The sequence below is a fragment of the Pedococcus sp. P2_D7 genome (genome assembly GCF_056404295.1).
In genome coordinates this window covers 457,616-514,116 of record NZ_JBFUEH010000005.1, presented here as the reverse complement: position 1 = coordinate 514,116, position 56,501 = coordinate 457,616, and the positions used below count along the sequence as shown (strand labels likewise).

Genomic DNA, 56,501 nt, shown 5'->3' with positions numbered 1-56,501 from the left:
TTGCATATCAGTTGGGCCGGCCGGTCAAGGGCTGCTCAGCTCCTGGACCCCGTCGAGCTCCGCGATCGAGGCCGTCGAGAAGACCGGCGACCATAGCAGGAAGAGCACCGACAACGAGCCGCCGACCGCCGCGACGACCATGGTCGGCGCCAGCCCGATCCACTCCCCGACCAGACCACCGAGGACCGCACCGAGCGGACGGATGCCGTAGTTCACCGTCGAGAACGCTCCGGTCACGCGGCTTCGCACGCCGTCAGGCGTCACCGCGGTCATCAGGGCGTTGAGCGGGATGTCGAGGCACATGACGCCCAACGCGGAGATGAACTCCACGAGCGCCAGCACACCCGCCCGCGACCAGGTCGGGCCGCCCGCCAGGGGCAACAGCGCAAAGGGAGCCGAGAACACCACGGCGCCGACCGCGATGGTGCGCCCGAGCCCGATGCGACGCGTGAGCGGCCCAGCGAGCACCGTGCCGAGGAGACCACCGGTCGCACCGATGCCGAGGGCCAGGCCGATGACCCCGGCCGACAGGCCCAGCTCGCGGCTGGCGAAGAGGATCAGCAGCGCACCGGCCATCAGGTTGAACAGGTTGATGGTCGTGGCGCACGCGAGCGAGGCGCGCAGGTAGCGGTCCTTCAGCACCAGGCCCATGCCATCGCGCGCCCGTCGGAGCAGCCCCGCCTCGTTCGAGGTGTCGACCGGCAGCTCGCGCAACCGCACCCTGCCGATGAGCACCGCAGAGATGGCGAAGGTGACCGCGTCGACCAGCATGGCGACCGGCGCCGTGACCGCTTGGATCAGCCCACCGGCCACCGCCGGCCCCGCCACGAACGACGCCGACCGCGTGCCGCTGAGCAGGCTGTTGGCCTCGACGAACTGGTCACGCCGCACCAGCGCGACGAAGAAGCTGGGGTAGGACGTCTGGTAGAGGACCTGACCGGCTCCCGCGAGCAGCGCCACCGCGAAGAGCTGGCCCATCGTGATCGCCCCCAGGAAGTGGGCGACGGGCAGGCTGAGCAGCACGACGCACCGCAGCAGGTCGGCCACGATGAGCAGCCGGCGCTTGCGCACCTGGTGGTCGACCCAGGTGCCGACGAACAGCGACAGCAGGTTCGGCGCCCAGACCGCAGCCGTCAGGAGGCCCACCGTGGGAGCACTGGCGTGCAGGGCGGTCACCGCGATCAGCGGGAGCGCCAGCTCGGTGATCCGGTCGCCGAACTGGGAGATGCCCTGCCCCGCCCAGTACGTGGCGAACCGGCGGTCCCGCCAGAGCGGGGCCTTCGTGGTGGTCGTCGTTGCCGCGGACTCGCTCATGGGGTCTCGTCCACCTCGGAGCCGTCCTGCGCCTCGGGAAGCACGTAGCGCAGCATCCGAACGTTGCGGCCACCGGGCACGGCCTGGCGGTTGCCCCGGCGGTGCACGAAGGGTGCAAGCAGGTGCTCGATGGCCGACTCCACCTCAGCCAGCTCCTCGGCGGTGACGACGACCGTGGTGTTAGACAGGCCCGCCGACCGGCGCCAGTCGTCCTCGAGCAGGGGCTCGGTCTCCCGGGTCCAGGCGCGAGGCAACGGCTCGGCCTGGTCGAACAGGACGTGGGACAGCAGGGTCGCGGCGTCCCGACCCGCGTCGTCGGCGGGTGGGACGAAGCGGAAGCCCGTTCCGGCGGCCTCCCACCACCGCTGACGCCCGTCCGACTCCACGTCTGCGTCGCGGACCAGGCCGTGCTCGGCGAGGTGGCGCAGGTGCCAGCTCGTGACGGACGGAGTGGCCCCGACGAGCGGCGCGAGGGCCGTCGCCGTGCTCGGACCGTAGCCCTGGAGGCGGCTGAGGATCGCCAGCCGGACGGGGTGGGCGAGCGCCCGCATGGCCCGAGGGGTGAGCTCGACGTCGCCGTACGGGTTGTCACCGCGCTGCTCCGACATGACCGCTCCAGACGGTGGTGGGAATTGTGAGAGAACTCGTGCTTGAGAAGTAATTGTGAGAGGACTCTCTCACAATATTCTCCGGGTGTCACCGGGAAAACCACGTGCGTCCGGACCCACACCCCGGCACGCTTTCGCCCATGGATCTTCCCGCCGGGCTGGTGGCCCGCCCGCTGTCCCCCACCGACGCCCAGGCCGTCTACGAGATCGTCGCCGCGGCCGAGACCCATGACGTGGGTGAGGCCGCCATCGAGGTCGAGGACATCGAGGGCGACTGGGCCCGCGGCAGCTTCGACCTCGCCACCGAGAGCATCGGCATCTGGGACGGCGACCGGCTGGTGGCCTCGGGCGAGGTCTTCAAGGGCCGCCGCGCCGACGCCTCCGTGCACCCGGACCACCGGGGTCGCGGCATCGGCACCTGGCTCGCTGACTGGCTCGAGGACTGCGCCCGGCAGCGCGGATCGCACCTCGTGGGGCAGACCGTCCCCGGAGACACCGACCCCGAGAGGTTCTTCCAGGCTCGCGGGTACCGCGAGGGCTGGACGTCCTGGGTGCTCCAGGTGCCGGCAGACCGCCCCATCGAGCCGCAGCCGCTGCCGGAGGGATACACGCTCCGCGAGTTCGAGGGTCCCGCCGACGGCCGGGTCGCCTTCCAGCTCATCGAGGACGCCTTCAACGAGTGGCCGGACCGGGACCCCTCGACCTTCGAGGACTGGGCGCCCCGCGGGCCGCTGCGGCCCGGCTTCGAGCCGTGGCAGATCCGGTTCGTCGTCGACCCGCAGGGCACCGAGGTCGGGGTCTGCTACACGATCCTGGCCGGCGCCACCGGCTACGTCGACGCCATCGCGGTGCGGAACGACCAGCGCGGACTGGGCCTGGCCAGGGCGCTCCTCGTGGATGCGTTCGAACGCGCGCGGGACCACGGTGCCACAGTGAGCGAGCTCTCCACCGACTCACGCACCGGCGCCCTCGGTCTCTACGAGCACGTGGGCATGCAGGTCACCCAGACCTGGCGGCACTGGATGACCGACCTCTGAGCGCCGACGGCTGAGCCCGGTGGTCGCGCAGCCTACTCGGGAGTAGCGTGGCGGCAGGAGGCGATCACATGACCAGTGACGTCGAGCAGGGCCAACCGACCGTCGATGCGACCGAGCGCGAGTCGCGAGCCGTGGCCGAGGCGGCGCGCGAGTCCGACTGGAACCGGCCGAGCTTCGCCAAGGGGCTCTACCTGGGGCACTTCGACCTGGACCTCGTGCACCCGCACCCGCGGGCCACGCCCGAGGACCAGGCCCGGGGTGAGGAGTTCCTCGTCCGGCTGCGCGAGGTGTGCGAGGGCATCGACGGCGCGCAGATCGAGCGCGACGCACTGATCCCCGACGACGTGCTGGCCCGACTGGCCGACATCGGCGCGTTCGGGATGAAGATCCCGCGCGAGTACGGCGGCCTCGGCCTCACGATGTCCGCCTACGGCCAGGCCCTCATGCTGGTGGGCTCGGCGCACCCGAGCCTCGGCGCGCTCCTGTCGGCGCACCAGTCCATCGGCGTCCCCGAACCCGTAAAGCTCGTCGGCACCGCCGAGCAGAAGCAGGCCTTCCTCCCCCGCTGCGCTGCCGGCGCGATCTCGGCGTTCCTCCTGACCGAGCCCGACGTCGGCTCGGACCCGGCCCGCATGGGCAGCACCGCGACCCCCACCGAGGACGGCACGGCATACCTCCTCGACGGGGTGAAGCTGTGGACCACCAACGGCGTGGTCGCCGAGCTGCTCGTCGTCATGGCGCGCGTGCCCGCTCGCGACGGGTCGAAGGGCGGGATCACCGCCTTCGTCGTCGAGGGGACGGCCGAGGGCATCACGGTCGAGCGGCGCAACTCGTTCATGGGGCTCAAGGGGATCGAGAACGGCCTCACCCGCTTCCACCAGGTGCGGGTGCCGGCCGAGAACCGCCTCGGCAAGGAGGGCGACGGCCTCAAGATCGCCCTCACGACCCTCAACGCCGGTCGGCTGTCCATCCCGGCGATGTGTGCCGCGGCCGGCAAGTGGGCGCTGAAGATCTCGCGCGAGTGGTCCGCCGAGCGCGTGCAGTGGGGGCGGCCGGTCGGCGAGCACGGTGCGGTGGCCGAGAAGATCGCCTTCATCGCGGCGACGACCTACGGCCTCGAGTCGGTGCTTGAGCTCTCGGCCCAGCTCGCCGACGCGGGCAGCAAGGACATCCGGATCGAGGCGGCCCTGGCCAAGCTCTGGGCGTCGGAGATGGCGTGGCAGATCGCCGACGAGCTGGTCCAGGTGCGCGGGGGGCGCGGCTACGAGACGGCCGAGTCGCTCCGGGCCCGCGGCGAACGCGCCGTCCCGGCCGAGCAGATGATGCGCGACCTGCGGATCAACCGGATCTTCGAGGGCTCCACCGAGATCATGCACCTGCTCATCGCGCGCGAGGCCGTCGACGCCCACCTCAAGGCTGCGGGTGCGCTGGCGGAGAAGGACGCCTCGCTGGAGGACAAGGCGCGAGCCGCCGCGGGCGCCAGCGGCTTCTACGCCAAGTGGCTCCCCCAGCTCGTCGTCGGCAAGGGTGCCGCACCCACCTCGTATGCCGAGTTCGGCGCCCTGGCCACGCACCTGCGGTTCGTGGAGCGGTCCAGTCGCAAGCTCGCCCGGCAGACGTTCTACGGCATGTCGCGGTGGCAGGCGAAGATGGAGTACCGGCAGGCGTTCCTGGGGCGGGTCGTCGACATCGGGGCCGAGCTGTTCGCGATCGCGGCCGCCTGTAGCCGCGCAGAGATGCTGCGCACCGACGACGCGGAGCGCGGACGCTCCGCCTACCAGCTCGCCGACGTGTTCTGCCAGCAGAGCCGGCTGCGGGTGGAGCGGCTGTTCACCGCCCTGTGGTCCAACAGCGACGATGCCGACATGAGGCTCGCCAAGGGCGTGCTGGCCGGCGACTACACCTGGCTCGAGGAAGGGGTCATCGACCAGAGCGAGGGCACCGGGCCGTGGATCGCCCCGTGGTCCCCGGGCGCCAGCGAGTCGGAGTCGGTCTGGCGGGCGGTCCGCTGACCTTCCGAACCCCCGTGCCCGGGTCCGCGGCGAACCTCAGCGGCGCTTGAGCAGCTCCTCGGCGATCTGCACCGCGTTGAGGGCGGCGCCCTTGCGCAGGTTGTCGCCCACCACGAAGAGCACCAGGCCCTTGCCTGCCGGGGCGGCCTGGTCGACCCGCACCCGACCGACGTAGACCTCGTCACGCCCGGCCGCCTCGAGCGGGTTGGGCACGTCGGTCACGACGACGCCGGGAGCCTTGGCCAGCAGCTCCAGCGCGCGCTCGGGCGTGATGTCGTCGGCGAACTCGGCGTGGATGGCGAGCGAGTGACCGGTGAAGACCGGCACCCGGACACAGGTGCCCGACACCAGCAGGTCGGGGATGTGCAGGATCTTGCGCGACTCGTTGCGCAGCTTCTGCTCCTCGTCGGTCTCGAGCGACCCGTCGTCGACGATCGACCCTGCCAGCGGGATGACGTTGAAGCCCACCGGCACCGCGTAGACGTTCGGGGCCGGGATCTGCACCGCGCGCCCGTCGAGGGCCAGCTCGGCAGGCTCGCCCGCGGCATACCCACCGCGGAGCTGGCCGTCGAGCTCCTGCACGCCCTTGCCCCCGGAGCCGGACACCGCCTGGTAGGACGCCACGGTGAGGCGGACCAGCCCGGCCTCGTCGTGCAGCGGCTTCAGGACCGGCATGGCGGCCATCGTCGTGCAGTTGGGGTTCGCGACGATCCCCTTGGGGATGGTGTCGAGGTCGTCGGCGTTGACCTCGCTCACGACGAGGGGGACGTCGGGGTCCTTGCGCCAGGCCGACGAGTTGTCGACCACGACCGCTCCCGCGGCCGCGACCTTGGGAGCCAGCTCCTTCGACGCGGCTCCCCCGTTGGAGAAGAGCGCGATGTCGATGCCGGAGAAGTCAGCCGTGGCCGAGTCCTCGACGGTGACCTCGCCACCCGCCCACGGGAGCGTCGTGCCGGCAGACCGCGCCGACGCGAAGTAGCGGATCTCGTCGACCGGGAAACCCCGCTCGGCAAGGAGTGCGCGCATGACCGAGCCGACCTGCCCGGTGGCCCCAAAGACACCAATTCTCATGGGACCAAGGATAGGTCGGCTCGGTCGTGCACCGGTTCAGTGGCTCACGATGTGGCGGAACCGATGGCTCGGTCGCCCACGCCTTCGCCGGGCGCGGACTCCTCGAAGGTGAGCGTGAAGTCGTCGCCGTGCTCGGTGACGCCGGCCACCACGGCCTGCTCGACGGCCGCCATGGCATACGCACCGCGGACGATCATCGGGTCGTTGCTGAGGTCCTTGACCAGGGCGATCGCCAGACCGACCATCACGACGAGGAACGGCAGCGCCGCCACGATGGTGATGTTCTGCAGCCCTGACAACGCGTCCTCACCGCCGACGAGGAGCATCACCGCTGCCACGGCGCCGGTGGCGGCGCCCCAGAAGACCACGGTCTTGCGGCTCGGGACGAGCGTCCCGCGCTCGGAGAGCGTGCCCATGACGATCGACGCGGCGTCGGCACCGGACACGAAGAAGATCGCGACCAACAGCATCACCACGACCGACGTGATGGTCGACAGCGGCATGTGGGAGAGCATCGCGAAGAGCGTGCCCTCGGCGGATCCCGCGCCGGCCACGTCGGTGCCGCTGCGCTGCATCTGGATGCCGGCACCACCGAAGATGGCGAACCACACGAGGGACACGACACTCGGCACGAGCAGCACACCGGTGACGAACTGCCGGATGGTGCGACCCCGCGAGATGCGGGCGATGAACATGCCGACGAAGGGCGTCCAGCTGACCCACCAGGCCCAGTAGAAGATCGTCCAGCCCGACAGCCATTCCTTCATGGCGTCGCCACCCGCGGCGTCGGTGCGGGCCGACATCATCGCGAGGTCCTGGAAGTAGGAGCCCACGGCGGTCGGGACGAGGTTGAGGATGAAGACGGTCGGGCCCACGACGAAGACGAAGACGGCGAGCGCGAGGGCCAGCACCATGTTGATGTTGGACAGCCACTGGATGCCCTTGGCAACACCCGAGACGGCCGACAGGATGAAGCAGACCGTCAGCACGGCGATGATCGCGACGAGCAGCATGTTGCCCGCCTTGCCGATGCCGGCGACGATCTCGAAGCCGGAGCCGATCTGCAGCGCGCCGAGGCCGAGCGAGGCCGCGGAGCCGAACAGCGTCGCGAAGATCGCGAGCATGTCGATGACGCGACCGGCCGGGCCGTTGGTGCGCTTCTCCCCCAGCAGCGGCGCGAAGGCCGAGCTGATGAGCAGCGAGCGGCCCCTCCGGAAGACGCCGTAGGCGATGGCCAGCCCGACGAGGGCGTAGATGGCCCACGGGTGCAGGGTCCAGTGGAACAGCGTCGTGGCCATGGCGTTCTGCACGGCCTCCGGGTTGCCGGCCGCACCGGTGCCGGGCGGCGGCGTCACGAAGTGCGAGAGCGGCTCGGAGACGCCGTAGAACATCAGGCCGATGCCCATGCCGGCCGAGAACATCATCGCGACCCAGGAGACCGTGTTGAACTCCGGCTGCTCGTCGTCGCGGCCCAGCGGAATGCGTCCGTACTTGCTGGCCGCGAGCCAGATGACGAAGAACACGCAGCCCGAGGCCACCAGGGAGAAGAGCCAGCCCATGTTGTGGACGACCCAGCCGAGGCCTGCGCCCGAGGCCGAGCTGAGGGTGTCGGTGCTGAGGAAGCCCCACAGCACGAACGCGACCGCGATGGCGGCCGTGACCCCGAAGACGATGGTGTCGACCTTCCGGGGTTCGTTGGCCTGGTGCTCCACCACGACGGGGTCGAGGGCGGGGTGGTGGTTGTCGGGCAGGTGCTCGAGGGCGTCGTGCTCGCCCGAGGCCTCAGCCGGTGCGGCCGGGCCAGTGTTCGTCAGTGTGCTCACAGGGTGTTGTTGGCGCGTGCGGGCGCCGCTCCTTCGTTCTCGTCAGTTGCGTATCAAGCTCGGTCCAGTTCAAAACCGTTGCAATGCAATACCATTGCAACCGACCGCCCACCCTGTCGAGAACGAGCGCCGATCTCAAGTCGCGAGCGGGCCGACAGCGATCGGCGTCACCGAATTCGTTGCCCCGCAAGGGATTCGGGTATGGCGTGAGCCTCGCCACACGAGGCGGAACGTCGCCGGGCCCGCAGAAACCCAGGCGCTGTCTTCAGAAACCCAGGCGCTGCAGCTGCTTGGGGTCGCGCTGCCAGTCCTTGGCGATCTTCACGTGCAGGTCGAGGTAGACCTTCTGGCCGAGCAGCTTCTCGATGCCGATGCGGGCGTTGGTGCCGACCTCGCGGAGCCTCGACCCTCCGCGCCCGATGATGATCGCCTTCTGGGACGAGCGTTCGACGAAGACGTTGACCCGGATGTCGAGCAGCGGCTTGTCCTCCGGACGGTCGGGCCGCTGCACCATCTCCTCGACCACCACGGCCAGGGAGTGGGGCAGCTCGTCGCGCACCCCCTCGAGCGCCGCTTCGCGGACCAGCTCGGCGATCATGACGACGTCGGGCTCGTCGGTCAGCTGCCCCTCGGGGTAGAGCGGGCCCGGCGACGTCGGGAGGTAGGTCGACAGGACCTGCGCGACGTCCTGCACCTGGCGGCCGTCGACGGCCGAGCAGGGCACGATCGCGTCCCAGTTGCCGAGCTGGTCGATGGCGATGAGGTGCTCGGCCAACCGCTCGCGGTCGACGGTGTCGATCTTCGTCGCGATGGCGACGACCGGGCGCCGCCGGTCCTGCTGGATCTCCTTGAGCTCCCTGGCGATGAACCCGTCACCCGGGCCGATCCGCTGGTCCGCCGGCAGGCAGAACCCGATGACGTCTACCTCGAGCAGGGTCTCCCGCACGACGTCGTTGAGCCGCTCGCCCAGCAGGGTCCGGGGCTTGTGCAGCCCCGGGGTGTCCACGAGCACGAGCTGCGAGGTCGGCGTCGTGACGATGCCGCGGATGGTGTGCCGCGTGGTCTGCGGCTTCGACGAGGTGATCGCGACCTTGTGACCCACGAGGGCGTTGGTCAGCGTGGACTTGCCGGCGTTGGGCCGACCGACCAGGCAGGCGAAGCCTGCGACGTACCCGTCGGACGCACCCGAACCACTCGCAGTCATGACACTCCCTCGCGCTCGGGCTCCACCGTAGTGCGCTCGAGGCTGTCGTCGGTCGGCGCGTGGCCGCCGTCGGGGTCGGCCACGGCGACCCGCTCGACGATGACACTGGCGATCCGGTGGCGGCGACCGGCCATCCGCTCGGCGGTCAGCGAGAGCCCACCGACCTCGCACCTGGACCCGACGATGGGCACCCGGCCGATCGACTTGCCGATGAGGCCACCGACGGTGTCGACCTCGTCCTCCTCGATGTCGACGTCGAAGAGGTCGGCCAGGTCGTCGATGTCCATCGTCGCGGGGACGCGGAAGGTGCCGTTCCCAAGGTCCTCGACCCCGGGAGCCTCACGGTCGTACTCGTCGGCGATCTCGCCCACGATCTCCTCGATGATGTCCTCGATCGTCACCAGGCCGGCGGTGCCGCCGTACTCGTCGACGACCACGGCGAAGTGGCTCTGGTCGCGCTGCATCTCGCGCAGCAGGTCGTCGACCGGCTTGCTCTCCGGCACGTAGTGCATGGGGCGCATCTGGGCGGTGACCGGCAGCGTGCCCGCCTCGTGGTCGGCGTTGACCCGCCGCACGACGTCCTTGAAGTAGAGCAGCCCCAGGATGTCGTCGGAGCCGTCGCCCACGACCGGGATCCGCGAGAAGCCCGACCGCAGGAACAGCGACATCGCCGAGCGCAGCGACTTCTCGCCGTCGATGGTCACCATGTCGGTGCGGGGCACCATGACCTCGCGCGCCACGGTGTCGCCGAGCTCGAAGACGGAGTGGATCATCTCGCGCTCGCCGGCCTCGATGACCGCGCTCTCCCCCGCGAGGTCGACCAGGTCGCGCAGCTCGGACTCGCTCTGGAACGGGCCGTCGCGGTAGCCGCGCCCCGGGGTCACCGCGTTGCCCAGCGCGATCAGCACCCGGGCGACCGGGCCGAGGAAGGTGCGCAGCCCGACGATGAGCGGAGAGGCAAGCAGGGCAACGGAGTCTGAGTGCTGACGGCCGAGCGTGCGGGGCGAGACGCCCACGACGACGAAGGAGACGAGCGCCATCACGCCGATCGCGACGAGCAGCCGCGTCCACAAGCCGTCGACGAGGTTGATCGCCCCGAGGGTGATGAGGACGGCGGTGGTCGACTCCGCGACGATGCGCAGGAACGCCGTCACCGACAGGTATGCCGCGCTGTCGCCGACGATGCGGTTGAGGGCCTTGGCGCCCGGTCGCTTCTCCTCGAGCAGCTCCTGGGCGCGGACCCGCGACATCCGCCAGAGGGCGGCCTCGGCGGCGGACAGCAGAAAGGCGGCAGCGACGCTGACGAGGGCGGCGAAGACGAGTCCGGTCATGACGTCACCATCACGGGGCGGGACGCCCGCGGCCCGCGAGGAAGGTCAGCAGCAGCTGACGCTGGAGCTCGAACATCTCGCGCTCCTCCTCGGGTTCCGCGTGGTCGTACCCGAGCAGGTGCAGGATCCCGTGCGTGGTCAGCAGCAGGAGCTCCTCCTCGGTCGCGTGACCGGCGTCGGAGGCCTGCTTGGCTGCCACGGACGGGCACAGCACGATGTCGCCGAGCACACCCTCCTCGGGCTCCTCGCCCTCGCGACCCGGCCGCAGCTCGTCCATCGGAAAGCTCATCACGTCGGTGGGGCCGGGCAGGTCCATCCACTGCACGTGGAGCACCTCCATCGCCGCCTCGTCGACCAGACGAAGGCACAGGTCTGCTCCGGGGTGGACCCGCATCTCGCCCATGACGTAGCGGCTCAGCGCCACCAGCTCGAGCTCGTCGAGCTGGTAGTCGGTCTCATTGAGAACGTCGACGCTCACGCTGTCCTCGCCCTCCCGAGTCCTGTGTCCGCTCGTCCCAGTGCTCATAGGCGTCGACGATCGCGCCCACGAGGCGGTGCCGGACGACGTCCTGCGCGGTGAGGAGGGAGAAGTGGATGTCGTCGAGGTCGGCGAGGATGTCGCGGACCACGCGCAGCCCCGACTTGGTGCCGTCGGGCAGGTCGACCTGCGTGATGTCGCCCGTGACGACCATCTTCGAGCCGAACCCGAGCCGGGTGAGGAACATCTTCATCTGCTCCGGCGAGGTGTTCTGGGCCTCGTCGAGGATGATGAACGCGTCGTTGAGCGAGCGGCCACGCATGTAGGCCAGCGGCGCGACCTCGATGGTGCCGGCGGCCATCAGCCGCGGGATCGACTCGGGGTCGACCATGTCGTGCAGCGCGTCGTAGAGCGGCCGCAGGTAGGGGTCGATCTTGTCGTTGAGGGTGCCGGGCAGGAAGCCGAGCCGCTCCCCCGCCTCCACTGCCGGGCGGGTGAGGATGATCCGGTTGACCTGCTTGGCCTGCAGCGCGGCGACGGCCTTGGCCATCGCGAGGTAGGTCTTGCCGGTGCCGGCCGGGCCGATCCCGAAGACGATCGTGTGGGCGTCGATGGCGTCGACGTAGTGCTTCTGGTTGAGCGTCTTGGGCCGGATGGTGCGGCCGCGGTTGCTCACGATGTTCATCGTCAGCACGTCGGCAGGACGCTCGGTGGTCTGGGCGCGCAGCATGCTGATCGAGCGCTCGACAGCGTCGCGGTTGAGCGGCTGTCCGCCGTCGATGACCAGGAGCAGCTCGTCGATCGTGCGCTCGGCCAGGGCCACCTCGGCGCTCGGGCCGGACAGGTGGAACTCGTTGCCGCGGACGTGGATCGCCAGCTTCGGGAAGGCCCGCTCCATCGTGCGGAGGAGCTCGTCCCGCGGGCCGAGGAGCGTCACCATCTGCACCTGTGGCGGGATCTCGACGGTGTGCGTGGGCACCGGGAGAGCACCCTCGGGCGCGCCCCCCAGCGTGGTCGGATGTTCAGGATCTGACATGGTCTGCCCAGTCTACGGTGCTGCTCAGCCGGGTGGCCAAGCCATTGACCGGCCGCCGAGCACGTGGACATGGGCGTGGAACACCGTCTGGTGCGCCTCGGCTCCGGTGTTGAAGACCGAGCGGTAGCCACGGTCGGCCAGCCCCTCCTGCGCCGCCACGGCGGCCACGGCGCGCATCAGGGCCGCGACGTCCTCCGGAGCCTCCTGCACGAGGGCGGCGACATCGGGCACGTGGTGGCGCGGGACCACGAGGACGTGCGTCGGGGCCTGTGGCTCCAGGTCACGGAAGGCGAAGGTCGCCTCGTCCTCGTACACGACGGTCACGGGGAGCGTGCCCGCCACGAGCTTGCAGAACAGGCAGTCCGGATCGGAGTTCCGCGTCGTCCCGTCGCGCCGGCCCGTGTCGTCCATGGTGGTGTCGTCCATGCCTGTGTCGTCCACGCCGGTGTCTTCCACAAACAAGAGGGTATCGGCGCGTCAACCGGCCAGAGGGGTTGCGCGTCTAGGTGGCGTGAGACTGTTGAGTGTGGCCGAGCGCGACCGGGGTGGTGAGGTGCGGCCGAGTGCCGACGAAGCCATCACCGAGCTGTATGCCGCGCACTGGACTGGGCTGGTGCGGCTGGCCTGGCTGCTGCTGCGAGACGACCTCGCGGCCGAGGAGGTCGTCCAGGACGCCTTCATCGCGGTGCACCGCCGCTGGGACACCATCCGTGACCACCAGGCCGCGGCCGCCTACCTGCGTCGCGCGGTGGTCAACGGAGCCCGCTCCGGCCTGCGGCACCGCGGCGTGGAGGAGCGCTACGTGACGCGCGAGCAGCAGGGCGGCCCCACTGCATACGCCCGGCACAGCGAGGCGAGCGCAGAGGAGCGCGCCCTCCAGTCCGAGAGCACCACCACCATGATCGGCGCGCTGGGACGACTCCCCCAGCGCCAGAGAGAGGTCCTGACCATGCGCTACTACCTCGACCTCAGTGAGGCCGAGATCGCCGATGCGCTCGGCATCTCCGCGGGCTCGGTCAAGGCCCATGCGCACCGCGGGCTCGCGACCCTGCGCGACCGGATGGAGGCGACGTCATGAGCGACCGCACCGACTTCCTGCACCCCGACTACGAGCCGGGCGAGTTCGACCAGGTGGAGCGACGGCTGCGCCAGGCGCTGGCCCGCGACGCCGAGCAGGTGCGCCCGTCCAACCGGCTCGACACGATCCTGCACGAGGCCCACGAGGTCGGGCCGGTGACCGCCACGGGGGGCTCGGGCACCCGGCGCTGGGTGCTGCCACTGGCCGCAGCAGCCGCGGTGGCGGCCATCATCGGTGGCGTCTGGTGGTCCGGGCAGGACGACCGACCGTCGGTCACGCCACCGGCCACCCACGGCCCCACGCAGTCAGCGTCGTCGACCGGCTCCCCGACCAGCTCGCCGACCACGAGCGCACCTGCCGCGACCGAGTCGATGTCGCTCCCGGTCTACTTCGTCGGCCCGATCGGCGACGCCAAGCCGACCTACCGGCTGTTCCGGGAGTTCCTCCGTCAGGACCTGTCCACCGGCGCCACCGCCGCGGCCAAGGCCAAGGCGGCCTTGGTGCTGGCCATCAACGCCCAGCCGTACAGCAACACCGACGGCTACCTCCAGCCGTGGTCGGGGCAGACCATCGGCGACGTGACCGTGGCTGATGGAGTGATCACGGTGCACCTGGCCAATGCCGGCTCGTCGAGTGCGGTCGTCGGCGAGGAGAACAAGCGGCTCGCCGTGCAGGAGCTGGTCTGGACCGCGCAAGCGGCGATCCAGCAGACCCTCCCCGTGCGTTTCGCGGTCGCTGACGGGTCGACCACGCTCTTCGGGTCGATCTCCACGGACCAGGACTTCACGCGTCCACCGTCGGACCGCCTCTACGAGGACGTGGCCCCTATCTGGGTGACCTCGCCCTCTCGTGACCAGGTGCTCCCGGCGAGCAAGCCGGTCGTGGTCAAGGGCCTGGCGATCGTCTTCGAGGCCCACCTCAACTGGCAGCTGGATCGCGGCACGACGCAGGTGTCGACCGGCACCGCAATGGCGTCCAGCGGAGGTCCGAGCCAGGGCGACTACTCCTTCTCGCTCGGCCGGCTCCCCGCGGGTGACTACTCGATCCGGGTGTTCGCGATGAGCATGGAGGGCGGCGACAAGGTCGCTGCCGAGAAGATCGTGTCGTTCTCGGTGAAGTGAGCTGGGGGCGGTCAGCGCCAGCGGCTGGCAGCGCTCAGCACGGCGAGGGCCGCCGGCCCGGCGCTGGAGGACCGCAGGACGGTGTCGCCCAGCCGCACCGTCACTGCGCCGGCCGCCTCGAACGCCGCGACCTCCTCGGGCGTGATGCCGCCCTCCGGGCCGACCACGACCAGCACGTCGCCCGCGGTCGGGAGCACCTGAGCGGCGAGGCTCTGGGTGGCGTCCTCGTGGAGCACGTATGCCGCCGCGGCGCCGCCGATGCGCGCGGCGAGGATCTTGGTGGTGGCCAGGTCCGCGACCACCGGCACGCGGGCGCGGCGGGACTGCTTGGCGGCCGCCACCACGGTGGACTCCCACTTGCGGCGGGCCCTGTCGGCGCGTTCGCCGCGCCACTGGACGATGGAACGGGACGCCTGCCACGGCACGACCTCGTCGACCCCGAACTCGGTCGCGGCCTCGATGGCCTGGTCGTCGCGGTCGCCCTTGGCGAGCGCCTGCACGAGCACGAAGCGGGGCTGGGCCGCGGGCTCGTGGTCGACCTCGACCACGCTGAGCTCCAGGTCGGCCTTACCTGAGCCGACGACGGCGCAGGTGAGCCGCAGCCCGGCGCCGTCGGCGAGCATGACCTGCTCCCCGACGCCGATCCGGCGGACGGTCGCCGCGTGGCGCCCCTCGGGACCGTCGAGCACGACCCGGCTGCCGACAGCGGCGCCGGCGACGACGACGGGGTCGACGAGGAAGAGCGGCAGGGTCACGACGGTCGGCTGCTACTTGGGCTTGAAGGCGTCGCGGAGCTTGCCGAACAGCCCGGGGTGAGCCGGGGACAGCCGGCCCTCCGGGCGCTCCTCGCCGCGCAGCGTGGCGAGTTCGCGCAGGAGCGCCTCCTGCTGCTCGTCGAGCCGGGTCGGGGTCTGCACGTTGGCGTGGATGATGAGGTCACCGCGGCCGGTGCCCCGCAGGTGGGTGACGCCAAGGCCCCGCAGGGTCATCGCGTCGCCGGCCTGGGTGCCCGACTTGATCTCGAGCTCGTTGGTGCCGTCGAAGGTCTCGAGCTTGACCGTCGTCCCCAGCGCTGCCGCCGTCATCGGGAGCTCGACCGTGCAGTGCAGGTCGTCACCACGACGCTGGAACGTCTGGTGGGGGCGGACCGCGACCTCGACGTAGAGGTCACCAGCCGGGCCGCCGCCCTGGCCGACCTCGCCCTCGCCGGCGAGCTGGATGCGGGTGCCGGTGTCGACGCCTGCGGGGACCTTGATCGTGAGGGTGCGCCGGGTGCGGACCCGGCCGTCGCCGGAGCACTCGAAGCAGGGGCTGACCAGCACCTCGCCGTAGCCCTGACAGGTCACGCACGGACGGGTCGTCATGACTTGGCCGAGGAACGAGCGCTGGACCTGCTGGATCTCACCCCGACCGCCACAGACGTCGCAGGTCCGCCGGGAGGTGCCGGGCTGGGCGCCGTCGCCGTGACACGTCGAGCAGACCACGGCGGTCTCGATGGCGAGCTCCTTCTCCGCACCGAACACCGCGTCGGCGAGGTCGATGTCGAGCCGGATCAGGGCGTCCTGGCCGCGGCGCTGGCGGGACCGCGGACCGCGCTGGGCCTGGCCGGCACCGGCGCCGAAGAAGGCGTCCATGATGTCGCTGAACGAGAAGCCCTGGCCGAAGCCCGCTGCGCCACCGGCGTAGGGGTCGGAGCCCATGTCGTAGGACCGGCGCTTCTCGGCGTCCGAGAGCACGTCGTAGGCCTGCGAGACCTTCTTGAACTGCTCCTCGGCCTCCGGGCTCGGGTTGACGTCAGGGTGCAGCGTCCGCGCCTTCTTGCGGTAGGCCCGCTTGATGTCCTCGGGGCTGGCGTCCCGGGACACGCCCAGGTCCTGGTAGTAGTCGTTCAACGAGATGTCCTTGGTGTCGATGGTGCTGACAGTCGGTGGGGCAGGTGGACGCGCGTCACTGCGCGAGGATCCGGGAGACGTAGGTGGCCACGGCCCGCACCGACGCCATCGTCGTGGGGTAGTCCATGCGGGTGGGTCCGAGCACGCCCAGCCCGGCGACGAGGTCCGAGCCCGAGCCGTACTCCGTCGAGACGACTGAGGTGGACTGGAGTCCGGCGAAGGGGTTCTCGTGCCCGATCCGCACCGAGACCGCGTCGGAGGTCTCCCTGGCCGTGCCGAGCAGCTTGAGCAGCACGACGTGTTCCTCCAGCGCCTCGAGCACGGGGCCGATGCTGAGCGGGAAGTCGGTGCCGACCCGGGCGAGGTTGGAGGTGCCCGCCAGCACCACGCGCTCCTCGCGCTCCTCGACGAGGGCGTCGTCGAGCGACTGCACGACGGAGCGGACCAGGTCGCGGTCCGCGGGGTCGAACTCGTCGGCAAGGCTGGCCAGCGACGCGGCGGCCTCCACGAGTCGCTGCCCGACGGCCCTGGCGTTGACCTTGGCGCGGACCAGGCCCAGGAGGGCCTCGCCGTCCGTGGCGGACAAGTCGTGGGGGGTCTCGATGACGCGTTGCTCGACCCGGCCGGTGTTGACGATCAGCACGACCATGAGCCGGCTCGGACCCATCGGCACGAACTCGATGTGGCGCACGGTGGACCGGGTGAGCGAGGGGTACTGCATCACGGCGACCTGGCGGGTGAGCGAGGCCAGCAGCCGCACCGTCCGGTCGACGACGTCGTCGAGGTCGACCGCCCCCTCCAGGAACTGGGCGATGGCGGCCCGCTCGGCGGCGGTCATCGGCTTGACGGAGCTGAGCCGGTCGACGAACAGCCGGTAGCCCGCATCGGTGGGCACCCGTCCGGCGCTGGTGTGCGGAGCGGCGATCAGCCCCTCCTCCTCCAGCGCGGCCATGTCGTTGCGCACCGTCGCGGCCGAGACCCCCAGCTGGTGGCGGTCGAGCAGCGACTTGGACCCCACCGGCTCGGAGGTCTGGACGTAGTCCTGCACGATCGCGCGCAGCACGGCGAGACGACGTTCCTCGCTCAATCGACACCTCCGTTCGGTCAGGTTGGCACTCACACTCAGCGAGTGCCAAGTCTACGTGGTTCCCGGGCCGGGACCAGCACGGGCGGCGCGCCCGCGCCGCGAAGGCGCGTCCGCGGCATACCCTGCCTCGGTGTCCGACCGCTATGGCTCCGATGTCCTGTCCGGTGACTGGAAGGTCCCCCCACGGGGTCGCTCCCGCGAGGTCGAGGCCGAGACCGGGCTGGTCGTCGAGGACGTCGAGACCGGCTGGTGCGGCGCCGTGGTCCGCGTCGAGAAGGCCGGCGGCATGCGCGTCGTCCACCTCGAGGACCGGCGCGGGCGCACCAAGGGCTTCCCGATGGGACCGGGCTTCCTGCTCGACGGCGCCCCTGTCGTGCTGACCCCACCCACCGCGGCGGCCCGCGCCCAGCTGGCCGAGGCACGGGTGGCCGCCTCCCGCACGGCCTCCGGGTCACGGACCGTCGAGGGCGCCCGCGCCAAGGTGGCCAGCGGGTCGCGGATCTTCGTCGAGGGCCGCCACGACGCCGAGCTCGTGGAGAAGGTCTGGGGCGCCGACCTGCGGGTCGAGGGAGTGGTCGTCGAGATGCTCGACGGCGTCGACGACCTCGTCGGGGCGATCGCCGAGTTCCAGCCCGGGCCCGGGCGCCGGATGGGCGTGCTCGTCGACCACCTGCTCCCCGGGACCAAGGAGCACCGCGTCGTCCAGGCCGCCGCCAAGGGGCCGCATGCCGCGCACGTGCGGGTGCTCGGCCACCCGTACGTCGACGTGTGGCAGAGCGTGCGCCCCGAACGGCTCGGGCTGACGGCGTGGCCGGTCATCCCGCGTGGGCGGTCGTGGAAGGACGGCATCTGCGACCACCTCGGCTGGCCCCACGACAGCCAGGCCGACATCGCCCGCGCCTGGAAGCAGATCCTCGGCACGGTCCGCTCCTACGCCGACCTCGAGCCGACGCTGCTCGCAAGCGTCGAGGAGCTGATCGACTTCGTGACGGAGTCGCGAGATTGATACAGCGTGACGGAGTCGCGAGATTGATACAGCGTGACGGAGTCGCGAGATCAATACAGCGTCACAGAACCTGGCCATTGAGCCCTTGGGTCAGGGTCGGCCCTGACTCGCCCCTGACCACACCCCCGAACCCACCCCGATTGAGCAGCTCTGCGCCCGATCATGCGTTTCACTGGGTACAGACCCACGCAGACCACGGAGAGAGCCATGACCGACCAACCCCAGCAGCCGCAGTCGAACATCCCGCCACCGCCGCAGCAGCCACCGCAGCAGCCGCCACAGGGCTACGGCGTGGCGCCCCGGCCCATGTCGCCGCAGGACGAGAAGACCTGGGCCACCCTCGTGCACCTCGCGCCGTTCGTGGCGGCTCTGGTGGGCATCCCGTTCCTCGGCCCACTGATCGTCTTCCTCATCGTCAAGGACCGGGGGCCGTTCGTGCGGTTCCACGCGGCGCAGGCCCTCAACTTCCAGATCATCATCACGATCGCGTTCTGGGTCTTCGGCCTGCTGTCGTTCGTCCTGATCGGGATCCCGTTCCTCATCATCACCGCCGTCGCCTGGGTGGTCCTGTCGATCGTCGCGGCGATCAAGGCGAACAACGGCGAGTGGTACCGCTACCCGCTGACGCCCGAGCTGGTGAAGTAGTCGCCTGGTGAAGTAGTCGCCTGGTGAAGTAGTCGTCTGGGCGAGGAGCTCAGCGCAGACCGAGCAGCCGTCGCACGACGGTGTCCGTGAGCAGCCGGCCCTGCCTCGTCAGCACCACCCGCTGACGACGCAGGGCCGCTGTCGCGTCCACCAGGCCGTCGGCGATCAGGCCCGCGACGGCGACCCGACCCTCGTCGCGCAGCTCACCGATCGGGAGCCCGTCGACCAGTCGCACGGCCAACAGGACGCGCTCGTCATAGCGCTGCTCGCCGGTGAGGGTCTCCCGGCCCTGTGCGGGGCTGAGTCCCTCGCCGACTCGGGAGGCGTAGGCGTTGGGGTGCTTGACGTTCCACCACCGCACTCCCCCGACGTGGCTGTGCGCTCCGGGGCCGATGCCCCACCAGTTGCCGTCGGCCCAGTAGCCCTCGTTGTGGCGGCAGCGGGCGTCGTCGCGCAGCGCCCAGTTGCTGACCTCGTACCAGCCGTAGCCGGCCGACGCGAGGTGCTCGTCGGCGATCTCGTACTTGGCCGCCTCGTCGTCGTCCTCGGGCGCGGGCACCTGGCCCCGTCGCACCTGGGCGGCGAGCTTGGTGCCGTCCTCGACGACCAGCGCGTAGGCCGAGACGTGGTCGGGCGCGAGGGAGGTGGCGGCGTCGAGGCTGGTGCGCCAGTCGTCCAGCGACTCACCCGGGGTGCCGTAGATGAGGTCGAGGCTGACCTGCAGCCCAGCCGCCCGCGCGGCCTGCACCGCGCGCTCGACGTTGGCCGGGTCGTGGGTGCGTTCGAGCGTGCGGAGCACGTGGGGCACGGCCGACTGCATGCCCAGCGACACCCTCGTGAAGCCGGCCGCGGCGAGCACCTCGAGCCCTTCGGGCGTCACCGAGTCGGGGTTGGCCTCGGTGGTCACCTCGGCGTCCGGAGCCAGCCCGAACCCCGCGCGGATGCCGTGCAGCATCCGGGCCAGGTCGCCGGCGGCGAGCATCGTGGGGGTGCCCCCACCGACGAACACGGTGTCGACCCGGGGGGCGTCACCCAGGACCGCCTCGGCCAGGGACAGCTCGGCCAGGGCGGCATCGGCGAAGGTCGCCACGCTCGCGCCGTCGACCCCCAGCTCGGTCAGCGTGTAGGTGTTGAAGTCGCAGTAGCCGCAGCGCACCGAGCAGAACGGGACGTGCAGGTAGATGCCGAACTGGTGGTGTCCGAGAGTCGCGAGTGACGCGTGCGGCAACCGGCCGTCGGACGGTGCCGGGTCACCATCGGGCAGGGCGCTGGGCATGGCTCCATCCTCGCAGGCGACCGCCCGTGGCCCTGACACGGCGTGTCTCGGCGACACGCCGGAATGGGGTGAAACTGGACCGAGAAACTTGGGGAAACTCTCGCGAAACCCCTTGTGGCGCGGGGGTTGCTCGACTAGAAATACGCCTACGCAATCGCTTCGGCGAGAGCGTCGATCAGGACCTCGGTCTTGATCGTCGAGGGCCTCGGAAACTCATACTTTCCGAGGCCCTCACCTATTGGTCCAGCTCCCCACGTAGGGTCGAGCGGTGACCACTCCCCGCTGGATCGAGCTCGACGGCGTCGTCAACATGCGCGATGTCGGTGGGCTGCCGACGACCGACGGTGGCGTCGTGGCCACCGGCCGCCTGCTCCGGTCCGACAACCTGCAGGACCTCAGCGAGTCTGACGTCGAGGCGCTCGAACAGCTGGGGGTCACCGACGTCGTCGACCTGCGCAGCCATGCGGAGCTGACGCTGGAGGGCCCGGGCCCCCTCCGGGCCCGTGACCTCACGCACCACCACCACTCGCTGTTCCGCGACGACGTCCGCGCGGTCACGGCGCAGGAGGCCCTGGCCCTGCCCTGGTCGACGAAGGACCAGGAGAAGGCCGACGCCCAGCCCCGCCTCGACGACGACTACTGGGCGAGCCACTACCTGGGCTACCTCACCCACCGGCCCGACTCCGTGAGCGCCGCCCTGGCGGTGGTCGCGCGCAGCCGCGGGGCGACGATCGTGCACTGTGCCGCAGGCAAGGACCGCACCGGCACGGTGGTCGGCCTCGCCCTCTCGGTGGCTGGGGTGAGCGATGACGACGTCGTCGCCGACTACGTCGCGACCGGCGAGCGCATCGAGCTCGTCATGGCCCGGCTGATGGCCCGTCCCGCGTACGGCGAGGCGCTCCAGGACCAGCCGGTCGACCACCACCGGCCCCGGCCCGAGACCATGCGACGGATCCTGGAGGTACTGGCCGAACGCCACGATGGCGCGGCCGGGTGGCTGCGTGCCCAGGGATGGTCGCAGGACGAGGTCAGCGCCCTGCGGGCCAGCCTGCGCGGCTGAGCCGGCCACCCGGCATACCGGCGCCTGCGCGGCGGAGCAGCACGGTCAGCGGGCCGGCTTGTCGGTCACCCAGAGGCGGATGGTGCCCTGCACCACCGCGGTGCCGTCGTCCCGGGTCCCCTTGACCCGCACCGGGATCTCGACGTCGCCGGCGCGCGCCCAGTCGGCCGGGTCGGTCTCGGCGACGCAGGTGATGTCGCTCGTCGCCTTGGCGGTGTACTCGACCTCCATGCCCTTCGGGATCCACCGACGGGTGCTCGGGATCGTCGCCTCGGCGAGCGCACCCATCGCGGCCTCGAGCCCGTTGCAGATCGCGATGACGTGGACCGTGCCGAGGTGGTTCTGCACCCGGCGACGCTTCTTGATCGTCAGCTCGGCGCGGTGGGGACCCAGCTCGACGAACCGCGGACGCGCCGTGCGGAAGTAGGGCGCTGCCTGCTCGAAGACGAGCGAGAACAGCCGCTTGCCCTGCGGGTATGCCGCGAGGCGCCGGTAGAGGGCGTAGGTGTCAGTCATGGACCTGACATTACCCGTCGGTAACCTCGGTGGGCAGGTCCCCTACTTCTTGGTGACCGCGTCGTTCGAGAGCGCGGCGATGAAGGCCTCTGGCGGCACCTCGACGCTGCCGATGTTCTTCATCCGCTTCTTGCCCGCCTTCTGCTTCTCGAGCAGCTTGCGCTTGCGGCTGATGTCACCGCCGTAGCACTTCGCGAGGACGTCCTTGCGGATCGCCCGGATGTTCTCGCGGGCGATGATGCGTGAGCCGATGGCAGCCTGGATCGGCACCTCGAACTGCTGGCGCGGGATGAGGTCCTTGAGCTTCCCGGCCATCATCACGCCGTAGGCATAGGCCTTGTCCTTGTGGACGATCGAGCTGAACGCGTCGACCGTCTCGCCCTGCAGCATGATGTCGACCTTGACGAGGTCGGCCACCTGGTCGCCGTCGGGCTCGTAGTCGAGCGAGGCGTAGCCGCGGGTGCGCGACTTGAGCTGGTCGAAGAAGTCGAAGACGATCTCGGCGAGCGGCAGCGTGTAGCGCATCTCGACGCGCTCCTCGGAGAGGTAGTCCATCCCGCGCAGCGTGCCGCGCTTCTGCTGGCACAGCTCCATGATCGCGCCGATGAACTCGCTCGGCGCGAGCACGGTGGCGCGCACGATCGGCTCGGTGACCGAGCTGACCTTGCCGTAGGGGAACTCGCTCGGGTTGGTGACCGTGAGCACCTTGCCGTCGTCCATCGTCACGTCGTAGACGACGTTGGGCAGTGTCGAGATGAGGTCGAGGTCGAACTCGCGCTCGAGCCGCTCACGCACGATCTCGAGGTGCAGCATGCCGAGGAAGCCGATCCGGAAGCCGAAGCCCAGCGCCGCGGAGGTCTCGGGCTCGTAGACCAGGGCAGCGTCGTTGAGCTTGAGCTTGTCGAGGGCGTCGCGCAGGTCGGGGTAGTCCGACCCGTCGATCGGGTACAGGCCGGAGAAGACCATCGGCTTGGGGTCGCGGTAGCCCCCGAGCGCTTCCTTGGCCGGCTTGGCCGCGTTGGTGACGGTGTCGCCGACCTTGGACTGGCGCACGTCCTTCACACCGGTGATGAGGTAGCCCACCTCCCCGACGCCCAGGCCCTTGGCCGGAGTGGGCTCGGGCGAGCTGACCCCGATCTCGAGCAGCTCGTGCGTGGCCTTGGTCGACATCATCGCGATCTTCTCGCGGGGGTTCAGGTTGCCGTCGATGACGCGGACGTAGGTCACGACCCCGCGGTAGGTGTCGTAGACCGAGTCGAAGATCATCGCGCGGGCGGGCGCGTCGGGGTCACCGGTCGGCGGAGGCAGCTGCGTGACGATCTGGTTGAGCAGCGGCTCGACGCCGACGCCGGTCTTGCCCGAGACCCGCAGGCAGTCCTCGGGCTCGCAGCCGATCAGGCCGGCCAGCTCCTCGGCGAACTTCTCCGGCTGCGCAGCGGGCAGGTCGATCTTGTTGAGCACGGGGATGATCGCGAGGTCGTTCTCCATCGCGAGGTAGAGGTTCGCCAGGGTCTGCGCCTCGATCCCCTGCGCCGCGTCGACGAGCAGCACCGCACCCTCGCAGGCGGCCAGCGACCGCGACACCTCGTAGGTGAAGTCGACGTGGCCCGGGGTGTCGATCATGTTGAGCGCGTAGGTCGTGCCGTCCAGCTCCCACGGCATGCGCACGGCCTGGCTCTTGATGGTGATGCCGCGCTCGCGCTCGATGTCCATCTTGTCGAGGTACTGGGCGCGCATGTCACGGCCGTCGACGACACCGGTGATCTGGAGCATGCGGTCGGCCAGCGTCGACTTGCCGTGGTCGATGTGGGCGATGATGCAGAAGTTCCGGATCAGGTCCGGCGGCGTTGCGTGCGGCTGCAGCGCGGTGCGGGCCATCGGGGACACGGGTGCTTCAAACCTCACGAGCGTCGGGGAAGAACGGAACGGCCCATCCTCCCATGCGACCGAGGGTGTCAGTGACGCAGCACGGCGCAGGAGGCGTCAAACGGGTCGGCGCCGGGCGGGTTCGTAGGGCTAGGCGGGCTGCGCCTGCGGCGGGGTGCGCCGCGTCGAGCGCTGCAGGAGCGCCGACCAGACCGCGATGCCGATCCCCGCGACGGCCAGGATGCCCCCGACGCGCGAGGGCCACTCGTAGCCGAGCCCGGCGGAGAGCACGATCGACCCGAGCCAGGCGCCGAGCGCGTTGGCGATGTTGAGGGTCGAGTGGTTGAGCGCGGCCGCGAGCGCCTGCCCCTCGTGGGCCACGTCCATCAGACGCGTCTGGAGCATCGGGACGAGGATGCTCGGCAGCAGGCCGAGCACGAAAACGGCGATCAGGCCGGACCACTTCGCGGCGTGCACGGCCGGGCCGAAGAGGAAGAGCATCACCGCGATCGCGCCCAGGAGGACAGTGATCCCCCGGAGCAGGCCGAGGCGGGAGGCCGGCCCGGAGAGGAGGGCTCCGACCGTCATCCCCACCCCGTACAGCGCGAGGATGAACGGGATCGTGGCCCGGCCGAACCCACCGAGCTCGGTCATCGTCGGGGAGATGTAGGAGAACGTGGAGAACATCCCGCCGAAGCCCACGGTGCCGATCCCCAGGGCCAGCCAGACCTGCGGTCGCTTGAGGGCGGACAGCTCCGACCGCATGGTCACCCCGCCGTCGGGCGGGCAGAACGGCACCCAGCGCCACACGGCGAGGACGGTCAGCAGCGCGATCACTCCCACGGCGGCATACGGCCACTGCCACCCGTAGGCCTGGCCGATCCGCGTGGTGACCGGCACGCCGACGATGTTGGCGACCGTGAGGCCGGTGATCATCATGGAGACGGCCCAGGTGCGCCGGTGTGCCGGCACCAACGACGCCGCCACGAGGCTGCCGACGCCGAAGTAGGCGCCGTGCGGCAGGCCCGACAGGAAGCGCGCCGCCATGAGCAGCCCGTAGCTGTTCGCGAACGCGGACAGCACGTTGGCCACGGCGAAGGCGCCCATCAGCCAGAGGAGCAGGCGCTTGCGCGGCATCTTGGAGCCCAGGGTGGCGAGCACCGGGGCGCCGACGACGACCCCCGCTGCGTAGGCGGAGACCACGTGACCGGCGGTCGGGATGTCGATGCCCACACCCTCCGCGACCTCGGGCAGCAGGCCCATCGTCACGAACTCGGTGGTGCCGATCGCGAAGCCTCCGACGGCCAGGGCCAGCAGCGCGAGGTTGACGTGCGTCGGGCGCACGACGGCGTCGACGCCGAGCTCGCGGGAGGGGTCGGCGAGGGCGTCGGTCACGCGGGTGCAACGACGGGGCGCGCCCGGGACATTCCCGATCAGGGAGGGCCTTTAGAGTCGGACCGACCACCGACAGCTCGAGGGGACCATGTCCGAACCCATCCAGTACGCCTCGCCGCCCGAGACGCCGCTTGGGACACCGCCCAGCACGCCCAGCGCGCCGCCTGGCTACCGCAAGCAGATGCGGTCGCACCTGCGGCACCCCCTGGAGAACCTCTGCCTCGTGGTGGTGATCCTCGGGTCGTTCCTCGTGTGGACGATCTCGACCTACGAGGTCGTGTCGGCGATCATCGACCGACGCCAGCCCGACCCGTATGCCGTGTTCTTCCTGGCCGCGCCGGTGCTCATCTACTTCCTCCGTGGCCAGCTGTATGCCGGGCTGCGGCTGTCGGGGGTGAAGATCTCCCCCACGCAGTACCCCGAGGCGCACCAGATGCTCCTCGACGCCTGCGCCCACTACGGCCTGCCCAAGGTGCCGGACGCCTACGTGGTCCTCGGCAACGGGATGATCAACGCCGCAGCCTCCGGACACGGGTTCCGGCGGTTCATCTTCGTCTACAGCGACCTATTCGAGATCGGCGGCCAGGCCCGCAACCCTGACGCGCTGCGGTTCATCCTCGGCCACGAGGTCGGCCACATCGCGGCCGGCCACACCAGCTACTGGCGGGTCCTGGCGATCAGCGGCGCCCAGTGGATCCCCTTCGTCGGGTCGACCCTGAGCCGCAGCCAGGAGTACACCGCCGACAACTTCGGCTACTCCCTCGTCCCGCACGGCAGCGCCGGGGCCATGTCGACGCTCGCCGCGGGCAAGTACCTCAACCGGACCGTCGACGTGAACGCGCTGGCCGACCGGGCCACCACCGAGAAGGGCTTCTTCGTCTGGGTCGTCAACGCCCTCGCCTCCCACCCCGTGCTGGTTTGGCGCTCGCACGCCCTGCGTGACCGTCGACGCCCCGGCCGCCTGCTGTGGCGGCCGAGGGTCCGCCCGTGACGCCGGAGCTCGACTACCGCCACACCTCCACCCGGCCGGCCTTCGCCGACCTACCGGCCTTTCCCGCCCCGGCGGCCACGCCACGCCGCTAGCGTTGCCGACATGGGGGACACGACACGTTCGGCGGTCGCGCAGACCACCTGGCTGCGACGGCTCGTCAGATGGCTGACCGGGGCCTATCCGGGCGACTACACCGGCGTTCCCGAGATGGAGTACTCCCCGGTCGCCGACGGGCGGCCCGACCCCGGCGAGGTGGTCTGGACCTGGGTGCCGTTCGAGGACGACCATCGCCAGGGCAAGGACCGTCCGGTGCTGCTCATCGGGCGCGATGGTCGCTGGCTGCTCGGGGCCATGCTGACCACCAAGCTGCGGGCCGGCACTGACCCTCGGAGACGGACAGCGCCCGACCGGGTCTCCATCGGCGTCGGCGCGTGGGATCGCCAGCGGCGGCCCAGCGAGGTGCGCGTCGACCGCATCATCCGGGTCAAGCCCAGCCGGATCCGGCGGGAGGGCGCGGCCATCGACGCGGCGCGCTTCGCCGCCGTGGCCGATGGCGTGCGCCGCAACGCCTGAAGGCACCGGCTGGGAGCCGTCCTTCGCGAGTCGCCGCGGCAGGCTTGGGCCGCCCCGCCCTCTTCCTTGAGCTCCGCTCGGGCCAGTCGCCTTGTCAGACCCGGGCCGTAGACTCGAACGCATGTTCGAATCATCCGTCATTGCCGAGCCGCTCCGCGCGGAGCTGGTTCGACTGCGTGTGGACGGTCGGCGCCGTTCGGTGGCGGAGCTGGTCGCCCTCGTGCAGCAGTGCCAGTCGATCGCCAACCAGACCGCCGCCCTGCAGGTGCTGGCCATGACCCACCTCGCCGCGATCGAGGACGTCGAGCTCGAGGACGGCACGGTGGTCGAACAGCACCGCGGCCTGGGGCACCAGCGACTCGACGCACCCGCCCTGGTCAGCGACCAGCTCGGCCTCAGCGACGCGGCCGCGACCAGTCGGATGACCAGTGCCGTAGAGATCGTGACCCGAGCGCCCGTCGTCCACGAGGCGATGGCCTCCGGTCGACTGGACGCCTACCGCGCCGGGGTCGTCTGTGAGGAGCTGCGCGACGCGGACCCGGAGGTGTGCCGCGAGGTCACCACCAGGATCGAAGGAACCCTGGGCACGGAACCGCCCGCCGCCCTGCGCCGCCGCGTGCGGCGCGTGCTGGGAGCCGTCGACGCCGACCTGGTGCGGGCCAAGGCGGCCCGGGCCCGGGCTGCGCGGAGCCTTCGTCGGTGGCCCGGTGACGAGCCCGGGGTCGACACGTGGATGGGGAGCTTCCCGGTGGAGCAGGCCCGCAGCGGTTGGGCAGTCATCGACGGGTTGGCACGGCAGTACGTCCGCGATGGCCGCGCGAGCGGGGTCGACGAGGCCCGGGCCGACGCGCTGATGGACCTGATCCACTCCCGTGCCAAGGGCACCTTCGTGGTCCAGCTGGCCGTGCCCGCTGATCGACGGGCGTCGCACCAGTCAAGTGCGCCCCAGACCGGCCGCACCACCGCCCCGCCCGAGCCGGTGACTGGCCCGGTCACAGGGCCTGGTGAGGATGACGGGCTGGTGACCGTGATGGGGCTCGGGATGCCCGGCGAAACCGTGGTTCGCAGCGCGTGGCTTCGCTCCCTCCCCGACTGCTCCGGCGGCCCTGACGGCTCCGGCGGCCCTGACAACTCCGTCGGCCCTGACAACTCCAACGGCCCTGACGCTTCCGGGCCAGCCGTAGTCGCCTGCCATGCCGACACGGGCGCGCTGCTCGCCACCGCCAGGCGTCCCGGTGACGACCCCCGCGTCGACCGCCGGAGGGGGCGATCGACCGAGTCGCAGGCGTACCGGCCGCCGCCTGCACTCGTCGAGCTGGTCAAGACCCGCGACGGACGATGCCGGTTCCCGGGGTGCACCGTCAGCGCCGTGTTCTGCGACCTCGACCACGTCAGACCGTGGCCGTCCGGTCCGACCGAGGCGGGCAACCTCATGTGCCTGTGCCGCCGTCACCACCGGATCAAGCAGACCGTGCGATGGCGAGTGCGCATCGATCCCGACGCCACCGTCACGTGGACCGACCCGTCCGGGCGCAGACGCACCACCCTGCCGATCGACTTCCTCCAGCTCGACAGGACCAGACAGCACCGAGACCCGTCTGAGGAGCGTCAGGCGTCCGTCGATCCGTCGTGCCCCACCGAGCTGTCTCGTTCCGACGGCCGGGACGGCAGCCCGTCTTCAGTCCGGACGCCATCACCTGCGACGCGCCGAAGGGAGCAACAACCCTGCGACGAGGTCGGCGTGCTCTGGTCTGCGTGGGAGGACGAGCTCAGTCACGACCTGGCCCGGGCCGAACGCAACCGACGGCGAAGACCTCGCCGGACCTTGCGGCTGAGCTGCCTGTTCCTCCACGGCCCGCCTGCGTCTCGGCACGAGGGTCCGCGCAGCCGATCGGAGCGGGCCGGCGCCGACGGGCTGCCGCCGTTCTGACGGAGGCGTTCCGACTAGCGTGAGTGGCATGGCCTCTCTGCGTTCGCGACTGACCCAGCTCTGGCGAAGGGGTGCCCCGGCCGCCCCGCCACCGGTGGAGGCACCGAGAACCCGGCAGCCCCAGCCCCAGCCGCAGCCCGGCTCGCAGGCGCAGGTTCGGTCGACCTACCCGGGCGACTTCACCGGGACCCCCGACCTGGCGTACGCGCCCACGCCCGACGGTCAACCCGATCCCGGCGAGATCGTGTGGACCTGGGTGCCGTTCGAGGAGGACCACCGTCAGGGCAAGGACCGGCCGGTGCTGCTGGTGGGACGCGACGACCGGTGGTTGCTGGCCCTGATGCTCACCAGCAAGGACCACGACCGCGACCACGCCCAGGAGGCGCGGCACGGTAGGCACTGGCAGGACATCGGGTCGGGGGCCTGGGACAGCAAGGGCCGCGCGAGCGAGGTGCGGGTCGACCGCATCCTGCGCGTGGACCCCGCGGCAGTGCGGAGAGAGGGTGCTGTCCTCGACCGCGACCGGTTCGACGAAGTGGCGGCGGCGGTCCGCGCGGCGACCTGAGCCACGGCGAACGCGAAGGGCCGGTCACCCCGAGGGGTGACCGGCCCTTGCTGCCGTGGAGGCGACTCGCGTCAGAGCGAGGCGGCCTTCTTCGCCATGGCCGACTTCTTGTTGGCGGCCTGGTTGGCGTGGATGACGCCCTTGCCAGCGGCCTTGTCGAGCTTCTTGCTGGCGGTCGCGAGGGCATCCTTCGCCGCCGCTGCGTCGCCGGCGTCGACGGCCTTCTGGAACTTGCGGATCCAGGTCTTGAGCTCGCTCTTGACGGCCTTGTTGCGCTCGGTCGCCGTACGGTTCGTCTTGATCCGCTTGAGCTGGGACTTGATGTTTGCCACAGGTGTGTCTCTCTTGGTTGGTCGGTGGTTGCCGTTAGAGGGCGGCAGAAGCCTCTCGGGACCAGGCGTGGGGCACCTGTGGTTGAGTGGCTCTGGATGAAGCTGCATGCGCGCACGACCATGCGCGCACGCGACGGGTAAATCTACCAGCGAGTGGGCCACTCCCCCAAAACGTCACCGGCGGGCGTCACCGGCGGGCGTCACCGGCGGGCGTCACCGGCGGGCGTCACCGACCGGTGCGGGCCCGGGTGATCGTGAGCACGGCACGTTCGACGGCGTAGACCGGGTCGCGGCCACCACCCTTGACCTCGAAGTCGGCGTGGGCGACCGCCTGGATCGCCTCGGCCAGGCCCTCCGGACCCCATCCGGACAGACCGCGCCGCGCCTTGTCGACCTGCCACGGCGCCATGCCGAGGTCGCGGGCCACCTCGGCCGACCGACCGCGCCCCGCCGCGCCGACCTTGACCAGCTGGCGCAGCTGCTGGGCGAGCACCGCCACGATGGGCACGGGGTCGACCCCGGTGGCGATGGCGTGCCGCAGCAGGCGCAGCGCGTCACCCGCATTCCCGGCCACCGCGGCGTCGGCCACCTTGAAGCCCGTCGCCTCGACCTTGCCCCCGTGGTACTTGGCCACGAGCTCCTCGTCGATCGTGCCGGTCGTGTCGGCGACGAGCTGCTGGCAGGCCGCAGCGAGCTCGCGCACGTCCTTGCCGACCGCCTCGATGAGCGCACGCACGGCGTCGGGGGTGGCCCGGCGACCCGCCGCCCGGAACTCGTGCGCGGCGAAGTCGGTCTTGTCGCGGTCGGACTTGATGGCCGGGGCCTCGAGGACCCGGGCCTGGGACTTCTTGAGGGTGTCGAGCACCTTCTTGCCACGCTGCCCCGACTTGTGGGTGACGACCAGGGTGACGTCGGGCTCGGGCGCCGCGAGGAAGGCCAGCAGGTCTTCCTGCAGCTCGTCGGGAGCCTCGTCGAGGTCGGCGACGACGATGCACTTCGCTCCCCCGAACAGCGACGGGCTCGCGTGCATGCCGAGCGCGCCGGCCTCGTAGGTCTCGGCGGCGAGCCGGATCACCTCGACGTCGGGGTCGACCACCCGCAGGTCGTCAATGGTTGCGCTCAAGGCCCGGTCGGCGATGACGGCCTCGGGCCCCGAGATCAGCACGAGGGGCGGGACGGTGCGCGTCGCAGTGGCGGTCACGGGCCCAGCCTCCCACGACGGACCGACACCATCGGGAGCGCCGGGGTCACCCGCCGGGGCAGTACGCGTCGCCAGCGGGCAGGTCCGGGTGGATCGGTCCCTCCCGGTCCGCCACCGACCCGGCTGCGGTCCGCCCGGCCCGGACCGCGATGACCTCGGCCAGGATCGCCACGGCGATCTCGCCCGGCGCGTTGGCGCCGATGTCGAGCCCGATCGGCGCGTGCACCGTCGCGAGCGCCTCCTCGGTGACGCCGTTCTCCAGCAGCCAGGCCCGCCGCCGCGCCTGGGTGCTGCGCGAACCCATCCCCCCGATGTATGCCGTGCCAGCGTCCAGCCCCGCACGGATCGCCGGGCCGTCCACCCCTTCGTGGTGGCTGGTCACCACGAGGGCGTCGACACCTTCGGGAACGCCGGGGTCGTCCGTCGAGGCCGTCACCGTCCAGCCGAGCGGGGACGCCAGCGTCAGCAGGGCCTCGGCCACCGGCCCGTCACCGACGACGTGGAGCGTGCACGTGTCCGTCATCGCGCCAGTATCGCTCACGGACCGACTGCGTCACTCGAACGACAGCGTCACTCGAACGACAGCGTCACTCGAACGACAGCGTCACTCGAACGACAGCGTGGCCGCCCCGGACGCCTCCAGGCCGAGGCCCTTGAGCCGGGCAGCGACCACGTCGGCGGGCAGCTCCAGGCTCTCCGCCAGCTCGTCGACCGAGAGCCCCAGCTCCAGCCCGTCGCGCAGCTCCTCGTCCGACTCGGCCGTCCAGGCATGACCGGCCGTCACGGCGGTGCGGGCCGACTCGGCGGGCGGGGGCGCGTCGGCCACCGGCCGCGGGTGCTCGGCCGCGTCCAAGGATCCAGTGATCCCCCGCAACGCCGGCTCGTGCACCTCGACCGGCGGAGCCGCCGTCTCGTCGAGCCGCTTCAGGGCGGCGAGCACGCGCTCGCGATCGGTCGTCGGCCAGAACGGGGGCAGCGAACGCTGGAGGAACCCGGCATACCTCGCGGTCATCATGCGGGAGTCGAGGAAGGCGACCACGCCCCGGTCGTCGGCCCGGCGGATCAGCCGCCCCGCGCCCTGGGACAGCCGCAGCGCGGCGTGGGTGGCGGAGACAGCCATGAAGCCGTTCCCGCCCATCCGGGCGATGGCCTGCGAGCGCGCCGACGACAACGGGTCGTCGGGTCGTGGGAAGGGGATCCGGTCGATGATCACGAGCTGGCACGCCGAGCCCGGCACGTCCACGCCCTGCCACAGCGTCAGGGTGCCGAAGAGGCAGGTGCGGGGGTCGCGCGCGAACTGGCGCACGAGCGTCGTGATCTGGTCCTCGCCCTGGCAGAGGAAGCCGATGTCGCCGTCGAACCGCTCGCGCATGGCCTCGGTGGCCTCCTTGGCCGCCCGCATGGAGGAGAACAGTCCGAGGGTGCGGCCACCCGCTGCCCGCACGAGCGCCTCGATCTCGTCGAGGGTCTGCTCGCTGAGGCCGTCGCGGCCGGGTGCGGGCAGGTGCTGGGCGACGTAGGCGATGGCCTGTTGGGGGTAGTCGAACGGGCTGCCCACGTCGAGCCCACGCCACTCCGGAGCTCCCTCGCCGCGCAGCCCCATCGTGCCGGCCACGGCGTCGAACGTGCCACCGAGCTCGAGCGTCGCCGACGTCATGACGACCGTGCGGTCACCGAAGATCTTGTCGCGCAACAACATCGCCACGCTCATGGGCGCGACTCGCAACACCGAACCGCGGCGCTGGTCGCGGCTGACCCACACGACGTCGAGGTCGCGCTGCTCCAGGATGCGTGACGAGTTCTCGAACATCTCGTCGATGGCGGCCTGGGCCACCTTGCGGGCGCCGTCGGGCTCGACGCCCTTCTCGGGCTTGAGCTCGGACTGCACCTGCCGCGTCGTGTCCCTCACCCGGGCGAGTGCCAGGGACAGCGCGTCGGGTATGCCGTTGAGCTTGCCCTCGGGGAGCTCGTCGAGGACGCCCTGGAGGAAGACCGAGGCGTCGTCGACGGCGTCGGTGGACTCGGCGATGCGCGCAGCCCGCTTGGCTGCCGCCGCCACCATCGAGGGGGTGATCTCGTCGGTGATGGTGGAGGTCACCCGGTCGACCAGCTCGTGCGCCTCGTCGACGACGAGCAGGTCGTGCTCGGGCAGCATCTGCCGGCCCTCGAACGAGTCGATCGCCATGAACGAGTGGTTGGTGACGATGACGTCGCAGTCCTTGGCGGCCTCCCGGGTCCGCTCGACGAAGCAGTCGGCGAACGCCGGGCACTTGCTCCCCATGCACTCGTGGGCGCTGACGGACACCTGCCGCCAGGCCCGTTCGCTCACGCCCGGCACGAGCTCGTCGCGGTCGCCCGACTCCGTGGTCTCGGCCCACTCCCGCAGGCGAACGACCTCCTGGCCCAGCCGGGACGCGGCCCGGTCGACCTCGCCGACCTCGAACAACCCGTCCTCGTCGTCGGGGAACCCACCCTCGAGCTTGTGGGCGCACAGGTAGTTGCGCCGCCCCTTGACCAGGCCGTACGTCGGCCGCTTCCCGAGCAGCGGGGCGATGGACTCGGCCAGCCGCGGCATGTCACGGTCGACGATCTGGGCCTGCAGCGCCAGGGTCGCGGTCGCCACGACCGCCGGCTTGCCCGTCTTCTGGGCGTGCATGACGGCCGGGATCAGGTAGGCCAGGGACTTACCGGTGCCGGTGCCCGCCTGCACCAGCAGGTGCTCGTCGGTGGCCACGGCATCCTCGACCGCGTGGGCCATCTCGACCTGGCCCGGTCGCTCGACTCCCCCGACTCCCTGGACGGCGGCGTGCAACAAGTCGTCGAGTGAAGCCATTGGGTCAGCGTATGCCGTGGCTCGGGTTCCTCGGGCCAGCGTCCCCAGCGTGCCGCGAACGGCCGTGACCCCGGCGCTCCGAGGAGCGCCGGGGTCACTGGTGGGGGCCGTGTCGTGTCACCTCTCGTGCACCCACGTTGGGGCCGGGACCCCGTTCCCGGTCAGGTTGTCGCACGCGACGAACTGGGTGCCCACCCGCTCCGGCGTGCAGAAGTGCGAGGAGGTGGCCTGCGACGGCTGGTCGATCTGGCCCGCGTCCTGCCGAGCGGCGGCGGGCAGCGCGCTCAGGGCGACGACGACGGTCGCAGCGGCGATGACGCCCCAGGCGCGGCTGGTGCGTCGGGTCGAGGTGACGGTGCTCTGGCTTGCGTTCACGGTGTGCTCCTGGTGCTTCGAGAGGTGATCCCTGCTGACACCTCCACGGTCCGGCCGACGGCACCTGAGCCACATCGGGAGCACCCCCTGAGAAACAGCCCTCGACCCCCTCAATATCGGCTGTCGCCCGAGGTCCGACGGCGACACACTGGAAGACGTGTCACCACCGGACTCGGCAGCTGACGACGTCTTCGTCGGCCGAGCCGAGGCGCTCGACGAGCTCGCCTCGGCCATTGCCTCGGCGCGCGCCGGCCAGGGCCGAGCCGTCCTGGTCCTGGGTGACGCCGGAGTGGGCAAGACCCGGCTTGCCCAGCACGCGTGCTCACTGGCCTCGGACTTCCTGGTGCTGAGCGGCGCCTGCCTCGCGATGACCTCGGTGACCGTCCCCTTGCTCCCCCTGCGCGCGGCGGTGGCCACCGTTCCCCCCGGCGAGCGCCCGACGATGACCGGGGTGGACAGTGCACGGACGGCCGAGGAGTTCGACGCCTGGCTGGAGCGCCGATGTGCCGAACGCCCGGTTGCCCTGGTGGTCGACGACCTGCAATGGGCCGACCCGGGAACCCTCGACGTCCTCATGTGGGTCCTGGCAGGGCTGACCCCTCGTCGGCTGGCCCTGCTGACGACCGTGCGGCGCGGAGACCTGGTGGCCGGCCACCCTTTGCACGGTTGGCTGGCCGACGTGCGGCGCCTGCCCGGCTTCGCCGAGATGTCGTTGGGACCGTTGACACTCGAGGAGACCCGCGAGCAGCTCCGGGGCGTCCTGGGCGACGTGCCGCACCAGAGCCTGGTCAGAGAGGTCTTCGGACGCACCGGCGGGAACGCGTATCTCAACCGGCTGCTGGTACGAGGGGTTGACCCTGCTGCCACGGTCCTCGGACCCGGGGTTCCCGACGACCTGGCCTCAGCAGTGCTCAGGGCCTGGCACCGCCTCGACCTACCCGCCCGTGAGCTGTCGCGGGTCCTGGCGGTCGGAGGGAGGGTGGCCCGCGGGACGATGCTCGACCACGCCGCGGGCCTGGCCGGGGTGACCGACCTGCGGTCGGCGTTGCGGGAGTGCGTGGAGGCCGACCTCCTGGAGGTCGACACCCAGGGTGGGTACTGGTTCCACCACCCGCTCCAGGCCGAGGCTCTCGAGAGCAGCCTCGACCGGCCCGAGCGGCAACGGCTGCACGCTGCCTTCGCCGCCTCCCTGGAGCTGGAGGTGGAGCTGGGGCTGGCCGACGACGTCCACATCGAGACCCTCAGCCTGATCGCCGAGCACCACCACCGGGCCGGTCAGGTTGCACAGGCGCACGACTGGGCCCTTCGGGCCGCTGACCAGGCAGCGGCCGCCGGCGCGCCTGAGACCGAGCTGCGCCTGCTGCTGCGCGCACTGGCCGTCCAGAGCGAGCCCCCACCTCCGGCCGCCCTCTGGCAGCGGCTGCGCGAGGTGGCCGCGGCCGCGGGGGACGTGCAGGAGGAGCTGCTGGCCGTCGAAGCGCTGCTGGCCACCCTGCAGCCCACGGGGGACGCCTTGGCGCTGAGCGAGCTCATGGTCCGTCGGCAGCACCTGCGCTTCTCGACGGGCCAGGGCTTCCTCGACCCCACCGAGCTGGGGCGCGCCGTCGAGCTCGCCGCACCCGAACCCGATTCCTGGCAGTACGCCCTCGCGCTGGCGGAGCTGGCGCACGCGAGCCTGTGGCAGGACGATCCGGCCGCCCCCGAGATCGCCGCCCGCGCCCTGGAACGCGCGAGGGCCTGCGCCCACCCCGAGGCGCTGGCCTACGCCCTGGCCGCGAACTCGATGCTGGCCGTCTTCGAAGACCGTTTCGACGACGCCCGACGGATGGGGGGCGAGGCGGTCGCGGCTGCCGCCGAGGCACGGGACGGATGGGCATTCGTGCACGCCACCCTCTGGGAAGCCAACGCCGTCGACGGCGCGATCACCCCCGAGTGGCGGGCCATGGTGGGCCGTCGCCGGGTCCAGCTGGCCGCTCTGGGCCTGCCGTCCACCTACGTGGCCTGGCTGGCCGGCAACGAGGCCTTCGGACACCTGCACGCCGGGGACCTCGACACCTCGGCCCGGCTGATCCGGGAAGCCCTCGGCGCGACCCCCAGCGCGCTCGTCGACGTGCAGAGCCGACTCAACGCCGCGTGGCTGGCAGCGTTGCAGGGTCGCATCCACGAGGCAGAGGGGCACCTGGCGCGCGCCGACGAGCTCTTCGCGGACACGTCGACCTTCCTCGCCTTCGAGTTCGACGCCGTGCGGGCCATGGTGCTCCTGTGCGGCGGCCACCTGCGCGAGGCCGTCGACGCTGCGGTGTCCGGGACCGCCCTCCCGGGCGCCCCACCCACCATGTGCGAATGGCTGCTCCCGATCGCCGCGCGAGCCCTGGCCGAGCTGGTGCAGCAGGCCCGCGATGCCGGTCGGGACCCGGCTGCGGAGCTCGCCGAGATCGATGCCCTGACCCGCGCGTTTCCGCACGTCCTGGCCGACAAGGGTGGACTGACGCCCGGCTACCGCAACCAGCTGGACGGTCTGGAGGCGATGTACCAGGGAGAGGTGGCTCGGGCCCGGCGCGACGAGGAGGCTCCCCAACGATGGGTCGAGGCGGCCACCGCCCTCCACGGCGTCCTGGCGTGGGAGGAGTGCTACTCCCTGTGGCGTCGGGCGGAGGCGCAGCTCAGTTCCGGACAGCCCCACCGGGACGCGGCCGCCGACGCGCTCCGGCGCGCCCACGTGATGGCCCGCGAGCTCGGGGTGCGGCCGATCGTGGACGAGCTGGAGGCACTCGCTCGGGGCGCGCGCGTCCCGCTGGCCGAACCGCCAGGCCCCCACGAGCTACTCCACGTCGCGGGCACCGCAGGCCTCACCAGGCGCGAGTCCGAGATCCTCGGCCACATCGTGGCCGGCCGGACGTACGGGGAGATCGCGCGGGAGCTGGTGCTCAGCGAGAAGACGGTGAGCTCGCACGTCAGCCACCTCCTGGGCAAGACCGGTACCGCCAACCGGGTCGACCTCGCCCGCTGGGCGAGCCGGCGCAGCGGCTACCCCGGCGGCGGTTGACCCCGTCAGTCGCCGCCGTGGACCTGCAGCGGGCAGCCGTCGAGTCGTCGCGCCATGAAGACCTCGTCACGGTCATCTCCCGGAGCGACCCGGATCACGCCCGGCACCCGACCGACCTCGTCGTAGCCGTGCCGGGCGTAGAACCTCGTCACTCCTGCGCCGCTGCGGGTGCTCAGCAACAGCAGCTCAGCGCCGTCTCCGCGAGCCAGCCGGTGCAGCCCTGCGAGCAGGAGCCCACCCTGTCCGGAGCCCTGCCTGCCCGGCTCGACCATCACGCGGTAGAGCCATGGCGCGTGGCGCCGCAACGGGTTCGGACCGACCACGCACCATCCCCAGCCGACCAGAGCACCATCGGGGTCCCTCAGGGCCCCGGCGAACCCGTCCCCGTCGGCCATCTGCCGCTCGTGCACCGAGAGCAGCTCCGCGACGGCCGAACGTGGCGCGCCCGGCAGGAACCCGACCGCTCCGCCGGCATCGTTGACCCGCTGCCAGAGATCGAGCAGCTCCTCACGGCCGGCGTCGTCGAGGTCGTCGACGCGCGTCACGCGAGGTGCCTCGAAGACCACGGAGTGCGGCTCGTCGGGCAGGTCGTCGGAGAGCACCTCGGTGACAGCCGTGCGCACCAAGCCGCCGGCGAGCGCGGTTCGGACCGAGGCGGTGTTGTGCTCCTTCACCAGGGCGCGCACGGCCAGAGCGGGATACCACTCGGTGGCCATCGCGACGGCTGCCCGGGCGGCTTCGCGAGCCAGTCCGCGCCCCTGCGCCTCGGTGACGAACCGGTAGTAGAGGTTGAGGTGCTCGTCGCGGCGCTGCACGCCCACCCAGCCCAGCGGCATACCGGAGTCACGGTCGCGCGCCACCCAGTAGCCGAAGCCCTGCGTCGCCCAGTGGTCGAGGATCGCGTCGAAGAAGTGCGCGTTCGTCTCCGGTGTGCCGAGGACGTGGGGCGCATGCGTGGAGAGCCGCGCATCACTGTGCACCGCCGCGTGGAAGGCGCGATCCTGCTCGGTGGGACGGGTCAGCCGCAGGCGGGCGGTGCGGGGTTCGGTGTGGTCCTGGGTCACGGCGAGGACGCTACCGAGGGCCACTGACGGCGGTCTCCCTGAGCAGGGTGAGAGGATGGCCGGCGATGCCTTCCGCCCCGCCGCTGACCCTCGACGCCCTGCTGCCCGAGGGGGCCGGGCCCGACGAGGTGTATGCCGCGTTCGAGGGCTGGGCGCGCGACCAGGGCACCCCGCTGTACCCCCACCAGGAGGAGGCGTTGATCTCGCTGCTGGCCGGTGAGAACGTCGTGCTCTCGACCCCGACGGGCTCCGGCAAGTCGCTGGTCGCCACCGGCGCGCACCTCGCCGCACTGGCCACTGACCGGGTCAGCTTCTACACCGCGCCCATCAAGGCGCTGGTGAGCGAGAAGTTCTTCGCGCTCTGCGAGGTGTTCGGCGCCTCCGAGGTCGGCATGCTCACCGGCGACGCCTCGGTGAACCCGGACGCCCCCATCATCTGCTGCACCGCCGAGATCCTGGCCAACATCGCGCTGCGCGAGGGTGCGAACGCCGACGTGGGCCTGGTCATCATGGACGAGTTCCACTTCTACGCCGAGCCCGACCGCGGCTGGGCCTGGCAGGTCCCGCTGCTCGAGCTGCCCCAGGCGCAGTTCATCCTCATGTCGGCCACGCTCGGCGACCTGACCGAGTTGTCGCAGGACCTCAGCCGGCGCACGGGTCGCGGCACCGCGCTCGTGACGGGCACCGAGCGACCGGTGCCGCTGGGCTTCAGCTGGGCCCTCACCCCCCTGCCGGAGACGATCGAGGAGCTGCTCACCACCCACCAGTCCCCGGTCTACGTCGTGCACTTCACCCAGGCCGCGGCCCTGGAGCAGGCCCAGGCACTGCTCTCGCTCAAGGGCACCGTCAAGGCCGACCGGGCCGCCATCGCCGAGCGGATCGGCGGCTTCCGGTTCACGGCGGGCTTCGGTCGCACCCTGTCCACGCTCGTCCGCTCCGGCATCGGGGTGCACCACGCCGGCATGCTCCCCCGCTACCGCCGGCTGGTCGAGCAGCTCGCCCAGGACGGCCTCCTCAAGGTCATCTGCGGCACCGACACCCTCGGCGTCGGCATCAACGTGCCGATCCGCACGGTGCTGTTCACCGGACTGGTGAAGTTCGACGGGTCACGGCAGCGGATCCTCAAGGCGCGCGAGTTCCACCAGATCGCCGGGCGCGCGGGCCGGGCCGGGTTCGACACCAGCGGCTCGGTGGTCGTGCAGGCTCCTGAGCACGTCATCGACAACGCCCGCGCGATCGCCAAGGCGGGCGACGACCCGAAGAAGCTCAAGAAGGTGCAGCGTCGCAAGCCCGCCGACGGCGAGGTCTCGTGGACCGAGCAGACCTACGACAAGCTGGTCGCGGCCGACCCCGAGCCGCTGGTGTCCCGCATGCGCGTCGACCACTCGATGATCCTCAACATGGTCCAGCGCCCCGGCGACCCGGTCCGCGCCCTGGGCCATCTGCTGCGCGACAACCACGAGACGCCCCGCAACCAGGCCCGGCTGTCGCGTCGAGCCATCACCCTCGGCAAGAGCATGCTGGACACCGGTGTGCTGCAACGGATCTCGCCGCCGGCGCCCGACGGACGCACCATCGAGGTGCGTGGCGGGCTGCAGGACGACTTCGCCCTCAACCAACCCCTGGCTCCGCTCGCTCTCGCGGCGTTCGACGTCCTCGACCCCGAGTCGCCCACCCACGCGCTCGACGTGGTCTCGGTGATCGAGGCGATCCTCGACGACCCGCGCCAGGTCCTCATGGCCCAGCAGTTCAAGGCCAAGGGTGCGGCCGTCGCCGAGATGAAGGCGGACGGCGTGGAGTACGAGGAGCGGATGGCTCTGCTCGAGGACGTCAGCTGGCCGCGACCGCTCGCCGACCTGCTCGAGGCCACCTTCGAGATCTTCCGGCAGAGCCACCCCTGGGTGTCGGAGTCGGCCCTCTCCCCCAAGTCCGTCGTTCGTGACATGTACGAGCGGGCGATGACGTTCACCGAGTTCGTCTCCACCTACCAGCTGGCCCGGTCGGAGGGGCTGGTGCTGCGCTACCTCACCGACGCCTACCGGACCCTGCGCCAGACGGTGCCGGCTGCGCATCGCAGCGAGACGTTCGACGACCTGTTCGAGTGGCTCGGCGAGACCGTGCGCCAGACCGACTCCTCGCTGCTCGACGAGTGGGAGGCGCTGTCCGATCCCGACGCGAACGAGCGGCTCGAGGAGCTCGAGGGCCTGGCCGCCCACGGCGGCACCCGACCGGCCCGTCCGATCACGGCCAACGAGCGCGCGTTCCGGGTCATGGTCCGCAACGCGATGTTCCGCCGCGTGGAGCTGGCGGCGCTGGACCGGTTCGGCGACCTCGCCCAGCTCGATGCGGCCAACGCCGCCCTCCCCGAGCCCGCCCGGCACACCCTCATGGACCGCGACGCGTGGGACGAGGCCCTCGGCGCCTACTACGCCGACCACGACAGCATCGCCACCGACTCCGACGCCCGAGGACCTCAGCTGCTCGCGGTCACGGCGGCCACCGGGCCTGCGCCGGGCACCGACGAACCCGACCCCGACCACCGCCTCTGGGAGGTGCGCCAGACGCTGCACGACCCCGAGGGTGACCACGACTGGGTGATCGAGGCGGTCGTCGACCTCGACGCCTCCGACGAGGCCGGCGAACCGGTCGTGCTCACGCGGGCGATGCGCCGCCTCTGACGACGACCGTGGGTCAGTGGGTCAGGTCGGCGAAGCGGGCCAGGAACAACGGCCAGGCGTCCTCGGCCGCGAGACCCGTGGCGTAGTCCTGCCATCCCTCGCCATGTCGGTCGATGTGCCGGTGCTCGAGGAGGACCCTGGTCCGGCCGTCCCCCTGGGCAATGAAAGAGACCTCGACCTCACTGGCCTTGTCGGGATCGGTCTCCAGCTGCCACCGCGGGGTGATGTCCCAGGTGAAGACGACTCGCTCCGGCGGGTCGAAGGCGAGCACGCGGGCCCATCGGCAGATCGAGCCATCCGTGGCGCGGTCATAGATGTGGCCGCCGACATGCGACTCGAAGACGGTCTGCTCGATCGGCGCCGAGAGCAGGTTGTACTCGCGCGGCTTGACCTGGTCGAACTGTTCGGTGAAGAGGCGGAAGGCGGTCTCCGCCGGAACGTCGACGGTGATGTCGAGGCTGACGGAGGTGGCGGCTGCGGTGCTGGTCATCGTTCGGTCTCCTTGCGGTGCTGTTCGGTGAGCTGGGCGAAGTTGGTCAGTGCGGCACCCCAGAAGCCGTCCAGCTCGCTCCGGAGGGCGGCCACTCCGACCGGGTCCACCTGGTAGATGCGCCTGGTCCCTTGCGGGCGCACGGCGACGAGCCCGGCGTCCTTGAGCACCTTGAGGTGCTGCGAGACGGCGGGCCTGCTGACAGGGAGGCGCTGGGCCAGCTCCGTCACCGAGGCCGGCCCTGCGGCGAGCAGGCGGACGACGGAGCGGCGGGTGGGATCCCCCAGGGCGATCCACGGGTCCCCGCGTCGTGACGTCTCTACGTAAGTGCTCACTTACGGTAAGTTACGACTTACCGTTCGTGGCGTCAACCCTTCGACCGGGCCACTCCGCCAGGTCCAGCGTCATGAAGACGCTGAACTCGTCGTCGAGGTAGGGACCGAAGGGGCCACACGACGTGAAGCCGTACGCGGCATACAAGGTCCTGGCGGGGGCGAACTCGACCGGCGAGCCGGTCTCCAGGCTCAGGCGTCGGTAGCCACGGCGTCGGGCCTCCGCCACGACGTGGTCGAGCAGCGCAGCGGCGACGCCGCGACGGCGGTGCGCCGGGGCGGTGCGCATCGACTTGAGCTCGCCGTGCGTGGCGTCGAGCTCGCGCAGGGCGGCGCAGCCGAGCACCTGCTCGCCGTCCCAGAGGCTCCAGAACGTGAGGTCCGGCGTGCGCAACCGGTCCAGGTCGAGGGTGTGGACGCTCTCGGGTGGGGAGTATCGCCGCATGTCCTCGACGTGCTCGGCGAGCAGGGCAGCGACCTGCGGTGTCTCGAGGCCGCCGAGGCGGATCTCCACGTCGGTCGGTGGGTCAGGCGGCAAAGGCCGCGAGCTCACCGGCCAGGTCGGGGTGCACCCGGGCCTTCACCAACGTGCCGCTGCCGGTGTGCTCGCTCGAGAGCACTTCGGCCTCCTGGTGCAGCCGGCTGACCAAGTCACCCCGGTCGTAGGGCACCAGCACCTCGACGTCGATGGTCGGTCGCGGCAGCTCCTCGGCGATCAGGGCCCGCAGCTCCTCCATCCCGGCACCGGTGCGAGCCGAGACCACGATCGAGTGCTTCTCGTGCCGCTGGATCCGATCCAGCACCTCGGGGTCAGCGGCATCGGCCTTGTTGACGACGATGACCTCGCGCACCGAGGCCGCGTCGACATCGGCGAGCACCGCGCGGACCGCGCTGATCTGGCCTTCGGGGTCGGGGTGCGACCCGTCGACGACGTGCAGCAGCAGGTCGGCGTCGGCCACCTCCTCCAGCGTCGAGCGGAACGCCTCGACCAGCTGGGTCGGGAGCTGGCGCACGAACCCGACGGTGTCGGCCAGCGTGAAGAGGCGGCCGTCCTCGGTCTCTGCGCGGCGGACGGTCGGGTCGAGGGTCGCGAACAGCTGGTTCTCGACGAGGACGCCGGCGCCGGTGAGCCGGTTGAGCAGCGACGACTTGCCGGCGTTGGTGTAGCCGGCGATCGCGACGCTCGGCACCTCGTTGGCCTTGCGGGAGAGGCGACGCGTGTCGCGGCTGGTCTTCATCTCCTTGATCTCGCGGCGCAGCTTGGCCATCCGGGTGTTGATCCGCCGACGGTCCAGCTCGATCTTGGTCTCACCCGGACCACGCGAGCCCATGCCCTGGCCACCGGCGGCCTGGCCACCGGCCTGGCGGGACATCGACTCACCCCAGCCACGCAGCCGCGGGAGGAGGTACTGCAGCTGGGCCAGCTCGACCTGCGCCTTGCCCTCCTTCGACTTCGCGTGCTGGGCGAAGATGTCGAGGATCAGCGCGGTGCGGTCGATCACCTTGACCTTGACGACGTCCTCGAGCGCGCGCCGCTGGCTGGGCGTGAGCTCGGTGTCGCAGATGACCGTGTCGGCTCCCTCCGCGATGACGACGTCGCGCAGCTCGACCGCCTTGCCGGAGCCGAGGTAGGTGCCCGTGTCGGGCTTGGCCCGGCGCTGCACCAGGCCGGCGAGCACGGTGGAACCGGCGGTCTCGGCCAGTGCCGCGAGCTCGCGCATCGAGTTGTCGGCGTCCTCGGCGGTGCCCTCGGTCCAGACCGCGGCGAGCACCACCCGCTCCAGGCGCAGCTGGCGGTACTCGACCTCGGTGATGTCCTCGAGCTCGGTGGACAGCCCTGCGACCCGGCGCAGTGCAGCGCGGTCCTCGCGCTCGTACTGGTCCCCGTCATAGCCGGCCCCGTCGCTGGGGAGGAATCCGTCCTCGGTCGCCAGCGCGGTGGCCTTCAGGTCAAAGATGTCTGATCGCTTCAGTGTCATATCCCCTCAAGAATCTCACCTTTTCAACGACCGCAGCGACCGGTTTATGTCCTTCCGTCTACCGTTGGGCCCGATGAGCACGCAAGACCACTACTTCACGGCCGAACCCGCGAGCCCTGCCCAGCAGCGCACGATCACCGTGCGGCTCGCGGGCCGCACCGTCGAGGTGCGCTCGGCGGCGGGCATCTTCAGCCCCGGGGGGGTCGACCAGGGCACCGCGGTGCTCCTGCGCCACGCCCCCGCGCCACCGACCGAGGGCACCCTCCTCGACCTCGGGTGCGGCTGGGGACCGATCGCCCTCACCCTCGCGCTGCGCTCACCCGAGGCCACCGTGTATGGCGTGGACGTCAACGAGCGTGCCCTCGACCTGCTCCGCACCACGGCGGCGTCGCTGGGACTCGACCGGCTGCACGCGAGCCAGCCGGACGGCATACCTGAGGGTGTGCGGTTCGACGCGATCTGGTCGAACCCTCCGATCCGGGTCGGCAAGGCGGTGCTGCACGACCTGATGCTCACCTGGCTGCCCCGGCTGGCCCCCGGCGGCGTGGCGCACCTCGTGGTGCAGAAGAACCTCGGCTCCGACTCGTTGCAGCGCTGGCTCGGTGAGCAGCTCGACCCCGACACGTATGCCGTGACCCGGTTCACCTCGGACAAGGGCTTCCGCATCCTCGAGGTGCGGCGCGCCGCCAGCTAGACCAGGTCGGTGGTGCCGTCGGCGACCAGGGCGGCCGGGCCGGCCAGCTCGACCTCCTGGCCGGGGAGCGCGCGCACCCGCAGCCGCCCGCCCGGCACGTCGACGGTCCACGTGTCGGTGACGTCGCCGGCCCAGAAGCGGGTGGCCAGCGCGGCCGCAGCCGCACCGGTGCCACAGGAGCGGGTCTCCCCCACGCCCCGCTCGTGGACGCGCATACGGACGTGGCCCGCACCCATCGGCCGGACGAACTCGACGTTCGTGCCGTACTCGGGAAGCGGGTTCACCACCGGCGGCAGGTGCAGGTCGAGGGACTCGAGGTCGACGGTCTCCGGCAGCGCCACGACGGTGTGCGGGTTGCCGAGGTCGAGCGTCAACGCCGAGAGGGGTTCGTGGCGCTCGAGGTGGACCAGCGCGTCGAAGCCCTCCTCGTCGGCGATGGCCGGTTGGGCCAGGCGCCACGGACCGAGGTTGACCGCGATCAGCTCGGGTGACTCGAACCGCACGACCTTGGTGCCGGCCCGCGTCGCGATGGCGAACTCGTCGGCGGTCTCCAGGCCCTCGCGTCGCAGGTAGGTCGCGAAGACCCGGGTGCCGTTGCCGCACATCTCGGCGACACTGCCGTCGGCGTTGCGGTAGTCCATGAACCAGCGCGCCCCGGCCGCCTGGGACAGCACCCCGGGCTCGGTGGCGAGGGCGGTCGGGACGACCCGGATGACACCGTCGCCGCCGATGCCGGCCCGACGGTCGGCCAGCAGGGCCACCTGCTGCGCCGAGAGGTCGCGGACGCCCTCGAGGTCCGGCACGAGGACGAAGTCGTTCTCGGTGCCGTGGCCCTTCGTGAAGGCGGTCTGGTCAGCCATGCGCACCATTGTCGCTGATGGCGGCCTGCACCACCGCAACCGCCTGCTCGGCGAGGTTCGGCGCCAGGGCATCGAGCCAGGTGATGCGGGGGTCCGGGTTGAACCACGACTCCTGTCGACGGACCAGCCGGCGGGTCAGCGCGGTGGTTTCCTCCTGGGCCTGCTCGGTGGTCATCAGGCCATCGAGCTCGGCGAGCGCCTGCGCGTAGCCCAGCGCCCGTGCGGCGGTCCGGCCCTGCCGGAGCCCGAGCGTCTCCAGGTGGCGCACCTCGTCGAGCAGCCCCTCCTCCCACATCCGGCGGACCCGCGTGGCCACCCGGTCGTCGAGCAGGTCGCGCGGCAGCCGCAGCCCCAGCACGACGGTCGGCTGGAGGTAGGTGCGGGTCGGCATCGTGGCCGAGAACGGTCGACCGGTCAGCTCGATGACCTCGAGCGCGCGGACGATGCGGCGCGTGTTGCCGGGCTCGATGGCCGCCGCCGCAGCAGGGTCGAGCTCCTCCAGCCGGGCGAAGGTGGCGGGCGTGCCCTCGGCCTCGGCGCGGTCGGCCAGCCTCGCCCGCACCGCGGGGTCGGTCGGGGGGATCTCGAGCACGTCGAGCGCCGCCCGGACGTAGAGCCCCGAGCCGCCGGCCAGGATCGGGTGGTGCCCCCGGGACTGGATCGCCGCGAGGTCCTCGCGCGCCGCGACCTGGTAGGCGGCCACGCTGGCCTCCTCGACGACGTCGAGCACGTCCAGCTGGTAGTGCGGTATGCCGCGTCGCTCGCCCGGCGGCACCTTGGCGGTGCCGATGTCCATGCCCCGGTAGAGCTGGCTGGCGTCGGCTCCGACGACCTCTCCGCCCAGGGCTTCCGCGAGGTCGAGCGCGAGGTCGGACTTGCCCGTCGCGGTGGGGCCGACGACGCCGACGACCAGTGGCGTCGTCCTGGGGTTGGAGGTCACCGGCTCACAGGTCGTGCTCGTGGTCGTGGTCGTCGTCGTGGCCGAACGGGTCGGGGTCCACGCCCGGGAGCCACGCGAAGCCGGGCTTGCCCCAGCCCTGCTTCTTGACCGCCTTGCGGGCCTTCTTGCCCCAGCGCTCGTTCAGGCGGTCGACGTAGAGGAAGCCGTTGAGGTGGTCGTACTCGTGCTGCATGCACCGGGCGAACCAGCCGCTCGCCTCGAACGACACCTCGGCGCCATCGACGTCGAAGCCCGTCACGGTGGCCCGCTCACCACGCTTGAGGGGAAAGCTCTCACCCGGCACCGACAGGCACCCCTCCGCCTCGTCGTGCGGGTCGGGCTCGTCGACCGACGGCTTCGTGGCGGTGACGTAGGGGTTGACGATGACGCCGCGGGTCGGCACGTCGTCGTCATTGTCCATCTGCCAGGTGAAGACGCGCAGCCCCACGCCGATCTGGGGCGCGGCCAGCCCCACACCGTGCGCCGCGTCCATGGTCTCGAACATGTCGGTGACCAGGTCGCGCAGGTCGTCGTCGAACTTCTCCACGGGTTCGGCGCGACGGTGGAGCACGGGCTCCCCCGTGATGACGATGGGGCGAACTGTCATGCGCGGGAGTCTTTCAGATCACCCACAGGTCACCGGCACGAAGGGTCTGGAGCGGCCGTCGGTCGGCCCAGACCCGGCATCCCGAGGGAGACGGCAGGCTTGCCGGGGACGGGCGCGTCCTGCAGTGCCGCCCACGCGTCGCCGCCCGAGGTGCGACGCACCGAGTAGCTGCCACCCCCCAGGGCCGCGTCGGCGACGAGGTGGTGCGGGGCGCCGTAGGTGACGCCCACCGTCACCAGGTCGCCCGGACGCGGGCGCTCGGCACTGTCGGGCACCGCGAAGTGGACCAGCCGGTTGTCCCGCGCCCGTCCCGACAGGCGGTGGGTCTCGGTGTCCTTGCGACCCTCGCCCGTCGCCACCAGCACCTCGACGTCACGGCCCTCGACGGTGCGGTTCTCGGCCCAGGAGATCTCCTCCTGGGTGGCCAGCAGGCGTTCGTACCGCTCCTGCACGACGGCCTTCGGGAGCTGGTCGGGCATCGTCGCGGCGGGCGTCCCCGGGCGGATGGAGTACTGGAAGGTGAAGGCGCTCGCGAAGCGCGACTCGCGCACCACCCGCAGGGTCTCCGCGAAGTCCGCCTCGGTCTCCCCCGGGAACCCGACGATGATGTCCGTCGTGATCGCGGCGTCCGGGATCTGCTCGCGGACGCGGTCGATGATCCCGAGGAACTTGGCACTGCGGTAGGACCGGCGCATCGCCCTGAGCACCCGGTCGGAGCCCGACTGCAGCGGCATGTGCAGGCTGGGCATGACGTTGGGCGTCTCGGCCATGGCGGTGATGACGTCGTCGGTGAAGGCGGCGGGGTGCGGGCTGGTGAAGCGCACCCGCTCCAGCCCGTCGATGTCGCCGCAGGCGCGCAGGAGCTTGCCGAACGCCAGGCGGTCGCCGAACTCGACGCCGTAGGTGTTGACGTTCTGGCCGAGCAGGGTCACCTCGACGACTCCCTGCTGGACCAGCGCCTGGACCTCCGCCAGCACGTCCCCGGGGCGACGGTCGGCCTCCGTGCCGCGCAGGCTCGGGACGATGCAGAACGTGCAGGTGTTGTTGCAGCCCACCGAGATCGACACCCAGCCGGCGTAGGCCGAGTCGCGTCGGGTCGGCAGGGTGCTCGGGAACACCTCGAGGCTCTCGAGGATCTCGACCTCGGCGCGCTTGTTGTGCCGGGCCCGGTCGAGCAGGGCCGGCAGGCTCCCGATGTTGTTGGTGCCGAAGACGACGTCGACCCACGGCGCCCGCTGCACGATGGTCGCGCGGTCCTTCTGGGCCATGCAGCCACCCACGGCGATCTGCATGTCGGGGTTCCTGGTCTTGGCCGGTCGCAGCTGGCCGAGGTTGCCGTACAGCTTGTTGTCGGCGTTCTCCCGCACCGCGCAGGTGTTGAAGACGACGACGTCGGCCGCCTCCGGGCGGGCGCCCGAGGGCAGGCTGTTGACGTCGACGTACCCGGCCGTCTCGAGCAGGCCGGCGAGGCGCTCGGAGTCGTGCACGTTCATCTGGCACCCGTGGGTGCGGACGTCGTAGGTCTTGGCAGCGCTCGGGGGCGCGGTGGCGTGCGTCGTCATGGCACCGCCAAGGGTACGTGGTCAGTGGGTGCGGAGGTCGACGAGGAGCGGAGGCGACGCGACCAGGAGCAACACGAGCGCCGGCGCGATCAGGACCGGGAAGCCGACGGCGAGGTAGCCGGCCGCGCCGAGCACCCCGCCGACGAAGAACAAGCCGACCAGACCCGCGAGCATGCCGAGCTTTCCGAGGTCGGCTCGCACCGGAGGCTCACCCGACCTGCGGCTGCGGTAGACGAGCTTGCCGAGCTCGATCCCGATGTCCGTGACCATCCCGGTGACGTGGGTGGTGCGGATCTGAGCGGCCGAGATCTTGGTGATGATGGCGTTCTGCAGACCCATGGTGAAGCAGAGCACGACCACGAACACGTGGTCACGGTGTTCCCACACCAGCCGGTCCGCGACGGCACCGAAGGCCAGGATCAGGAGCGCCTCGACGACGAGCACGTTGGCGTAGCGCCCGTGCAGGCCACGACGTCGCCCCCAGTTGAACAGCAGCGCGCACGTCATGGCCCCGAGCACGAAGGCCGAGATGGCCTCCACGCCCACCCAGACCAGCGAGAACGACCCCAGGACGAGGTGGTCCGCGACGGACGCGGTCAGGCCGGTCATGTGCGAGGTGTACACCGACACGGCGACGAACCCGACCGAGTTGAGCGTTCCGGCGATGAGGGCCAGCAGCGCGGCGAGGTACTGGTTCCGGCGGAGGGTGCGCTCCGGGCCGGCCAGGGTGCGCAGGCGCCGGGCGACGACCGTGCCCCACCCCAGGGGAGCTGCGGGCACGTCGGGAGCGGTCACAGCCGGAGGGTACGCCCGGGACAGTCAGGTCAGTCGCGTTGGTGCTCGGGGGCCGAGTTGATGGCCTCCCGGATGACGGCCATGGCCAGGTCGGCCGGGTAACCCTTGCGGGCGAGCATGCCGGCCAACCGCCGCTTCTGCACCAGCGGCTCCAGCCCGTGCATGGACCGGAGCTTCTTGGCGACGAGCTGCGCGGCCCGGTCACGCTCGGCCTCGGGCTCGATCTGCTCGAGGGTCGCCCGGGCCGTCTCGTCGTCCACGCCCTTGGTGCGCAGCTCGCGCGCGAGCGCCCGCTTGGCCAGGCCTCGACCGGCCTGTTGGGAACGCACGAGCATCCCCGCGTACGCCTCGTCGTCGACCAGCCCCACGTCGGTCATCCGGTCGAGCACTGCCTCGGCGACGTCGTCGGGGCAGTTGCGGGTCCGTAGCTTGTCGCGCAGCTGCTGACGGCTCTTGGGTGACAGGGCCAGCTGACGCAGCACGATCTGGCGCGCCACGTCGTAGGCGTCCGGCTCGCCGTCGCGGGTCTGGAGGTCGTCCTCGGGGTCGCCAGGGGGAACAGTCGTCGCGGCCAGGGCAGTCTCGAAGGCTGCCCTGGCCGCGTCGTGTCGATCAGTCATGTCGATCTGGGTGGTTCAGAGCTCAGAACTCGACGGGAACCTCGGGCACCGCTGCGTCAGCAGGCTTGTCGACCTGCGGGCCGATGCCGAGCTTCTCCTTGATCTTCTTCTCGATCTCGTTGCCGAGGTCGGGGTTGTCCTTGAGGAACTGCCGGGCGTTCTCCTTGCCCTGCCCGAGCTGGTCGCCCTCGTAGGTGTACCAAGCGCCCGCCTTGCGGACGAAGCCCTGCTCGACCCCCATGTCGATCAGGCCCCCCTCGCGGGAGATGCCCTGGCCGTAGAGGATGTCGAACTCGGCCTGCTTGAACGGCGGGGCCACCTTGTTCTTGACGACCTTGACCCTGGTGCGGTTGCCGACCGGGTCGCTGCCGTCCTTGAGGGTCTCGATGCGACGCACGTCCAGGCGCACCGAGGCGTAGAACTTCAGCGCCTTGCCACCCGTGGTGGTCTCGGGCGAGCCGAACATGACGCCGATCTTCTCGCGGAGCTGGTTGATGAAGATGGCCGTCGTGCCGGTGTTGTTGAGGGCACCGGTGAGCTTGCGCAGGGCCTGCGACATCAGACGGGCCTGCAGACCCACGTGGCTGTCACCCATCTCGCCCTCGATCTCGGCGCGCGGCACGAGCGCGGCCACCGAGTCGATGACGATGATGTCGATGGCGCCGGACCGGATCAGCATGTCGGCGATCTCGAGCGCCTGCTCCCCGGTGTCGGGCTGGCTGACCAGCAGGGCGTCGGTGTCGACGCCCAGCTTCTTGGCGTAGTCGGGGTCGAGGGCGTGCTCGGCGTCGATGAAGGCCGCGATGCCGCCGGCCTTCTGCGCACTGGCCACCGCGTGGAGGGCGACCGTCGTCTTGCCCGAGGACTCCGGGCCGTAGATCTCGACCACGCGGCCGCGCGGGAGACCGCCGATGCCGAGCGCGACATCGAGCGCGATCGAGCCGGTCGGGATCACGTCGATCGGGGGGCGGACGTCGTCGCCGAGACGCATGACCGCGCCCTTGCCGAACGACTTCTCGATCTGCCCCATGACGCTGTCGAGGGACTTTGCCTTCTGGTCCACCGTTGCGGAGTTCGCTCCAGCCATTCTGGCCACCATTCCTTCTTTCGCTTCGAGTCGGGCGCGCCTGCCTTCGACCCTCGGGCAGCTGCTCTGCTTCGGGTCAGACGCTAGGTGTCGGCACCGACAGCCGTCCGGGTCGCTCGCACGACCTGTGGACGGTGGCTCTGTGGCAGTTCCACCTGGGGATGAATCTACCGAACACCTGTTCGAAATCCGGCATTCGACACGCGACACGCCGCGAACCACGATCCAGTCAGCTCGGCGGTCAGAGCAGCGGTCAGGACAGCGGTCAGGACAGCGGTCCGGTCAGCGGTCAGGACAGCGGTCAGGGCAGCGGTCAGGACAGCGGTCAGGACAGCCGTCAGGTCAGCGGTCCGGATCCTCGACCCGTGCGCCGCATCGGCGTGTGCGGAATGCCGTCCTCGAGGAACCCACGCCCACTGGGAGCGAAGCCGAACCCGGCATACCAGTCCACGAGGTGCGACTGCGCGTCCAGCACCACGGCCCGCTCCCCGGCCAGGGCCAGGGCCGCCCGCACCAGGCTGGCGGCCAGGCCGCGGCCGCGGGCCGACACCGCCGTGGCGACCCGTCCGATCCGCAGCTCGTCGCCGTCGTCGAGCAGCCGCAGGGTGGCCACCGGCTCGCCGTCCTGCTCGACCCACAGGTGCCGCGTCAGCGGTTCGAGGTCACGACCGTCGAGGTCGAGGTAGGGACAGTCCTGCTCCACCACGAAGACCGCCGAGCGCAGCGCCCACAGCCGGTAGGCCGTCAGGGGGTCGAGGTCGGCGAAACGCGCCGTCCGGACGTCGGGGGTCGGGGTCGATGACGTCATGAGAGCAGCAGCTTCTCGAGCCGGCGCGCCGTGCCCACGACCCCGATGGCGCCGAGCGCGGCGAGGTAGCCGACGTGGGCCAGCACACCCCAGCCGACCTCCCCCAGCATGAGCGCCCGCTCGAGCGCCACCCCGTGGTAGAGCGGCGTCACGCGCACCACCCACTGGAGCGCCTCGGGGTAGGTGGAGAGCGGGAAGAACGTCGCGGAGAACAGGAACATCGGCTGGATCGCGAGGGTGATGTAGTCGAAGTGCACCCACGACTTCATGAACGTCGTGGCGAACATGCCGAGCGCGGCGAAGGCGAACCCGATGAACACGGCTGCCGGCAGCGCCAGGACCGCCCACCAGGACCCCACTGCCCCGGCCAGCAGGGCGACCACGAGGAAGGCCGCGGAGTAGAGACCGCCCCGGACCAGTGACCAGGCGATCTCACCGACCGCGATGTCGCGTGGCCCCATCGGCGTGGCCAGCACCGCGTCGTAGAGCTTGGCATAGCGCAGCTTGAAGAACACGTTGAAGGTCGAGTCGAAGACGGCACCGTTCATCGCGGAGGCCGCCAGCAGGGCGGGGGCGACGAACTGCGGGTAGGGGACCTCGGCGCCCGAGTCGGTCGTGACGGTCTGCACCAGCGCGCCGATCCCGATGCCGAGGGAGAACAGGTAGAACACCGGCTCGGCGAACCCCGTGACCAGGGCGATCCACCCGTGCCGGAACGACCTGATGTTGCGCTCCACGAGCATGCGCGCGAGACCGGCCCCGGCGGGCATCGGCACGAGGCTGGTCAGCCGAGTCATGGTCGGGGCGCTCACGGGACCAGCCTCGTGGCGAAGGAGCGCTCGGCGAGCCACCAGCCGACCGCGACGTAGGCCGCGAGGACCAGCACGTGACCGACGAACGGCCCCACCGACACGGTGCCCGTGGCCACGTCGCGACAGGCCTCGACCCCGTGCCACAGCGGCGTCACCCAGGCGATCGGCTGCATCCAGGCGGGGAGCTGCTCGATCGGGAAGAAGGTGCCGGAGAAGAGCATCAACGGCGTGACCACCCACCGGAAGAGGATGTTGAAGCCGCCGTCACCCTCCTGCCGCGCCGTGAACGCGAAGATCGGGGTGGTGAACGCCATCCCCGTGAGGATCGCGATCGGCAGGCAGAACACCGCAGCGACCGACCGGAAACCCCCGAACAGCGCGGCCACCCCCATGAAGATGGTCGTGGCGGTGGTCAGGTGGGCCGCCACCGCGAGGAAGTGGCCGCGCAGCACGTCGCGGACCGACATCGGCGACGCGAGCATGGCGTGGTAGCCCATGTTCCACTTGATGTAGCCGAGGACCTGGTAGGTCGACTCCCCCATCGCCACCCACATCGTCTGGGTCGCCACGATCGCCGGCACGACGAACTGCAGGTAGGGCAGCCCGTCGACCCCACCCACCCGGGCGTTGACCAGTGACCCCAGGCCGACACCCATCGCCAGCAGGAAGAACAACGGCGAGAGGAACCGGCCGATGATGCTGCCCCGCCACGTGCGCCGGTAGACCGTGAGGAAGTACGCGAACACCGCGAGCACGCGCTCCCCGGTCGAGAGGGGCGGACGCGGGCCGTGCGCGGCCCGGGTGAGCGCGTCGGGGTGGAGGGGCGCGGCCGACGCCATCAGTCGACCAACGTCCGGCCGGTCAGGTGCAGGAACACGTCCTCGAGGGTGGCCCGTCGCACCAGGGCCGACAAGGGCTCGATACCGCGCGAGTGCACCACCGCGGCCGCCCGGTCGCCGTCGTCGGCGTAGACGAGCAGCCGGTCGGGCAGGACCTCGACCCGCTCGCCAATCCCGGTGACCTGCTCCGCGACGTCCTTGTGGTCCTCGGCGTCGAACCGCAGCTCGAGCACCTCGCGCGTGGAGTACTCGTCGATGAGCGACCGGGGCGACCCCTCGGCGACGATGCGCCCGTGGTCCATCACGACGAGCCGGTCGCACAGCTGCTCGGCCTCGTCCATGTAGTGGGTCGTGAGGACGAGCGTCACGCCCGACCGCTTGAGCCGGAAGAGCCTGTCCCACAACACATGTCGGGCCTGCGGGTCGAGCCCGGTGGTCGGCTCGTCGAGCAGCAGGATCTCGGGTGAGTTGATCAGCGACCGCGCGATGGTGAGGCGTCGCTTCATGCCGCCGGACAAGGGCTCGACCTTGTCGCCGGCGCGGTCGGTCAGCTGGGCGAAGTCGAGCAGCTCGGCGGCTCGGGTGCGGACCTCCTTGCGGGACAGGCCGAAGTAGCGGCCGTAGACCCAGAGGTTCTCCTCGACGGTGAGCTCCTCGTCGAGGGTGTCGCGTTGGGGGCAGCTGCCGAGCCGGGCGCGGATGGCGGGACCGTGGCCGGCGGGGTCGAGCCCGAACAGCCGCAGCTCGCCACTGGTCACCGGCGACACACAGCCCACCATCCGCATGGTCGACGACTTGCCCGCACCGTTGGGACCGAGGAACCCGAAGCACTCCCCCTTGCGCACCACGAAGTCGATGCCGTCCACCGCGGTGAACTCCCCGAACGTCTTGGTCAGCCCGGTGGCGCTCAGCAGGATCTCCTCGGTCACCGGCGCCACGCTACCGACCCGGACCGACGTCGCTCATCCGCTTTTGGCCTCGGCGAGCTCCTCGACGAGCACGCGAGCCAGCTCGGTCGCGGGCAGGGAGCGCAGGCGCTCGTGGCCGGTGCCGGCCCACAGGTGCACCAGCTCCGCCTCACCGGTGGACTTGCCGTGGGCGCGCAGCGGGGCCGTGAGGTGGTGGACGTGGGGGTATGCCGCGGGCGCGGCCTCCGTGAACAGCTCGGTCCACGTCGTGGTCAGGGCGCGGGCGCTGCGACCCGTGAACGCGCGCGTCACCGTGGTGCCGCGACGGTGGGTGAGCTCGTGCCGGTGGACCGGGGCCGTTCCCGCTTCGGGGCAGCCCAGGAACGCGGTGCCGAGGGCGACCGCGGCGGCTCCGGCCCGCAGCACGTCGGCCGCCTCGGCTCCGGTCATCACGCCGCCGGCCCCCATGATCGGCAGGTCGGTGCGGCGGGCCACCTCCGCGACCAGCGGCAGCAGCTCGAGCTGGGTGTCGCCGGTGTCCACGGGGCCGCCACGGTGACCGCCGGCCTCCCATCCCTGCACCACGAGGCCGTCGACCGCGAGCGCCTCGGCCCACTCGACCTCGGACGGCTCGTTGACCGTGACCCAGACCTCGGTGCCCGCCTCCTGCAGCCTGCCGACGACGTCGGCCGGCGGCCACCCGAATGCGAAGCTCACCAGGGCCGGAGCCGCGTCGACCAGCACGTCCACCTTGGCGGCGAAGAAGTCGTCGTCGTAGCGGGGCGTGCCCAGCTCGACGCCCGCCGCGGCTGCCCACGGAGCCAGCAACGCGGCATACCCCAGGGCGTCCTGGTGCATCGACGGGAAGTCGGGGGACGGCGCGAACACGTTGACGGCGAAGGGTGTCGGCGTGAGGGCGCGCAGCTCGGCGAGGTCGGCGCGCAGCCGCTCCGGGGTGAGGTAGGCGCCGGCCAGGAACGGGAACACCCCGCCGTCCGCGGCGGCCGCGGCGAGCGCGACCGTCGACGGCCCGCCGGCCATCGGTGCGAGGACCAACGGGTGGGCGGACCAGTCGACCGAGGTCACCGTGCGGGCCGTCGCTCGATCCCGAGCCGGCGCGACTCGGGCACGTCCATGGCGTCACAGAGCGCCAGCCAGACCCGGCGCGGGCTCTCCCCCGCCTCGAGGGCCTGGGCCACCGTGCGGTCACCGAGGACGCCCAGCACGTGGTGCTGCGCGAGCGAGCTGGCGTAGGTCTCGCCGAACTCGTCGTTCATCAGGTTCCAGAAGTGGCTCAGCCGCACGGGCAGAGTCTAGGACGCTCCGACGACACGACCGACCGGTCAGTCGAGGTGGTGGAACCGCGGCCAGAGGACATCCCACGGCTCGCAGGGGTCGCGACACACTGCCACGGGGGCGTCCTGCTCCTCGTTGTCCACGCCGACGCCGTTGTCCAGGCGGTCGACCACCTCGCAGGACCCGAACAGGCCGGCCACCTCGTCGAGCTGGTAGCCGACGACCACGACGACCGTGCTGGCGTCCGCGGGTCGGCCGACGGTGGCCAGCGAGTTCTGCCCACTCACCGCGCGCGGCAGCCCCAGGGCCGGACCGAACCGCGCGACGGCGCCCGCCTCGCCGTAGTTGGAGGTGATCACCTCCGTGGGGTGCAGCGCCGACCCCCGGTATGCCGCGGCGACCTGGCCCACGTAGCGCTCCCATCCGACCTGGTCGGCGACGAGGGGACCGAGGTCCGGCAGCGGGGTGCCACCGACGCGCGCGAGGGGGACCACGGGAAGGGCGAGCGTGAGCGAGACGGCCGCGTTGACGGCGAGCAGCCCGACGGCCACCCCGCGCAGGACCCGGCGCGAGGTGAGCCAGCGGGCGACCGGGACGCAGCCCGCGGCATACATCACGGCCAGCAGGTGGATCGGGTAGTGCGGCTGGGCGCCCGACACGACGGTGAAGACGATGACCACGACGGCCCCTACGACCAGGTAGCCGACGGTGGTGTGACGCTCGCGCCGCAGCAGCCAGACCAGGCCGGTCCCCCAGACCGCCACGAGCGGCGGGCCGAGCATGACCAGCAACAGCAACGGCAGCTGGGCCCGGACCTCCTGCGCGTTGTTGTCCGACAGTGCGGCGCCCATGGCGAGCTGCGGCCAGTCGTGGGTCGCCTGGTAGACGAGGTTGGGCAGGCTCACGACGACGGCGACGAGGGCCCCGGCCCACGCGCTCGGGGAGCGAAAAGCCTGACGCGGCCCCAGTGCCGCGAGACCGAGCAGCAGCCCGGCACCCACGACGACGACCACCAGGCGGTTGTAGGTCGAGAGCCCGGCCACGAGACCCGCCGCGAGCCACCAGTGCCGCGAGCCGGCAGTGGCCCGGAGGACGGCCAGGACGACGAGGGCAAGCAGCAGGAGGTCCATGGTGGACGTGAGCAGGAGGTGGCCGAGCATCAACGGCATCGCCGCGAAGGCGTAACCCCAGGCCGCCATCGCCTGGGCACCGCGCCCGCCGCCGAGCTCGCGGCAGACCAGGGCGATCACCACGACCGACAGCACGGTGGCGACGGTGGCCGGGAGACGGAGCGCCCACGGCTCGTCCGCGAGGTGGGTGGTCAGCCTGGCGAGCAACGGGGTGAGCGGAGGCTGGTCGACGTAGCCCCACGCGGGAGGGAGCATCCGGAAGTAGAGCTCGTCCCGGTGGTAGCCGTACCCGACCGAG

General features: G+C 71.2%; 54 protein-coding genes (1 of these 54 cut by a window edge). 14 read left to right on the top strand and 40 right to left on the bottom strand.

Going from position 1 to position 56,501, the window contains the following annotated elements:
• Nucleotides 1–24 precede the first annotated feature (24 nt).
• Both AC1DWJ_RS14830 and AC1DWJ_RS14825 read right to left on the bottom strand, forming a co-directional pair.
• The gene (locus AC1DWJ_RS14830; protein WP_477621180.1) at nt 25–1,314 is read right to left on the bottom strand and encodes an MFS transporter; all 1,290 of its coding nucleotides are present in this window, start codon (nt 1,312–1,314) and stop codon (nt 25–27) included.
• Nucleotides 1,311–1,922 (bottom strand): ArsR/SmtB family transcription factor, encoded by a 612-nt coding sequence (locus AC1DWJ_RS14825; RefSeq protein ID WP_477621179.1) that lies wholly within the window; start codon nt 1,920–1,922, stop codon nt 1,311–1,313. The genes AC1DWJ_RS14830 and AC1DWJ_RS14825 overlap by 4 nt, the downstream gene beginning before the upstream one ends.
• Before the next feature lie 140 nt (nt 1,923–2,062).
• On the opposite strand from AC1DWJ_RS14825, the gene AC1DWJ_RS14820 reads away from it, so the two are divergent.
• The gene (locus AC1DWJ_RS14820; protein WP_477621178.1) at nt 2,063–2,959 is read left to right on the top strand and encodes a GNAT family N-acetyltransferase; all 897 of its coding nucleotides are present in this window, start codon (nt 2,063–2,065) and stop codon (nt 2,957–2,959) included.
• A 68-nt stretch (nt 2,960–3,027) separates the two neighbouring features.
• A complete protein-coding gene (locus tag AC1DWJ_RS14815) occupies nt 3,028–4,971 on the top strand; it encodes an acyl-CoA dehydrogenase family protein (RefSeq protein WP_457255790.1) in 1,944 nt (647 codons plus the stop codon).
• Nucleotides 4,972–5,007: 36 nt separating this feature from the next.
• Here AC1DWJ_RS14815 and AC1DWJ_RS14810 read toward each other — a convergent pair whose 3' ends face one another.
• The 7 genes from AC1DWJ_RS14810 to AC1DWJ_RS14780 all read right to left on the bottom strand — a co-directional run bounded on the left by AC1DWJ_RS14810 (nt 5,008) and on the right by AC1DWJ_RS14780 (nt 12,340).
• Entirely contained in the window at nt 5,008–6,042 is a 1,035-nt protein-coding gene (locus tag AC1DWJ_RS14810) for an aspartate-semialdehyde dehydrogenase (protein WP_457255789.1), read from the bottom strand.
• Nucleotides 6,043–6,086: 44 nt separating this feature from the next.
• Nucleotides 6,087–7,793 carry a BCCT family transporter gene (locus AC1DWJ_RS14805; RefSeq protein WP_457255885.1) on the bottom strand — a complete coding sequence of 569 codons (1,707 nt, stop codon included), beginning with the start codon at nt 7,791–7,793 and terminating at the stop codon, nt 6,087–6,089.
• Between the two features lie 337 nt (nt 7,794–8,130).
• The gene (era, locus tag AC1DWJ_RS14800) at nt 8,131–9,069 is read right to left on the bottom strand and encodes a GTPase Era (protein ID WP_457255787.1); all 939 of its coding nucleotides are present in this window, start codon (nt 9,067–9,069) and stop codon (nt 8,131–8,133) included.
• Nucleotides 9,066–10,400 (bottom strand): hemolysin family protein, encoded by a 1,335-nt coding sequence (locus AC1DWJ_RS14795; protein ID WP_477621177.1) that lies wholly within the window; start codon nt 10,398–10,400, stop codon nt 9,066–9,068. Before AC1DWJ_RS14795 ends, era begins: the two co-directional genes overlap by 4 nt.
• A gap of 10 nt (nt 10,401–10,410) precedes the next feature.
• A complete protein-coding gene (gene ybeY, locus AC1DWJ_RS14790; protein ID WP_457255784.1) occupies nt 10,411–10,878 on the bottom strand; it encodes an rRNA maturation RNase YbeY in 468 nt (155 codons plus the stop codon).
• A complete protein-coding gene (locus AC1DWJ_RS14785; RefSeq protein WP_477621176.1) occupies nt 10,856–11,914 on the bottom strand; it encodes a PhoH family protein in 1,059 nt (352 codons plus the stop codon). Before AC1DWJ_RS14785 ends, ybeY begins: the two co-directional genes overlap by 23 nt.
• 24 nt (nt 11,915–11,938) lie before the next feature.
• Complete coding sequence (locus AC1DWJ_RS14780; RefSeq protein ID WP_477621175.1) at nt 11,939–12,340, bottom strand: histidine triad nucleotide-binding protein; 402 nt, start codon at nt 12,338–12,340, stop codon at nt 11,939–11,941.
• 85 nt (nt 12,341–12,425) lie between these two features.
• Between AC1DWJ_RS14780 and AC1DWJ_RS14775 the strand changes: the two genes are divergently transcribed.
• Both AC1DWJ_RS14775 and AC1DWJ_RS14770 read left to right on the top strand, forming a co-directional pair.
• Entirely contained in the window at nt 12,426–12,992 is a 567-nt protein-coding gene (locus AC1DWJ_RS14775; RefSeq protein ID WP_457255778.1) for a SigE family RNA polymerase sigma factor, read from the top strand.
• A complete protein-coding gene (locus AC1DWJ_RS14770) occupies nt 12,989–14,113 on the top strand; it encodes a Gmad2 immunoglobulin-like domain-containing protein (protein WP_457255777.1) in 1,125 nt (374 codons plus the stop codon). The genes AC1DWJ_RS14775 and AC1DWJ_RS14770 overlap by 4 nt, the downstream gene beginning before the upstream one ends.
• Before the next feature lie 11 nt (nt 14,114–14,124).
• On the opposite strand, the gene AC1DWJ_RS14765 is transcribed toward AC1DWJ_RS14770, so the two are convergent.
• The 3 genes from AC1DWJ_RS14765 to hrcA are packed head-to-tail and all read right to left on the bottom strand — an operon-like array spanning nt 14,125 to nt 17,092.
• Nucleotides 14,125–14,868, bottom strand: coding sequence for a 16S rRNA (uracil(1498)-N(3))-methyltransferase (locus tag AC1DWJ_RS14765; RefSeq protein ID WP_477621174.1), 744 nt, complete (start codon nt 14,866–14,868; stop codon nt 14,125–14,127).
• 12 nt (nt 14,869–14,880) lie between these two features.
• Nucleotides 14,881–16,005: a molecular chaperone DnaJ gene (dnaJ, locus tag AC1DWJ_RS14760; RefSeq protein ID WP_477621173.1), complete on the bottom strand. Its 1,125-nt coding sequence runs from the start codon at nt 16,003–16,005 to the stop codon at nt 14,881–14,883.
• Between the two features lie 55 nt (nt 16,006–16,060).
• Entirely contained in the window at nt 16,061–17,092 is a 1,032-nt protein-coding gene (gene hrcA / locus AC1DWJ_RS14755; RefSeq protein ID WP_477621172.1) for a heat-inducible transcriptional repressor HrcA, read from the bottom strand.
• 130 nt (nt 17,093–17,222) lie between these two features.
• Here hrcA and AC1DWJ_RS14750 point away from each other — a divergent pair, with 130 nt between their 5' ends.
• Together AC1DWJ_RS14750 and AC1DWJ_RS14745 are read left to right on the top strand one after the other, a co-directional pair.
• A complete protein-coding gene (locus AC1DWJ_RS14750; RefSeq protein WP_477621171.1) occupies nt 17,223–18,098 on the top strand; it encodes a DUF3097 domain-containing protein in 876 nt (291 codons plus the stop codon).
• Between the two features lie 207 nt (nt 18,099–18,305).
• Nucleotides 18,306–18,743, top strand: a complete 438-nt coding sequence (locus AC1DWJ_RS14745; protein WP_457255770.1) for a DUF4870 domain-containing protein — start codon at nt 18,306–18,308, stop codon at nt 18,741–18,743.
• Between the two features lie 49 nt (nt 18,744–18,792).
• Here AC1DWJ_RS14745 and hemW read toward each other — a convergent pair whose 3' ends face one another.
• Nucleotides 18,793–20,019, bottom strand: coding sequence for a radical SAM family heme chaperone HemW (gene hemW, locus AC1DWJ_RS14740; protein ID WP_477621170.1), 1,227 nt, complete (start codon nt 20,017–20,019; stop codon nt 18,793–18,795).
• 268 nt (nt 20,020–20,287) lie between these two features.
• On the opposite strand from hemW, the gene AC1DWJ_RS14735 reads away from it, so the two are divergent.
• The gene (locus tag AC1DWJ_RS14735) at nt 20,288–21,079 is read left to right on the top strand and encodes a tyrosine-protein phosphatase (RefSeq protein ID WP_457255767.1); all 792 of its coding nucleotides are present in this window, start codon (nt 20,288–20,290) and stop codon (nt 21,077–21,079) included.
• A gap of 45 nt (nt 21,080–21,124) precedes the next feature.
• Here the strand turns inward: AC1DWJ_RS14735 and AC1DWJ_RS14730 are convergent, their stop codons facing one another.
• The 3 genes from AC1DWJ_RS14730 to AC1DWJ_RS14720 form a co-directional block, all read right to left on the bottom strand.
• Complete coding sequence (locus AC1DWJ_RS14730) at nt 21,125–21,595, bottom strand: hotdog fold domain-containing protein (RefSeq protein WP_457255765.1); 471 nt, start codon at nt 21,593–21,595, stop codon at nt 21,125–21,127.
• Between the two features lie 42 nt (nt 21,596–21,637).
• The gene (lepA, locus tag AC1DWJ_RS14725; RefSeq protein ID WP_457255883.1) at nt 21,638–23,473 is read right to left on the bottom strand and encodes a translation elongation factor 4; all 1,836 of its coding nucleotides are present in this window, start codon (nt 23,471–23,473) and stop codon (nt 21,638–21,640) included.
• Nucleotides 23,474–23,611: 138 nt separating this feature from the next.
• On the bottom strand, nt 23,612–24,856 hold the full coding sequence (locus AC1DWJ_RS14720) for an MFS transporter (RefSeq protein WP_477621169.1): 1,245 nt from the start codon (nt 24,854–24,856) through the stop codon (nt 23,612–23,614).
• Nucleotides 24,857–24,944: 88 nt separating this feature from the next.
• Here AC1DWJ_RS14720 and AC1DWJ_RS14715 point away from each other — a divergent pair, with 88 nt between their 5' ends.
• The 4 genes from AC1DWJ_RS14715 (at nt 24,945) to AC1DWJ_RS14700 (ending at nt 28,915) form a co-directional block, all read left to right on the top strand.
• Complete coding sequence (locus AC1DWJ_RS14715; RefSeq protein ID WP_457255762.1) at nt 24,945–25,847, top strand: M48 family metallopeptidase; 903 nt, start codon at nt 24,945–24,947, stop codon at nt 25,845–25,847.
• Nucleotides 25,848–25,949: 102 nt separating this feature from the next.
• Nucleotides 25,950–26,420, top strand: coding sequence for a type II toxin-antitoxin system PemK/MazF family toxin (locus AC1DWJ_RS14710; RefSeq protein ID WP_477621168.1), 471 nt, complete (start codon nt 25,950–25,952; stop codon nt 26,418–26,420).
• Nucleotides 26,421–26,541: 121 nt separating this feature from the next.
• The gene (locus AC1DWJ_RS14705) at nt 26,542–28,350 is read left to right on the top strand and encodes an HNH endonuclease signature motif containing protein (RefSeq protein ID WP_477621167.1); all 1,809 of its coding nucleotides are present in this window, start codon (nt 26,542–26,544) and stop codon (nt 28,348–28,350) included.
• A 28-nt stretch (nt 28,351–28,378) separates the two neighbouring features.
• The gene (locus AC1DWJ_RS14700; protein WP_477621166.1) at nt 28,379–28,915 is read left to right on the top strand and encodes a type II toxin-antitoxin system PemK/MazF family toxin; all 537 of its coding nucleotides are present in this window, start codon (nt 28,379–28,381) and stop codon (nt 28,913–28,915) included.
• Between the two features lie 71 nt (nt 28,916–28,986).
• Here AC1DWJ_RS14700 and rpsT read toward each other — a convergent pair whose 3' ends face one another.
• The 5 genes from rpsT to AC1DWJ_RS14675 all read right to left on the bottom strand — a co-directional run bounded on the left by rpsT (nt 28,987) and on the right by AC1DWJ_RS14675 (nt 33,656).
• Entirely contained in the window at nt 28,987–29,247 is a 261-nt protein-coding gene (gene rpsT / locus AC1DWJ_RS14695) for a 30S ribosomal protein S20 (RefSeq protein ID WP_056923530.1), read from the bottom strand.
• 226 nt (nt 29,248–29,473) lie between these two features.
• The gene (gene holA, locus AC1DWJ_RS14690) at nt 29,474–30,448 is read right to left on the bottom strand and encodes a DNA polymerase III subunit delta (protein WP_457255755.1); all 975 of its coding nucleotides are present in this window, start codon (nt 30,446–30,448) and stop codon (nt 29,474–29,476) included.
• 46 nt (nt 30,449–30,494) lie between these two features.
• The gene (locus tag AC1DWJ_RS14685; protein WP_477621165.1) at nt 30,495–30,971 is read right to left on the bottom strand and encodes an XdhC family protein; all 477 of its coding nucleotides are present in this window, start codon (nt 30,969–30,971) and stop codon (nt 30,495–30,497) included.
• A gap of 81 nt (nt 30,972–31,052) precedes the next feature.
• A complete protein-coding gene (locus tag AC1DWJ_RS14680; protein WP_457255752.1) occupies nt 31,053–33,281 on the bottom strand; it encodes an ATP-dependent DNA helicase in 2,229 nt (742 codons plus the stop codon).
• Nucleotides 33,282–33,398: 117 nt separating this feature from the next.
• On the bottom strand, nt 33,399–33,656 hold the full coding sequence (locus AC1DWJ_RS14675) for a hypothetical protein (RefSeq protein WP_477621164.1): 258 nt from the start codon (nt 33,654–33,656) through the stop codon (nt 33,399–33,401).
• A 157-nt stretch (nt 33,657–33,813) separates the two neighbouring features.
• On the opposite strand from AC1DWJ_RS14675, the gene AC1DWJ_RS14670 reads away from it, so the two are divergent.
• On the top strand, nt 33,814–36,702 hold the full coding sequence (locus AC1DWJ_RS14670; RefSeq protein ID WP_477621163.1) for a helix-turn-helix transcriptional regulator: 2,889 nt from the start codon (nt 33,814–33,816) through the stop codon (nt 36,700–36,702).
• 5 nt (nt 36,703–36,707) lie between these two features.
• On the opposite strand, the gene AC1DWJ_RS14665 is transcribed toward AC1DWJ_RS14670, so the two are convergent.
• Nucleotides 36,708–37,766, bottom strand: a complete 1,059-nt coding sequence (locus tag AC1DWJ_RS14665; RefSeq protein ID WP_477621162.1) for a GNAT family N-acetyltransferase — start codon at nt 37,764–37,766, stop codon at nt 36,708–36,710.
• Nucleotides 37,767–37,831: 65 nt separating this feature from the next.
• On the opposite strand from AC1DWJ_RS14665, the gene AC1DWJ_RS14660 reads away from it, so the two are divergent.
• Complete coding sequence (locus AC1DWJ_RS14660) at nt 37,832–40,444, top strand: DEAD/DEAH box helicase (protein ID WP_477621161.1); 2,613 nt, start codon at nt 37,832–37,834, stop codon at nt 40,442–40,444.
• A gap of 13 nt (nt 40,445–40,457) precedes the next feature.
• Here the strand turns inward: AC1DWJ_RS14660 and AC1DWJ_RS14655 are convergent, their stop codons facing one another.
• Genes AC1DWJ_RS14655 through hflX form a run of 4 tightly spaced genes read right to left on the bottom strand, consistent with a single transcriptional unit; the run spans nt 40,458 to nt 43,245 of the window.
• The gene (locus AC1DWJ_RS14655; protein ID WP_457255744.1) at nt 40,458–40,934 is read right to left on the bottom strand and encodes an SRPBCC family protein; all 477 of its coding nucleotides are present in this window, start codon (nt 40,932–40,934) and stop codon (nt 40,458–40,460) included.
• A complete protein-coding gene (locus AC1DWJ_RS14650; protein WP_457255743.1) occupies nt 40,931–41,269 on the bottom strand; it encodes an ArsR/SmtB family transcription factor in 339 nt (112 codons plus the stop codon). The genes AC1DWJ_RS14655 and AC1DWJ_RS14650 overlap by 4 nt, the downstream gene beginning before the upstream one ends.
• Before the next feature lie 10 nt (nt 41,270–41,279).
• Nucleotides 41,280–41,780, bottom strand: coding sequence for a GNAT family N-acetyltransferase (locus AC1DWJ_RS14645; RefSeq protein WP_457255741.1), 501 nt, complete (start codon nt 41,778–41,780; stop codon nt 41,280–41,282).
• Between the two features lie 13 nt (nt 41,781–41,793).
• Nucleotides 41,794–43,245: a GTPase HflX gene (gene hflX / locus AC1DWJ_RS14640; RefSeq protein ID WP_477621160.1), complete on the bottom strand. Its 1,452-nt coding sequence runs from the start codon at nt 43,243–43,245 to the stop codon at nt 41,794–41,796.
• Between the two features lie 73 nt (nt 43,246–43,318).
• Between hflX and AC1DWJ_RS14635 the strand changes: the two genes are divergently transcribed.
• Nucleotides 43,319–43,939 (top strand): class I SAM-dependent methyltransferase, encoded by a 621-nt coding sequence (locus AC1DWJ_RS14635; RefSeq protein ID WP_457255738.1) that lies wholly within the window; start codon nt 43,319–43,321, stop codon nt 43,937–43,939.
• On the opposite strand, the gene dapF is transcribed toward AC1DWJ_RS14635, so the two are convergent.
• From dapF to AC1DWJ_RS14565, 14 genes are all read right to left on the bottom strand, one after another.
• Nucleotides 43,936–44,799 carry a diaminopimelate epimerase gene (gene dapF, locus AC1DWJ_RS14630; RefSeq protein ID WP_457255736.1) on the bottom strand — a complete coding sequence of 288 codons (864 nt, stop codon included), beginning with the start codon at nt 44,797–44,799 and terminating at the stop codon, nt 43,936–43,938. The genes AC1DWJ_RS14635 and dapF overlap by 4 nt on opposite strands.
• Nucleotides 44,792–45,739: a tRNA (adenosine(37)-N6)-dimethylallyltransferase MiaA gene (gene miaA / locus AC1DWJ_RS14625; protein WP_477621159.1), complete on the bottom strand. Its 948-nt coding sequence runs from the start codon at nt 45,737–45,739 to the stop codon at nt 44,792–44,794. The genes dapF and miaA overlap by 8 nt, the downstream gene beginning before the upstream one ends.
• 4 nt (nt 45,740–45,743) lie before the next feature.
• Nucleotides 45,744–46,346: a peptide deformylase gene (gene def / locus AC1DWJ_RS14620; protein ID WP_477621158.1), complete on the bottom strand. Its 603-nt coding sequence runs from the start codon at nt 46,344–46,346 to the stop codon at nt 45,744–45,746.
• Between the two features lie 29 nt (nt 46,347–46,375).
• Entirely contained in the window at nt 46,376–47,908 is a 1,533-nt protein-coding gene (miaB, locus tag AC1DWJ_RS14615) for a tRNA (N6-isopentenyl adenosine(37)-C2)-methylthiotransferase MiaB (protein ID WP_457255730.1), read from the bottom strand.
• Nucleotides 47,909–47,929: 21 nt separating this feature from the next.
• A complete protein-coding gene (locus AC1DWJ_RS14610; RefSeq protein WP_457255729.1) occupies nt 47,930–48,703 on the bottom strand; it encodes a YoaK family protein in 774 nt (257 codons plus the stop codon).
• Between the two features lie 29 nt (nt 48,704–48,732).
• Nucleotides 48,733–49,323, bottom strand: a complete 591-nt coding sequence (locus AC1DWJ_RS14605) for a regulatory protein RecX (RefSeq protein WP_457255728.1) — start codon at nt 49,321–49,323, stop codon at nt 48,733–48,735.
• A 22-nt stretch (nt 49,324–49,345) separates the two neighbouring features.
• Nucleotides 49,346–50,410: a recombinase RecA gene (gene recA / locus AC1DWJ_RS14600; RefSeq protein WP_457255727.1), complete on the bottom strand. Its 1,065-nt coding sequence runs from the start codon at nt 50,408–50,410 to the stop codon at nt 49,346–49,348.
• A gap of 337 nt (nt 50,411–50,747) precedes the next feature.
• On the bottom strand, nt 50,748–51,218 hold the full coding sequence (locus AC1DWJ_RS14595) for a GNAT family N-acetyltransferase (protein ID WP_477621156.1): 471 nt from the start codon (nt 51,216–51,218) through the stop codon (nt 50,748–50,750).
• Nucleotides 51,215–52,030 carry an ABC transporter permease gene (locus AC1DWJ_RS14590; protein WP_477621155.1) on the bottom strand — a complete coding sequence of 272 codons (816 nt, stop codon included), beginning with the start codon at nt 52,028–52,030 and terminating at the stop codon, nt 51,215–51,217. The genes AC1DWJ_RS14595 and AC1DWJ_RS14590 overlap by 4 nt, the downstream gene beginning before the upstream one ends.
• Entirely contained in the window at nt 52,027–52,869 is an 843-nt protein-coding gene (locus AC1DWJ_RS14585; RefSeq protein WP_477621154.1) for an ABC transporter permease, read from the bottom strand. The genes AC1DWJ_RS14590 and AC1DWJ_RS14585 overlap by 4 nt, the downstream gene beginning before the upstream one ends.
• A complete protein-coding gene (locus tag AC1DWJ_RS14580; RefSeq protein WP_477621153.1) occupies nt 52,869–53,798 on the bottom strand; it encodes an ABC transporter ATP-binding protein in 930 nt (309 codons plus the stop codon). Before AC1DWJ_RS14580 ends, AC1DWJ_RS14585 begins: the two co-directional genes overlap by 1 nt.
• 33 nt (nt 53,799–53,831) lie before the next feature.
• Complete coding sequence (locus AC1DWJ_RS14575; RefSeq protein WP_477621152.1) at nt 53,832–54,863, bottom strand: nitronate monooxygenase; 1,032 nt, start codon at nt 54,861–54,863, stop codon at nt 53,832–53,834.
• Complete coding sequence (locus AC1DWJ_RS14570; RefSeq protein WP_457255718.1) at nt 54,860–55,081, bottom strand: DUF3046 domain-containing protein; 222 nt, start codon at nt 55,079–55,081, stop codon at nt 54,860–54,862. Before AC1DWJ_RS14570 ends, AC1DWJ_RS14575 begins: the two co-directional genes overlap by 4 nt.
• A gap of 39 nt (nt 55,082–55,120) precedes the next feature.
• A protein-coding gene (locus tag AC1DWJ_RS14565) for a glycosyltransferase family 39 protein (protein WP_477621151.1) crosses the window boundary here: on the bottom strand, nt 55,121–56,501 show its 3' portion. Its footprint extends 74 nt past the window's final position; only the last 1,381 of its 1,455 coding nucleotides appear in the window; its start codon lies beyond the right edge, outside the window; its stop codon occupies nt 55,121–55,123.

Coding starts and splice junctions, on each gene's coding strand:
- hemW (WP_477621170.1), bottom strand. CDS start 20,019: ATGCCCAGCGCCCTGCCCGATGGTGACCCGGCACCGTCCGACGGCCGG.
- AC1DWJ_RS14825 (WP_477621179.1), bottom strand. CDS start 1,922: ATGTCGGAGCAGCGCGGTGACAACCCGTACGGCGACGTCGAGCTCACC.
- AC1DWJ_RS14655 (WP_457255744.1), bottom strand. CDS start 40,934: ATGACCAGCACCGCAGCCGCCACCTCCGTCAGCCTCGACATCACCGTC.
- AC1DWJ_RS14685 (WP_477621165.1), bottom strand. CDS start 30,971: ATGACGGACACGTGCACGCTCCACGTCGTCGGTGACGGGCCGGTGGCC.
- AC1DWJ_RS14810 (WP_457255789.1), bottom strand. CDS start 6,042: ATGAGAATTGGTGTCTTTGGGGCCACCGGGCAGGTCGGCTCGGTCATG.
- dapF (WP_457255736.1), bottom strand. CDS start 44,799: ATGGCTGACCAGACCGCCTTCACGAAGGGCCACGGCACCGAGAACGAC.
- def (WP_477621158.1), bottom strand. CDS start 46,346: ATGACAGTTCGCCCCATCGTCATCACGGGGGAGCCCGTGCTCCACCGT.
- AC1DWJ_RS14605 (WP_457255728.1), bottom strand. CDS start 49,323: ATGACTGATCGACACGACGCGGCCAGGGCAGCCTTCGAGACTGCCCTG.
- AC1DWJ_RS14795 (WP_477621177.1), bottom strand. CDS start 10,400: ATGACCGGACTCGTCTTCGCCGCCCTCGTCAGCGTCGCTGCCGCCTTT.
- AC1DWJ_RS14635 (WP_457255738.1), top strand. CDS start 43,319: ATGAGCACGCAAGACCACTACTTCACGGCCGAACCCGCGAGCCCTGCC.
- AC1DWJ_RS14595 (WP_477621156.1), bottom strand. CDS start 51,218: ATGACGTCATCGACCCCGACCCCCGACGTCCGGACGGCGCGTTTCGCC.
- era (WP_457255787.1), bottom strand. CDS start 9,069: ATGACTGCGAGTGGTTCGGGTGCGTCCGACGGGTACGTCGCAGGCTTC.
- AC1DWJ_RS14745 (WP_457255770.1), top strand. CDS start 18,306: ATGACCGACCAACCCCAGCAGCCGCAGTCGAACATCCCGCCACCGCCG.
- AC1DWJ_RS14730 (WP_457255765.1), bottom strand. CDS start 21,595: ATGACTGACACCTACGCCCTCTACCGGCGCCTCGCGGCATACCCGCAG.
- AC1DWJ_RS14585 (WP_477621154.1), bottom strand. CDS start 52,869: ATGGCGTCGGCCGCGCCCCTCCACCCCGACGCGCTCACCCGGGCCGCG.
- AC1DWJ_RS14660 (WP_477621161.1), top strand. CDS start 37,832: ATGCCTTCCGCCCCGCCGCTGACCCTCGACGCCCTGCTGCCCGAGGGG.
- AC1DWJ_RS14700 (WP_477621166.1), top strand. CDS start 28,379: ATGGCCTCTCTGCGTTCGCGACTGACCCAGCTCTGGCGAAGGGGTGCC.
- lepA (WP_457255883.1), bottom strand. CDS start 23,473: ATGGCCCGCACCGCGCTGCAGCCGCACGCAACGCCGCCGGACCTGATC.
- AC1DWJ_RS14815 (WP_457255790.1), top strand. CDS start 3,028: ATGACCAGTGACGTCGAGCAGGGCCAACCGACCGTCGATGCGACCGAG.
- miaB (WP_457255730.1), bottom strand. CDS start 47,908: ATGACGACGCACGCCACCGCGCCCCCGAGCGCTGCCAAGACCTACGAC.
- hflX (WP_477621160.1), bottom strand. CDS start 43,245: ATGACACTGAAGCGATCAGACATCTTTGACCTGAAGGCCACCGCGCTG.
- AC1DWJ_RS14770 (WP_457255777.1), top strand. CDS start 12,989: ATGAGCGACCGCACCGACTTCCTGCACCCCGACTACGAGCCGGGCGAG.
- AC1DWJ_RS14680 (WP_457255752.1), bottom strand. CDS start 33,281: ATGGCTTCACTCGACGACTTGTTGCACGCCGCCGTCCAGGGAGTCGGG.
- AC1DWJ_RS14710 (WP_477621168.1), top strand. CDS start 25,950: ATGGGGGACACGACACGTTCGGCGGTCGCGCAGACCACCTGGCTGCGA.
- AC1DWJ_RS14715 (WP_457255762.1), top strand. CDS start 24,945: ATGTCCGAACCCATCCAGTACGCCTCGCCGCCCGAGACGCCGCTTGGG.
- AC1DWJ_RS14830 (WP_477621180.1), bottom strand. CDS start 1,314: ATGAGCGAGTCCGCGGCAACGACGACCACCACGAAGGCCCCGCTCTGG.
- AC1DWJ_RS14780 (WP_477621175.1), bottom strand. CDS start 12,340: ATGGACGACACCACCATGGACGACACGGGCCGGCGCGACGGGACGACG.
- AC1DWJ_RS14705 (WP_477621167.1), top strand. CDS start 26,542: ATGTTCGAATCATCCGTCATTGCCGAGCCGCTCCGCGCGGAGCTGGTT.
- recA (WP_457255727.1), bottom strand. CDS start 50,410: ATGGCTGGAGCGAACTCCGCAACGGTGGACCAGAAGGCAAAGTCCCTC.
- AC1DWJ_RS14785 (WP_477621176.1), bottom strand. CDS start 11,914: ATGTCAGATCCTGAACATCCGACCACGCTGGGGGGCGCGCCCGAGGGT.
- AC1DWJ_RS14820 (WP_477621178.1), top strand. CDS start 2,063: ATGGATCTTCCCGCCGGGCTGGTGGCCCGCCCGCTGTCCCCCACCGAC.